The sequence below is a fragment of the Sphingomonas sp. PvP055 genome (assembly GCF_040546365.1).
GTDB lineage: Bacteria > Pseudomonadota > Alphaproteobacteria > Sphingomonadales > Sphingomonadaceae > Sphingomonas > Sphingomonas echinoides_A.
In genome coordinates this window covers 3,086,145-3,138,896 of sequence record NZ_JBEPNS010000001.1, presented here as the reverse complement: position 1 = coordinate 3,138,896, position 52,752 = coordinate 3,086,145, and the positions used below count along the sequence as shown (strand labels likewise).

At 65.4% G+C, this 52,752-nt stretch carries 62 protein-coding genes and 2 tRNA genes (2 of these 64 running past the window's edge); 31 read left to right on the top strand and 33 right to left on the bottom strand.

The window, feature by feature from the left end:
• Positions 1-802, bottom strand: partial view of a DUF3089 domain-containing protein gene (locus tag ABIC16_RS14820; RefSeq protein ID WP_354291672.1) — the 5' portion only. Its footprint begins 353 nt before the window's first position; only the first 802 of its 1,155 coding nucleotides appear in the window; its start codon is at positions 800-802; the stop codon falls past the left edge of the window.
• A gap of 142 nt (positions 803-944) precedes the next feature.
• On the opposite strand from ABIC16_RS14820, the gene ABIC16_RS14815 reads away from it, so the two are divergent.
• The 8 genes from ABIC16_RS14815 to ABIC16_RS14780 all read left to right on the top strand — a co-directional run bounded on the left by ABIC16_RS14815 (position 945) and on the right by ABIC16_RS14780 (position 9,638).
• Positions 945-2,726: a DUF4153 domain-containing protein gene (locus tag ABIC16_RS14815; RefSeq protein WP_354291671.1), complete on the top strand. Its 1,782-nt coding sequence runs from the start codon at positions 945-947 to the stop codon at positions 2,724-2,726.
• Positions 2,727-2,763: 37 nt separating this feature from the next.
• Positions 2,764-3,066 (top strand): Asp-tRNA(Asn)/Glu-tRNA(Gln) amidotransferase subunit GatC, encoded by a 303-nt coding sequence (gene gatC, locus ABIC16_RS14810; RefSeq protein ID WP_354291670.1) that lies wholly within the window; start codon positions 2,764-2,766, stop codon positions 3,064-3,066.
• Positions 3,066-4,550 carry an Asp-tRNA(Asn)/Glu-tRNA(Gln) amidotransferase subunit GatA gene (gene gatA, locus ABIC16_RS14805; protein ID WP_354291669.1) on the top strand — a complete coding sequence of 495 codons (1,485 nt, stop codon included), beginning with the start codon at positions 3,066-3,068 and terminating at the stop codon, positions 4,548-4,550. Before gatC ends, gatA begins: the two co-directional genes overlap by 1 nt.
• Positions 4,551-4,619: 69 nt before the next feature.
• Complete coding sequence (locus tag ABIC16_RS14800; protein WP_354291668.1) at positions 4,620-5,417, top strand: FkbM family methyltransferase; 798 nt, start codon at positions 4,620-4,622, stop codon at positions 5,415-5,417.
• Between the two features lie 71 nt (positions 5,418-5,488).
• Positions 5,489-6,964 carry an Asp-tRNA(Asn)/Glu-tRNA(Gln) amidotransferase subunit GatB gene (gene gatB, locus ABIC16_RS14795; protein WP_354291667.1) on the top strand — a complete coding sequence of 492 codons (1,476 nt, stop codon included), beginning with the start codon at positions 5,489-5,491 and terminating at the stop codon, positions 6,962-6,964.
• A gap of 122 nt (positions 6,965-7,086) precedes the next feature.
• A complete protein-coding gene (locus tag ABIC16_RS14790; protein ID WP_354291666.1) occupies positions 7,087-7,830 on the top strand; it encodes a hypothetical protein in 744 nt (247 codons plus the stop codon).
• Positions 7,831-9,033, top strand: a complete 1,203-nt coding sequence (locus ABIC16_RS14785) for a M48 family metalloprotease (RefSeq protein ID WP_354291665.1) — start codon at positions 7,831-7,833, stop codon at positions 9,031-9,033.
• Positions 9,030-9,638, top strand: coding sequence for a hypothetical protein (locus ABIC16_RS14780; protein WP_354291664.1), 609 nt, complete (start codon positions 9,030-9,032; stop codon positions 9,636-9,638). The genes ABIC16_RS14785 and ABIC16_RS14780 overlap by 4 nt, the downstream gene beginning before the upstream one ends.
• Positions 9,639-9,650: 12 nt before the next feature.
• Here the strand turns inward: ABIC16_RS14780 and ABIC16_RS14775 are convergent, their stop codons facing one another.
• On the bottom strand, positions 9,651-9,878 hold the full coding sequence (locus tag ABIC16_RS14775; RefSeq protein ID WP_354291663.1) for a hypothetical protein: 228 nt from the start codon (positions 9,876-9,878) through the stop codon (positions 9,651-9,653).
• The gene (locus ABIC16_RS14770) at positions 9,875-10,084 is read right to left on the bottom strand and encodes a hypothetical protein (protein WP_277971105.1); all 210 of its coding nucleotides are present in this window, start codon (positions 10,082-10,084) and stop codon (positions 9,875-9,877) included. The genes ABIC16_RS14775 and ABIC16_RS14770 overlap by 4 nt, the downstream gene beginning before the upstream one ends.
• A 159-nt stretch (positions 10,085-10,243) precedes the next feature.
• Here ABIC16_RS14770 and ABIC16_RS14765 point away from each other — a divergent pair.
• A tRNA-Leu gene (locus tag ABIC16_RS14765) sits at positions 10,244-10,328 on the top strand.
• 60 nt (positions 10,329-10,388) lie between these two features.
• Complete coding sequence (gene tig, locus ABIC16_RS14760; RefSeq protein ID WP_354291662.1) at positions 10,389-12,014, top strand: trigger factor; 1,626 nt, start codon at positions 10,389-10,391, stop codon at positions 12,012-12,014.
• Between the two features lie 328 nt (positions 12,015-12,342).
• Here tig and ABIC16_RS14755 read toward each other — a convergent pair whose 3' ends face one another.
• Complete coding sequence (locus tag ABIC16_RS14755; RefSeq protein ID WP_354291661.1) at positions 12,343-13,935, bottom strand: hypothetical protein; 1,593 nt, start codon at positions 13,933-13,935, stop codon at positions 12,343-12,345.
• Between the two features lie 347 nt (positions 13,936-14,282).
• Between ABIC16_RS14755 and ABIC16_RS14750 the strand changes: the two genes are divergently transcribed.
• The 3 genes from ABIC16_RS14750 (at position 14,283) to ABIC16_RS14740 (ending at position 17,261) form a co-directional block, all read left to right on the top strand.
• Complete coding sequence (locus ABIC16_RS14750) at positions 14,283-14,984, top strand: ATP-dependent Clp protease proteolytic subunit (RefSeq protein ID WP_131529272.1); 702 nt, start codon at positions 14,283-14,285, stop codon at positions 14,982-14,984.
• 165 nt (positions 14,985-15,149) lie between these two features.
• A complete protein-coding gene (clpX, locus tag ABIC16_RS14745; RefSeq protein ID WP_131529270.1) occupies positions 15,150-16,418 on the top strand; it encodes an ATP-dependent Clp protease ATP-binding subunit ClpX in 1,269 nt (422 codons plus the stop codon).
• A gap of 183 nt (positions 16,419-16,601) precedes the next feature.
• Positions 16,602-17,261: a DUF4893 domain-containing protein gene (locus tag ABIC16_RS14740; protein ID WP_277971107.1), complete on the top strand. Its 660-nt coding sequence runs from the start codon at positions 16,602-16,604 to the stop codon at positions 17,259-17,261.
• 11 nt (positions 17,262-17,272) lie between these two features.
• Here the strand turns inward: ABIC16_RS14740 and hemW are convergent, their stop codons facing one another.
• A complete protein-coding gene (gene hemW / locus ABIC16_RS14735) occupies positions 17,273-18,448 on the bottom strand; it encodes a radical SAM family heme chaperone HemW (RefSeq protein WP_354291660.1) in 1,176 nt (391 codons plus the stop codon).
• Between the two features lie 59 nt (positions 18,449-18,507).
• On the opposite strand from hemW, the gene ABIC16_RS14730 reads away from it, so the two are divergent.
• Complete coding sequence (locus ABIC16_RS14730) at positions 18,508-19,056, top strand: CAP domain-containing protein (RefSeq protein WP_354291659.1); 549 nt, start codon at positions 18,508-18,510, stop codon at positions 19,054-19,056.
• A 238-nt stretch (positions 19,057-19,294) separates the two neighbouring features.
• Positions 19,295-19,906, top strand: coding sequence for a PEPxxWA-CTERM sorting domain-containing protein (locus tag ABIC16_RS14725; RefSeq protein ID WP_354291658.1), 612 nt, complete (start codon positions 19,295-19,297; stop codon positions 19,904-19,906).
• A gap of 73 nt (positions 19,907-19,979) precedes the next feature.
• Here ABIC16_RS14725 and rdgB read toward each other — a convergent pair whose 3' ends face one another.
• Together rdgB and rph are read right to left on the bottom strand one after the other, a co-directional pair.
• Positions 19,980-20,624, bottom strand: a complete 645-nt coding sequence (rdgB, locus tag ABIC16_RS14720; protein ID WP_354291657.1) for an RdgB/HAM1 family non-canonical purine NTP pyrophosphatase — start codon at positions 20,622-20,624, stop codon at positions 19,980-19,982.
• Complete coding sequence (gene rph / locus ABIC16_RS14715; protein WP_277971112.1) at positions 20,621-21,337, bottom strand: ribonuclease PH; 717 nt, start codon at positions 21,335-21,337, stop codon at positions 20,621-20,623. The genes rdgB and rph overlap by 4 nt, the downstream gene beginning before the upstream one ends.
• 95 nt (positions 21,338-21,432) lie before the next feature.
• Between rph and ABIC16_RS14710 the strand changes: the two genes are divergently transcribed.
• On the top strand, positions 21,433-22,194 hold the full coding sequence (locus tag ABIC16_RS14710) for an energy transducer TonB (RefSeq protein WP_354291656.1): 762 nt from the start codon (positions 21,433-21,435) through the stop codon (positions 22,192-22,194).
• Positions 22,195-22,292: 98 nt separating this feature from the next.
• Here ABIC16_RS14710 and ABIC16_RS14705 read toward each other — a convergent pair whose 3' ends face one another.
• From ABIC16_RS14705 to ABIC16_RS14695, 3 genes are read right to left on the bottom strand one after another with little or no spacing between them, the layout of a single operon-like run.
• On the bottom strand, positions 22,293-23,078 hold the full coding sequence (locus ABIC16_RS14705; protein ID WP_277970267.1) for an SDR family NAD(P)-dependent oxidoreductase: 786 nt from the start codon (positions 23,076-23,078) through the stop codon (positions 22,293-22,295).
• A 23-nt stretch (positions 23,079-23,101) separates the two neighbouring features.
• The gene (locus ABIC16_RS14700; RefSeq protein WP_354291655.1) at positions 23,102-24,289 is read right to left on the bottom strand and encodes a zinc-dependent alcohol dehydrogenase; all 1,188 of its coding nucleotides are present in this window, start codon (positions 24,287-24,289) and stop codon (positions 23,102-23,104) included.
• Positions 24,289-24,870 carry an SRPBCC family protein gene (locus ABIC16_RS14695; protein WP_354291654.1) on the bottom strand — a complete coding sequence of 194 codons (582 nt, stop codon included), beginning with the start codon at positions 24,868-24,870 and terminating at the stop codon, positions 24,289-24,291. The genes ABIC16_RS14700 and ABIC16_RS14695 overlap by 1 nt, the downstream gene beginning before the upstream one ends.
• Positions 24,871-25,016: 146 nt before the next feature.
• Between ABIC16_RS14695 and hrcA the strand changes: the two genes are divergently transcribed.
• Together hrcA and grpE are read left to right on the top strand one after the other, a co-directional pair.
• A complete protein-coding gene (gene hrcA, locus ABIC16_RS14690) occupies positions 25,017-26,060 on the top strand; it encodes a heat-inducible transcriptional repressor HrcA (protein WP_354291653.1) in 1,044 nt (347 codons plus the stop codon).
• 20 nt (positions 26,061-26,080) lie between these two features.
• Complete coding sequence (grpE, locus tag ABIC16_RS14685; RefSeq protein ID WP_354291652.1) at positions 26,081-26,632, top strand: nucleotide exchange factor GrpE; 552 nt, start codon at positions 26,081-26,083, stop codon at positions 26,630-26,632.
• Positions 26,633-26,679: 47 nt separating this feature from the next.
• Here the strand turns inward: grpE and ABIC16_RS14680 are convergent, their stop codons facing one another.
• From ABIC16_RS14680 to ABIC16_RS14670, 3 genes are all read right to left on the bottom strand, one after another.
• Positions 26,680-27,807, bottom strand: a complete 1,128-nt coding sequence (locus ABIC16_RS14680) for a glycosyltransferase family 4 protein (protein WP_354291651.1) — start codon at positions 27,805-27,807, stop codon at positions 26,680-26,682.
• Positions 27,808-28,321: 514 nt separating this feature from the next.
• Entirely contained in the window at positions 28,322-29,419 is a 1,098-nt protein-coding gene (locus tag ABIC16_RS14675) for a glycosyltransferase (RefSeq protein WP_354291650.1), read from the bottom strand.
• A gap of 65 nt (positions 29,420-29,484) precedes the next feature.
• Complete coding sequence (locus ABIC16_RS14670; RefSeq protein WP_354291649.1) at positions 29,485-29,721, bottom strand: hypothetical protein; 237 nt, start codon at positions 29,719-29,721, stop codon at positions 29,485-29,487.
• An 87-nt stretch (positions 29,722-29,808) separates the two neighbouring features.
• Between ABIC16_RS14670 and ABIC16_RS14665 the strand changes: the two genes are divergently transcribed.
• Positions 29,809-31,035: a threonine synthase gene (locus ABIC16_RS14665; protein ID WP_354291648.1), complete on the top strand. Its 1,227-nt coding sequence runs from the start codon at positions 29,809-29,811 to the stop codon at positions 31,033-31,035.
• Positions 31,036-31,095: 60 nt separating this feature from the next.
• Here ABIC16_RS14665 and dapE read toward each other — a convergent pair whose 3' ends face one another.
• Positions 31,096-32,244 carry a succinyl-diaminopimelate desuccinylase gene (gene dapE / locus ABIC16_RS14660; RefSeq protein WP_354291647.1) on the bottom strand — a complete coding sequence of 383 codons (1,149 nt, stop codon included), beginning with the start codon at positions 32,242-32,244 and terminating at the stop codon, positions 31,096-31,098.
• Positions 32,245-32,442: 198 nt separating this feature from the next.
• Between dapE and ABIC16_RS14655 the strand changes: the two genes are divergently transcribed.
• Positions 32,443-33,075, top strand: coding sequence for a PEPxxWA-CTERM sorting domain-containing protein (locus ABIC16_RS14655; RefSeq protein ID WP_277970276.1), 633 nt, complete (start codon positions 32,443-32,445; stop codon positions 33,073-33,075).
• A 117-nt stretch (positions 33,076-33,192) separates the two neighbouring features.
• Here ABIC16_RS14655 and ABIC16_RS14650 read toward each other — a convergent pair whose 3' ends face one another.
• A complete protein-coding gene (locus ABIC16_RS14650) occupies positions 33,193-33,861 on the bottom strand; it encodes a glutathione S-transferase family protein (protein ID WP_277970277.1) in 669 nt (222 codons plus the stop codon).
• Positions 33,862-33,935: 74 nt separating this feature from the next.
• Here ABIC16_RS14650 and ABIC16_RS14645 point away from each other — a divergent pair, with 74 nt between their 5' ends.
• The 5 genes from ABIC16_RS14645 to ABIC16_RS14625 all read left to right on the top strand — a co-directional run bounded on the left by ABIC16_RS14645 (position 33,936) and on the right by ABIC16_RS14625 (position 38,306).
• Entirely contained in the window at positions 33,936-35,282 is a 1,347-nt protein-coding gene (locus tag ABIC16_RS14645) for a chloride channel protein (protein ID WP_354291646.1), read from the top strand.
• A 97-nt stretch (positions 35,283-35,379) separates the two neighbouring features.
• Positions 35,380-35,763: a hypothetical protein gene (locus ABIC16_RS14640; protein ID WP_277970279.1), complete on the top strand. Its 384-nt coding sequence runs from the start codon at positions 35,380-35,382 to the stop codon at positions 35,761-35,763.
• The gene (locus tag ABIC16_RS14635; protein ID WP_354291645.1) at positions 35,763-36,902 is read left to right on the top strand and encodes a glutathionylspermidine synthase family protein; all 1,140 of its coding nucleotides are present in this window, start codon (positions 35,763-35,765) and stop codon (positions 36,900-36,902) included. Before ABIC16_RS14640 ends, ABIC16_RS14635 begins: the two co-directional genes overlap by 1 nt.
• Position 36,903: 1 nt before the next feature.
• Positions 36,904-37,371: an OsmC family protein gene (locus ABIC16_RS14630; RefSeq protein ID WP_354291644.1), complete on the top strand. Its 468-nt coding sequence runs from the start codon at positions 36,904-36,906 to the stop codon at positions 37,369-37,371.
• A 227-nt stretch (positions 37,372-37,598) separates the two neighbouring features.
• Positions 37,599-38,306, top strand: coding sequence for a PEPxxWA-CTERM sorting domain-containing protein (locus ABIC16_RS14625; RefSeq protein ID WP_354291643.1), 708 nt, complete (start codon positions 37,599-37,601; stop codon positions 38,304-38,306).
• Between the two features lie 86 nt (positions 38,307-38,392).
• Here ABIC16_RS14625 and ABIC16_RS14620 read toward each other — a convergent pair whose 3' ends face one another.
• The 7 genes from ABIC16_RS14620 to ABIC16_RS14590 form a co-directional block, all read right to left on the bottom strand.
• Positions 38,393-38,800, bottom strand: a complete 408-nt coding sequence (locus tag ABIC16_RS14620) for a hypothetical protein (RefSeq protein ID WP_354291642.1) — start codon at positions 38,798-38,800, stop codon at positions 38,393-38,395.
• Between the two features lie 56 nt (positions 38,801-38,856).
• Complete coding sequence (gene yihA, locus ABIC16_RS14615) at positions 38,857-39,492, bottom strand: ribosome biogenesis GTP-binding protein YihA/YsxC (RefSeq protein ID WP_354291641.1); 636 nt, start codon at positions 39,490-39,492, stop codon at positions 38,857-38,859.
• Positions 39,489-41,258: a membrane protein insertase YidC gene (gene yidC / locus ABIC16_RS14610; protein ID WP_354291640.1), complete on the bottom strand. Its 1,770-nt coding sequence runs from the start codon at positions 41,256-41,258 to the stop codon at positions 39,489-39,491. The genes yihA and yidC overlap by 4 nt, the downstream gene beginning before the upstream one ends.
• A gap of 37 nt (positions 41,259-41,295) precedes the next feature.
• Positions 41,296-41,529, bottom strand: coding sequence for a membrane protein insertion efficiency factor YidD (yidD, locus tag ABIC16_RS14605; protein ID WP_354291639.1), 234 nt, complete (start codon positions 41,527-41,529; stop codon positions 41,296-41,298).
• A 28-nt stretch (positions 41,530-41,557) separates the two neighbouring features.
• A complete protein-coding gene (gene rnpA / locus ABIC16_RS14600) occupies positions 41,558-41,875 on the bottom strand; it encodes a ribonuclease P protein component (RefSeq protein ID WP_354291638.1) in 318 nt (105 codons plus the stop codon).
• 32 nt (positions 41,876-41,907) lie between these two features.
• Complete coding sequence (gene rpmH / locus ABIC16_RS14595; protein ID WP_010162954.1) at positions 41,908-42,042, bottom strand: 50S ribosomal protein L34; 135 nt, start codon at positions 42,040-42,042, stop codon at positions 41,908-41,910.
• Positions 42,043-42,125: 83 nt separating this feature from the next.
• A complete protein-coding gene (locus tag ABIC16_RS14590; RefSeq protein ID WP_354291637.1) occupies positions 42,126-42,452 on the bottom strand; it encodes a hypothetical protein in 327 nt (108 codons plus the stop codon).
• 43 nt (positions 42,453-42,495) lie between these two features.
• Between ABIC16_RS14590 and ABIC16_RS14585 the strand changes: the two genes are divergently transcribed.
• The 4 genes from ABIC16_RS14585 to ABIC16_RS14570 all read left to right on the top strand — a co-directional run bounded on the left by ABIC16_RS14585 (position 42,496) and on the right by ABIC16_RS14570 (position 45,320).
• Positions 42,496-44,001: a YifB family Mg chelatase-like AAA ATPase gene (locus ABIC16_RS14585; protein WP_354292343.1), complete on the top strand. Its 1,506-nt coding sequence runs from the start codon at positions 42,496-42,498 to the stop codon at positions 43,999-44,001.
• Between the two features lie 68 nt (positions 44,002-44,069).
• Positions 44,070-44,154 (top strand) — tRNA-Leu (locus ABIC16_RS14580).
• A gap of 77 nt (positions 44,155-44,231) precedes the next feature.
• Positions 44,232-44,846: a hypothetical protein gene (locus ABIC16_RS14575; RefSeq protein WP_354291636.1), complete on the top strand. Its 615-nt coding sequence runs from the start codon at positions 44,232-44,234 to the stop codon at positions 44,844-44,846.
• A gap of 27 nt (positions 44,847-44,873) precedes the next feature.
• The gene (locus ABIC16_RS14570; RefSeq protein WP_354291635.1) at positions 44,874-45,320 is read left to right on the top strand and encodes a DUF1810 domain-containing protein; all 447 of its coding nucleotides are present in this window, start codon (positions 44,874-44,876) and stop codon (positions 45,318-45,320) included.
• Between the two features lie 77 nt (positions 45,321-45,397).
• On the opposite strand, the gene ABIC16_RS14565 is transcribed toward ABIC16_RS14570, so the two are convergent.
• The 8 genes from ABIC16_RS14565 to ABIC16_RS14530 all read right to left on the bottom strand — a co-directional run bounded on the left by ABIC16_RS14565 (position 45,398) and on the right by ABIC16_RS14530 (position 48,254).
• On the bottom strand, positions 45,398-45,640 hold the full coding sequence (locus ABIC16_RS14565; protein WP_354291634.1) for a hypothetical protein: 243 nt from the start codon (positions 45,638-45,640) through the stop codon (positions 45,398-45,400).
• A gap of 35 nt (positions 45,641-45,675) precedes the next feature.
• The gene (locus ABIC16_RS14560) at positions 45,676-45,915 is read right to left on the bottom strand and encodes a hypothetical protein (RefSeq protein ID WP_431358408.1); all 240 of its coding nucleotides are present in this window, start codon (positions 45,913-45,915) and stop codon (positions 45,676-45,678) included.
• A gap of 193 nt (positions 45,916-46,108) precedes the next feature.
• Positions 46,109-46,381, bottom strand: a complete 273-nt coding sequence (locus ABIC16_RS14555; RefSeq protein ID WP_277970293.1) for a hypothetical protein — start codon at positions 46,379-46,381, stop codon at positions 46,109-46,111.
• A 20-nt stretch (positions 46,382-46,401) separates the two neighbouring features.
• Positions 46,402-46,692: a hypothetical protein gene (locus ABIC16_RS14550; RefSeq protein WP_277970294.1), complete on the bottom strand. Its 291-nt coding sequence runs from the start codon at positions 46,690-46,692 to the stop codon at positions 46,402-46,404.
• Positions 46,693-46,728: 36 nt separating this feature from the next.
• Positions 46,729-47,106, bottom strand: coding sequence for an envelope stress response membrane protein PspC (pspC, locus tag ABIC16_RS14545; protein ID WP_354291633.1), 378 nt, complete (start codon positions 47,104-47,106; stop codon positions 46,729-46,731).
• Between the two features lies 1 nt (position 47,107).
• On the bottom strand, positions 47,108-47,398 hold the full coding sequence (gene pspB, locus ABIC16_RS14540; RefSeq protein ID WP_277970296.1) for an envelope stress response membrane protein PspB: 291 nt from the start codon (positions 47,396-47,398) through the stop codon (positions 47,108-47,110).
• A gap of 1 nt (position 47,399) precedes the next feature.
• A complete protein-coding gene (gene pspA / locus ABIC16_RS14535) occupies positions 47,400-48,068 on the bottom strand; it encodes a phage shock protein PspA (protein WP_277970297.1) in 669 nt (222 codons plus the stop codon).
• A gap of 36 nt (positions 48,069-48,104) precedes the next feature.
• Positions 48,105-48,254 (bottom strand): hypothetical protein, encoded by a 150-nt coding sequence (locus ABIC16_RS14530; RefSeq protein ID WP_277970298.1) that lies wholly within the window; start codon positions 48,252-48,254, stop codon positions 48,105-48,107.
• A gap of 157 nt (positions 48,255-48,411) precedes the next feature.
• Between ABIC16_RS14530 and pspF the strand changes: the two genes are divergently transcribed.
• Positions 48,412-49,467: a phage shock protein operon transcriptional activator gene (gene pspF / locus ABIC16_RS14525; protein WP_354291632.1), complete on the top strand. Its 1,056-nt coding sequence runs from the start codon at positions 48,412-48,414 to the stop codon at positions 49,465-49,467.
• A gap of 72 nt (positions 49,468-49,539) precedes the next feature.
• The gene (locus ABIC16_RS14520) at positions 49,540-50,151 is read left to right on the top strand and encodes a superoxide dismutase (protein WP_242182054.1); all 612 of its coding nucleotides are present in this window, start codon (positions 49,540-49,542) and stop codon (positions 50,149-50,151) included.
• Positions 50,152-50,541: 390 nt separating this feature from the next.
• Here the strand turns inward: ABIC16_RS14520 and ABIC16_RS14515 are convergent, their stop codons facing one another.
• The 3 genes in view from ABIC16_RS14515 to mtaB are tightly spaced (each overlapping or abutting the next) and all read right to left on the bottom strand, a layout consistent with a single transcriptional unit that may run on beyond the window.
• Positions 50,542-51,168, bottom strand: coding sequence for an inner membrane-spanning protein YciB (locus ABIC16_RS14515; RefSeq protein WP_277970300.1), 627 nt, complete (start codon positions 51,166-51,168; stop codon positions 50,542-50,544).
• A complete protein-coding gene (gene ftsY / locus ABIC16_RS14510; protein ID WP_277970301.1) occupies positions 51,165-52,094 on the bottom strand; it encodes a signal recognition particle-docking protein FtsY in 930 nt (309 codons plus the stop codon). Before ftsY ends, ABIC16_RS14515 begins: the two co-directional genes overlap by 4 nt.
• A protein-coding gene (mtaB, locus tag ABIC16_RS14505; protein ID WP_354291631.1) for a tRNA (N(6)-L-threonylcarbamoyladenosine(37)-C(2))-methylthiotransferase MtaB crosses the window boundary here: on the bottom strand, positions 52,091-52,752 show its 3' portion. It continues 646 nt past the right edge of the window; only the last 662 of its 1,308 coding nucleotides appear in the window; the start codon falls outside the window, past its right edge — the gene reads right to left on this strand; its stop codon occupies positions 52,091-52,093. Before mtaB ends, ftsY begins: the two co-directional genes overlap by 4 nt.

The window sequence follows — 52,752 nt, the reverse complement described above, 5'->3', positions numbered from 1 at the left end:
GTTTGCCGTCGATCGTGCTGCTCGCGTCATAGGCATCGAGCACCAGCGACGGGTCGGCGGGTTCGGCGAAGCTCTGCCACGACAGGATGCACCCGGCCTGATCGGCAGTGCGGCATTCGGGCAGGCCGAGCGCGGGCAAATCGGTCGTCCGCGAGACCGGCCAGCCGACGACATAGGCGGCGACGATGCGTTTCGCGATCGGCTTGCCCGCGATCTTCTCGCGGAGCAGCCGGACGAGGTGGAGCGACCCTTGGCTGTGGCCGGCGAGGATGATCGGCCGGTCCCCGGCTTGCGCGACGAACGCGTCGAACGCGGCGGCAACGTCGTGATAGGCGAGATCGAGCGCCTTTCCGGCATTCTCCTGCGTCGTCAGGAACGCCCCGAAGGTCGCCTGGCGGTAACGCGGTGCCCAGATCGCGCCGACTTCGTTGAACGCGCTTGCCTGACCCCGCAGGAACAAGGCGGCCCGATCATTGGCTTCCTGATTGTCGAGCGGCGCGTTCCAGCGCGAGCGTTCGAGGAACGAGGTCGGATGGACGAAGAACACCGCGGCCTGCGGCGTCCGCGCGGGGGTGTAGCCGGGCGGGGTCCATGACGCTGGGTTGCCCGAAATATCGGGGCGCGCCAGCCACATGCGGGCTTCGCGATAGTGCGCCGTGCTTTCAGCGGGCAAGCGCTCGAAACCGGCGGTCGGCACCGTCGCCAGCGCGATCAATTCCTTGCCCCAGATCGCATAGGCAAAGGCCCCGGCGATCGCGAGCACGATCAGGCCGCTGAAAATGTAGAGAAACTTGCGCGCCAAGCGGTCCACCTCCCACGGGCATGGCGCGGCAGTGCCCATGCAGACGTGATGGCATTTCCGTGCAGCAGGATCGCGGCGCTTGCAATCGCCTTGGCGCTGCTGTCCGTAGCGCACCAGCGTGGGGAACGAAGCGATGGACGAAATGACCGAAGGTACCCGCGCCGGGATCGGGTGGCCGATCCGCCCGATCGTGCTCGCGCTGGTCGGCGCGCTGGCGGCGCTGGCGGTGCAGCAGGTGCTGGATATCGCGAAGCCGCGTTTCCCCGCGGTCGATCCGGCAGCGTGGCGAATCGCGCTGGCGACCGCGATCGGCACCGGGGCCGTCACCTTCGGCTTTGCGCTCGAGCGCCGGCGCTGGTGGGGGGCGGCGTTGTTCGGCGCGGTCGTCGGATTGGTGTCCGGGCTGATCCTCTACTGGAATGGTGGGGACGGGGGCTGGGGCGCCTGGTACAATTGGCATAGCGCGAGCCTGTTCCTGGCGATCGCGATCGCGGTGCCGCTGTTCCAGACCGCGCGCGACCATGGCGCGTGGCGCTTCCCCTATGCCGACGTGCATGGCGAGGCCTGGACCAACGTCGTGCTGTGGGGCGCGTGCTGGCTGTTCACCGGCGTCGTGTTTGCGCTCGCATGGCTGCTGTCAGCGCTGTTCGATCTGATCGGGCTGCATTTTCTGCGCGACCTGTTGCAGCACAATTGGTGCAACGCCGTGTTGTTCGGCGCGAGTTTCGGCGGGGCGCTCGGGCTGTTGCGCGAACGCGACGGGGTGCTGCGGCTGCTCCAGCGGGTGGTGACTGCGGTGCTCGCGGTGCTGGCCCCGGTGCTCGGCGCTGGGTTGCTGGTGTTTCTGCTCGCCTTGCCTTTCACCGGGCTCGATGCGCTGTGGGAGGCGACCAAGTCGACCACGCCGATCCTGCTCGGCTGCGTGATCGGCGCGCTGATCCTTTCCAATGCGGTGATCGGCAATGGCACGGACGAGGAGGCGACTAACCCGGTGCTGCGCTTCGGCGCGATGGCGCTGGCGCTCGCAGTGCTGCCGCTGGCGGTGATCGCAGGGATCGCGACGGGGCTGCGGATCGGGCAATATGGCCTGACGCCGGACCGGCTATGGGCGGTCGTCTTCGTCGGCTTCGCCAGTGTGTACGGCGTGGCCTATCTGGTCGCGCTGGTCCGCGGACGGCACGCGTGGGGCGCGTTCGTGCGGCCGAGCAATTTGCGGATCGCCTTCCTCGTGGCGGGGGTCGGGCTGCTGCTTGCCACGCCGCTCGCGAGCTTCAACACGCTGTCGAGCGCCGATCAGGTCGCGCGGCTCGAGGCGGGCCGGGTGACGTCGGCAAAGTTCGACTGGGCGGCGCTGGCATTCGATTTCGGCGATCCCGGCAAGGCCGCGCTCCGGCGTCTCGCGCGCTCAACCAATCCGGTGATCGCGGCGCGTGCCAGGGAGGTCGCGACCAAGACCAATCGGTGGGAGATCGCGGGGATCGACCGCACGCAGACCGATGCCGACTTGCTCGTCAAACGCCTGCGCGTGCTGCCGGTGACGGTGCCCGTGCCGCTCGCCTTGCGTAGCGTACTGACCGACTGGCAGGGGTGCCGCTCCAATCGCGAGAATCGCTGCACGCTGCTTTACGCCCCCGGTGCGCGCGAGGCGGTGTCGATCTCGCAAAGCTGCATCGACGATCTGACGCGCGATCCGCCGACGGCCACGCCCGCGAGCCCGGTGCTGCGATCGGGCTGCGGTGCCGCGCGCTATCGCCGAACTGGGGATGCCTGGGCGCGGGTCGACGACGATGCGCGGCTCCCGCTGACGCCCGCAGAACGCGCCGCGCTCAAGGCGGGGGACGCCGCGGGCCGGGTCGAGATCCGTGCAGTGCCCGCGCGCCGGGTGTTCGTCGGGGGCGTTCCGGTCGGGGATCCGTTCGAATAGGTTGCGCAAGGCTCGGGCGCTCTGCTAGCCGCAAGCCATGTCAGTCACCATCGCCACCGTCACCAAGATCGCCAGCCTGGCCCGCATTGCGATCACCGAAGAGCAAGCCGCGCGCATTGCGCCCGAGCTCGACAATATCATGGGCTGGATCGAGCAATTGAGCGAGGTCGACACGGCCGGCATCGCGCCGATGACCGCGGTGATTCCCAACCATCTGCGGTTGCGGGACGATGTCGTCAACGCGGACCCGCTGACTGGTGGCGGGATCCGTGATTCCGTTTTGTCCAACGCCCCCCAGGCCGAGCACGGGTTTTTCACCGTGCCCAAGGTGATCGAATAATGACCGACCTTACCAATCTTGGCGTCGCCGCGATCCGTGACGGCGTGCGCAACGGCAGCTTCACTGCGCGCGAAGTGGCCGAAGGGTTCATCGCCAACGTGTCCGCCGCCAAGGCGCTGAACGCGTTCCTCGTCGAAACCCCCGACCATGCGCTCGCTGCCGCAGACGCTGCCGATGCGGCACGCGCAAAGGGCGAGACGCTCAAGCCCCTGGCGGGCGTGCCGATCGGGATGAAGGACCTGTTCTGCACCAAGGGCGTGACCACGACCGCGGCGAGCCACATCCTCGCCGGCTTCACGCCTCCCTATGAATCGACCGTGTCAGCCAATCTGTGGGATGCGGGCGCGGGGATGCTCGGCAAGCTGAACATGGACCAGTTCGCGATGGGATCGTCGAACGAGACATCGGCGTTTGGCAACGTTATCTCGCCGTGGCGGCGGAACGATGGCGGCAACGCCGCGCTCGCGCCGGGTGGATCGTCGGGCGGGTCGTCCGCGGCGATCGCGGCGCGGCTGTGCCCGGCAGCGACTGGCACCGACACCGGCGGCTCAATCCGTCAGCCCGCCGCGTTCACCGGCATTTCCGGCATCAAGCCGACCTACGGGCGCTGCTCGCGCTGGGGGACGATCGCGTTTGCCTCGTCGCTCGACCAGGCCGGGCCGATGGCGCGCGACGTGCGCGACTGCGCGATCATGCTCGGCGCGATGAGCGGGTTCGATGCGAAGGACGCGACGTCGCTCGACTTGCCGGTGCCTGCGTGGGAAGCGGGATTGTCCAGCGATCTCAAGGGCAAGCGCGTCGGTATTCCGAAGGAATATCGCGTCGACAACATGCCCCCCGAAATCGAGGCGCTGTGGCAGCAGGGGATCGACTGGCTTAAGGACGCCGGGGCAGAGATCGTTGAGGTGTCGCTCCCGCACACCAAATATGCGCTTCCAGCCTATTACATCATTGCCCCTGCGGAGGCATCGTCCAACCTCGCGCGGTATGACGGCGTGCGGTACGGCCTGCGCGACTTGCCCGAGGGGGCGAACCTGCAGGAAATGTATGCCGCGACCCGCGCCGACGGGTTCGGCGATGAGGTCAAGCGCCGGATCATGATCGGCACGTACGTGCTGTCGGCGGGTTATTACGACGCCTATTTCACCCAGGCATCCAAGATCCGCACGCTGATCGCGCGTGATTTCGAACAGGCGTGGGCCAAGTGCGACGTGCTGCTGACCCCGACCGCACCGTCCGCCGCCTTCGCGCTGGGCGAGAAGAGCGCGGATCCGATCGCGATGTATTTGAACGACGTGTTCACGGTGCCGTCGTCGCTTGCCGGCTTGCCCGCGATGAGCGTTCCGGGTGGGCTCGACCATGCCGGGCTGCCGCTCGGGTTGCAGATCATCGGCAAGCCGCTCGACGAGCAGGGCGTGTTGAATGCGGGGCTGGCGCTGGAGGAACGCGCCGGCTTCACCGCGCGGGCAGAGCGCTGGTGGTAAGCTGATCCCGACCCCTGCTTGAGTAAAACGCCGCGCAATGGTAAATCTGCGCGCGGCGGGGGACGAAGAATGGGGATGCTGCAGCGCGTCGGCGGTTCCTGGAGAGATCTGGCGGAGGCCGGGCCACAGTTCTGGCTGGGCGGACTTCGCGCCTGGTTTGCAAGCGCCGCGCGTATACCTGTTGTCGTGCCGGGAAACATCAGCGTCAGTGTCAGGCCACGAACCAGCGACTTCAGCGTTCTTCGACAGATCTTTCGCAATCGCGAATATGCGCTTACCGATGGCTATGTTCGCGACTCTGTGCAGCGCGAGTATGCGCGCATCCTGGCGAATGGCCAGTTCCCGGTAATCGTCGATGCTGGTGCCAATATCGGCGCCGCATCGCTTTGGTTTCGCCAGCAATTTCCCGACGCCTGGATCGTCGCGATCGAGCCTGATGCCGCCAATGCCGAAATGGCGCGTGCCAATACCGCGCATCTCGACGGGATGCTCGTCCTGCAGGCGGCGGTTGGGGGCGAACGCGGATTTGTTACCGTCGTACCGGCCGATGCCGCCTGGGCGGTGCAGACCGAACGCAGTGCCAGCGGATGCGAGGTGCTGACCATCGCGGACGCCATTGCTCGCGTGCCCGGGGGGGTGCCGCTGATCGTCAAGATCGATATCGAGGGCTTCGAGGCGGACGTCTTTGACGGGAATACCGACTGGATCGATGACACCGCACTGATCTTCGTCGAGCCGCACGATTGGATGCTGCCGGGGAAGGGGACGAGCCGCAGTTTTCAGCGCGCCTTCGGTACGCGGGAGTTCGAGATTTTCATTCAGGGCGAAAATCTGGCGTACCTGCGCGCGGCGCCTGTCCAGCACTGACGCGCTTTCGGCGACGCGTCGTGCGTGATTTTCCAAATGCAGAGCGGCAATCTGCGTGCTAGCCAGCGCGCATGAGCGAACATCAGACTTATACGATTCATGGCGAAACCGGTGACTGGGAGGTCGTTGTCGGCCTCGAGGTCCATGCGCAGGTGACCTCCAACGCCAAGCTGTTCTCGGGCGCGGCGACCGCGTTCGGGGCCGAGCCCAACAGCCAGGTGTCGCTGGTCGATGCCGCGATGCCGGGGATGCTCCCCGTGCCCAACCGCGAGTGCATCCGGCAGGCGGTCCGCACCGGCATGGCGATCGACGCGCAGATCAACAAATGGTCGCGGTTCGATCGCAAGAACTATTTCTACGCCGATCTGCCGCAGGGTTATCAGATCAGCCAGCTTTATCATCCGCTTGTGGGCGAGGGCGCGATCGATATCAGTCTCGACGACAAGAACCCCGATCAGAGCGGCAAGCGCATCGGCGTCGAGCGGATCCACGTCGAGCAGGACGCGGGCAAGCTGATGCACGATCAGCATCCGACGCGCTCCTACGTCGATCTCAACCGATCGGGCGTTGCGCTGATGGAGATCGTGTCCAAGCCGGACATGACATCTCCTGCAGAAGCAGGGGCTTACCTGCGCAAGCTACGGTCGATCCTGCGTTATGTCGGGTCATGCGACGGGAATATGGAGGAAGGTTCGATGCGCGCCGACGTCAACGTAAGCGTGCGCAAGGCGGGTGACCCGCTCGGCACGCGGACCGAGACCAAGAACGTCAACTCGGTCCGCTTCGTGATGGCGGTGGTCGAGCAGGAAGCGCGGCGGCAGGTCGAGGTGCTCGAGGACGGCGGCCGGATCGTCCAGGAAACGCGGCTGTACGACCCCGATCGCAACGAGACGCGCTCGATGCGGTCGAAGGAAGATGCACACGATTACAGGTACTTCCCGGATCCGGATCTGTTGCCGCTCGAACTCGACGATGCGTTCCTCGAGGAATGCCGCGCGTCCTTGCCCGAACTGCCCGACGCCAAGCGGCGGCGCTATGAGGCGCTCGGCATCACGCCGTATGCCGCGGCGGTGCTGACCGCCGAGGTAGAGGCGGCGCGGTGGTTCGATACGTTGCTGGAAACAGGGACGAAACCGGTCGCGGCGGCGAACTGGACGACGTCGGAATTGTTCGGCGCGCTCAACCGCACCGGGACCGATTTCACGACCTCGCCGGTCAGCCCGACGCAGGCCGCCGAGCTGCTCGGACTGGTCGCGGATGGGACGCTGTCGGGGAGTCTCGCCAAGCAGGTGTTTGAGATCATGCTCGAAACCGGGCAGGGCGCAGGCGCCGTGGTCGAGGAGCGCGGGCTCAAGCAGACCAGCGATACGGGCGAGATCGAGCGCGTCATCGCCGAAGTGATGGCGGCGAACGAAGACAAGGTTGCCGACTATCGCGGCGGCAAGGACAAGTTGTTCGGCTTCTTCGTCGGGCAGACCATGAAGGCGATGGGCGGAAAGGCAAATCCCGGCGTCGTCAATGAAGTACTGAAGAAAGTATTGGGCTAACGTTCAATCCTCGGGCTCTGCACGATTATTGATCGTCGTGGGCCCGGACCTTGATCTTTTCCGCTGTTGGCGCATACTCTTTGTCATCGACCTTGGGGGCAAGGGCGATGACAGGGGGCTTTATGCCGTTGCAACTTTGCGCGCTGCGTTGTGCCTGCATCCTGCTGGTGATCTTGCCGCAGGTTGCGTGGGCGCAGGAGCGGACGGGGACGAAGCCGGGCTTCGTTCTGCCGCCGCGTTCAGCGACGATCCTGCTGATCCGCCCGACGATCTCGGTCGGCGCGCAATCGACCGGCGGGATGTTCGAGCCCGATGCCGACTGGACCGCGCAGGCGCGCGAAAATATCGCGGCGGCACTGACCCTTGCGCAGACTCGCCTGGGCAATCAGGTGATCGTTGCCGACGAGCCTGTTGGCCCCGCCGCGCAGGTGATGGCGGAGTATCGCGCGCTTTTCTCGGTGCTTGCGGATAGCGTGGTGCGCTATCAGTTCTTCGCCGGAAACCGCTTGCCGAGCAAGAAACGCAAGGGGCAGTTCGATTGGACGATGGGGCCCGGCGTCGCCGAAATCGCGCGGGGAACGCGCGCGGATTACGCCCTTTTCGTGTCGAATCAGGACCAGTTTGGGTCGACCGGACGCAAGTTCCTGCAGGTTTTCGCAGCAATGGCGTACGTTTCGGTCAAGTCTGGCGAGCACACCGGGATGGGGGGGCTGGTCGACCTGCGCACCGGCGATCTGGTGTGGCTCAATGCCGATATGGCGATGGGGGGCGACGTCCGCACCCCCGAGGGCGCGAAAAAACGCGTGGCGCAATTGCTCGAGGGCTTTCCGGGCAGCGCGATGCCCGCCAGCCAGACGGTCAAGTAGATGTGGCCTGGCCAATGGCGCCGGGCGGCGGCGGCGGTCGCGTTGTTGACGGGCGTGGCGGCGCACGCGGAGCCGATCCCCAGCCTGCCGCCCTATAGCGGAGCGTATCAGCCACAGGGTGTCGACGAGCGCGGGATCTGGATGGAATTTGACGAGCGCGAGCGCAGCTTTCGCGATTCGACCGTGGTCATCAACGATGCGCCGCTCAAAGCCTATGTCATGCAAGTGGTCTGCCGGACCGTCGGCGCGGCGCGGTGCCAGGCCGTCCGGCCCTATATCGTTCGCGACACCAGCTTGAACGCGTCGATGGCGGCGAACGGGATGATGATCGTCCATACCGGCCTGTTGCTTCGGGCACGCGACGAGGCTGAGCTCGCGTCCATCCTAGGCCACGAATTCGCGCATTTCGAATTGCGGCACAGCTTGCATGGCTTCAGGCATGACCGGACGGCGGGGGGCATTGCCGCATGGGCGAGGGTCGCGGGGGCGGCGGCGTGGGCGTACGGCGGCCGCAGCGCCTATGACACGGTGCGAATCGCGCGGTCGGTGCAGACGTCGGCGATCGGATCGACTTATGCCCATACCCGCGATCAGGAGCGGCAGGCGGACCTGCTGTCGATGGCGTATCTCAAGGCGTCCCCTTACGATCCGCAGCGTTTCCCCGACATCTGGGATCAGCTGCTGGATGAGAAGGATGCGACCGCGCATGGCCGCCGTCAACGCAGTACCCGCTACGATCGTGCCGGCTTTACCGACGACCATCCTTCTACGATCGAGCGAACGACGACCTTGCGACAGCTCGCGCTGGCGATGAACAAGCCGGGGGAAGACGGCAAGGAGCGGTACGACGCGGCGCTGGCACCGTGGCGCGCGGCGTGGCTGTCGGACGAGATCAAGCGCAACGATTTCGCCGGGACCGATTTCATCCTGCGTCGGATGGCGGGCGCGCAGTGGTCGGCGGACCTGCTGTTCGCGCGCGGCGAACTCTACCGGGCGCGCGGCCATCCACGAGACCTGGTCGCAGCGGCCGGTTTCTACCGGGAGGTCATCGCGCGCGATCCGACCCGTGCCGAGGCGTATCGCGGGTTGGGGCTGGCGCAATTGCGCAGTCGCGATACGGGCGGGGTAGCGGCGCTCAGGACCTATCTGACAATGAAACCCGCTGCACAGGACGCGGCGATGATCGCGACGTTGATTCAGTGAGGGCAACCCCCGCCAAGCACACGCGCTGGTTCTGCGCGATCCTGCTGGCGGCGGCGCAGCCCGCGCTGGCGGCGAACACACTGGTTGCGGCGCACGTGCCCGTGGCGGTCGCCAGATCGCCGATGACGGTGACGCCCGATTGCGAGTGGAACAGGATGGGCGCGCGGCCCGGACGCCGCTCGGAAAGCTGGACGATCGACGGGGACGGACTGAACGAAGTGACCTTCTACGGTGGGATCGAGCCGAACCGGACGCTATTTCGCGAGGTCGACAAACATTCCAAGCCGCTGCCGCGCTTCTCGCGCACGATGTTGCTGACCGATATTCCTGCGCTGTTCGAATCCAGCTACCGGATTGCGCTCAACACCCCCGTCATGACCATCGAAACGATCGCCCCGGCGCGGTTTCTGGGCGAAAAGGGGGTGGCGTTTACCTACACCTACGCCCGAGTCGATGAGGAGGTGCGGCGTCGTGGGGACGGTGTTGCCGCGATCGTCGACGGGCGATTGTTCATGATCATTTTCGATGCGCCGGCCATATTCTTCTATGACCGCGACGCCCCCGCTTATCGTGCGATCATCGCCAAGGCAGCGATCGCACGATAGCGGGAGGACGATTTACTGCGCGTCGTCGCCTTGATTCTTGGTGACGCCGCCGGTGCCGCCTACGCCGTCGGACATGCCCGTGGAGGTGAAGGTTTCCGGCTCATCGCCGCCTTCACCATCCTCGACCGCATCCTTGCGCGCTTCCACCATCTTCTGGAGGTCGCTGCGATCATCCGTAACGGCCTTGGGGTCGTCGAGCGGCCCCTTGATCGGACCTTCGTTCTTATCGATGTCGCTCATGCGAAGTCGCCCGACAGGCCGGAGTCGTCGACCGGTTGTGCCGGGTCGATCGCCGGGTCGCCCATCGGTGCCGGATTGGGGATGTCGGTGTCCGGGGTCGGTGGCGGCAATTCGGTCGGCATCGGGGTCGGCTGACCGGGTTCGGTCGGGACGGTGCCGGGATCGCCGGGCATCGGGGGAAGTTCGGTGGGGGGTGTGGTCGCCATCAGTTTTCTCCTCTGCCCATCCTAACGCGTGGTCCCGGCGGGAGTTGCCCCGTAATATCCCGGAGGACACTTCCGGACTGTTTTTCGGGCATGTAACGCCGCGACTTGCCCAACCCTGTGCGCCTGCTATAGACGCCCCCCACACCGGCGGTGTCCTGTGCGGGCGTGGCGGAACTGGTAGACGCAGCAGGTTTAGGTCCTGCCATCGCAAGATGTGGGGGTTCGAGTCCCTTCGCCCGCACCAGCCGCCCGTGGCAAACGGGCGGCCGCCAAACGAATTTCCTGTAAAAGGCCAGACCTGAACATGCAGACTGTCGAGACGTTGAACGAGGGGCTGAAGCGCGCCTACACGCTGAAGATCACCGCGAAGGACATCGATTCGCGCGTTGACGCCGAACTGAAGCGTGTCGCGCCGACGGTGAAGATGCCCGGCTTCCGCCCTGGCAAGGTGCCCGCGAACTTGGTGCGCAAGATGCACGGCGACGCGCTGATGCAGGACGCGCTCAACAGCTCGATCCAGCAGGGCATCCAGGAGCTGATCGCCGAGCACAAGCTGCGCCCCGCGCTGCAGCCTTCGGTGAGCCTCGACGAGGGCTATGAGCTTGGCAAGGATGCCAGCATCAAGGTCGAGCTCGAAGTGCTCCCCGACGTGCCGACTCCGGCGATCGAGGGTCTGAAGCTCGAGCGTCTGACCGTTCCGGTCGACGAGGCCGCCGTCCAGGCGCAGCTCCAGAAGTTCGCCGACCAGCAGAAGCGTTGGGAGGAGGCTGAAGGCCGTGCAGCCGAGACGGGTGACCTCGTCGTGATGGACTTCGTCGGCAAGGTCGACGGCGTCGCGTTCGATGGCGGCACCGGCGAGGACATGTCGGTCGAAATCGGTTCGGGTCGTCTGATCCCGGGCTTCGAAGATCAGGTCGTCGGCGTGAAGGCCGGCGACGAGCGCCAGATCAACGTCAATTTCCCGGCCGATTATCAGGCCAAGGAACTCGCCGGCAAGGCCGCGACGTTCGACCTGACGATCAAGTCGGTGAAGACCGCGGGCGAGACCAAGATCGACGACGAGCTCGCGACCTCGCTCGGCCTGCAGAGCCTCGACCAGCTGACCGAGCTGCTCAAGGGCCAGATCGAGCAGGAGCTCAATGGTCTCACGCGCACCTACATGAAGCGCAAGCTGCTCGACCAGCTTGCCGAGGGTCATGATTTCGAAGTGCCGCCGTCGATGGTCGAAGCCGAATTCGGCCAGATCTGGCAGCAGCTCGAGCATGAAGCGACGCATGAGGAAGATCCGGCGGCAGCGCTTGCCGAGATGGAATCTGAGCGTGAGGATTACCAGAAGATCGCGGAGCGTCGCGTTCGTCTGGGCCTGTTGCTTAGCGAAATCGGCCAGGCCAATGGCGTCGAAGTCAGCCAGCAGGAAATGAACCGCCTGATCGCGCAGGCCGCGCAGCAGTACGGCCCCGAGGATCGCCAGCGCTTCCTGCAGTACGTCCAGCAGGAGCCGATGGCAGCAGCGCAGCTCCGTGCGCCGCTTTATGAGGACAAGGTCGTCGATTACCTGTTCGAGAAGTCCGAGATCAGCGATCGCGAAGTGACGCGCGAGGAGCTCGAGGCAGCGATCGAGAGCGACGAAGGTTTCTCGACCGGCACGCACAGCCACGATCACGACAACCACAAGCCCAAGGCTGCCAAGAAGGCTTCGGCGAAGAAGGCCAAGTCGGCTGATGGCGACGCCGAGGGCGAAGCCGCTCCGGCAACCGACGATGCGGCGGCACCGACGCCTGCTGAGCCGGTGAAGAAGGCTGCGACCAAGAAGGCCCCTGCCAAGAAGGCTGAAGAGCCGGCTGGCGACGAGGCTGCTGCGGAAGCGCCTGCCAAGAAGGCACCGGCGAAGAAGAAGGCCGCTGCGGTCAAGGAAGAGCCCGAGGCGTAAGCGCCGGGTCTCTTTCTCTAGGTTCAAAACAGGGGCGGTCTTCGGATCGCCCCTTTTTTTCGCGCGACGCGTTCGGCATCCCTCCGAAAGACCGTCGGTCCAAAGCGCTTCGAGTGTGGCGAGGGCGAAGACATCGGTCGGGTGCCTTCCCGATCCTGGAGCAGTGACGGAGCGACACGGTTCGGATGCGCGTGCGTCGACGGACGCCAAGCTGGGCCCTCTGCGAGGCGCGAAGTCGACGGGGCGGTCGACATACTCAGAAACGAGCCGCACGCAGTTCGATCAAGAGCGCAGGGCGGTAGATCCGGGCTCGGGCTGGCGTTCGCTTCTACCGTCCGACGAAGGCAGCAGGAGCGCCGGCCCGACGAGCCATAGCCGCGTCGCTAGCCCGTTGTGGTGTCTTTCCCCAGCGCTGGGCGACCAGAATGAGGAGCGCCGTCACCGGCAGCACCCAGATCACCCGCATCTGGTATCGGTCGTGCGGGGTGGAAAGGCAGCCGCAAATCAGATCGTTGATGCCGACGCCCAACACCACGACGGCGGCATAGCCAAATCCGGGCATCGCCGAAGACCGCTGACGCCAGCACCACAGGAAAACGCCGAGTGACCCGACCGTCAATAGCAGCGAGAGGACTTCGAACGGGAATGTCGTGACGCCGCGGCTGTAGGCGAGCGACCGTTGCACGGATGACAATGGTTCTCGCGGAATCTTGAGGTTGAACGTTTGTCGTTGAGCGTCTGTGTAGTTGAATTCGCCCAGACCGGTCTTGCCGATCTGCAGTGCGAAATCGTGCGCCAACATCTTCGCGGCCGCTACCGGCGCATGCTGCACGCTGGCGAGGACGAAACGCGATTGTTCCGACGCCAGTATCCGTTGCTTCTCGGGCGTCAGGGTCATGAATACACCCGTGTGTGGGTTCTTGTCCCACAGGAACCCGTCACTCGGGGTCGGTAGCCGCTCGACGTATTGGCACAGCAGGAAAGGAGCGTGGTCGCACTGCGCCCGCAGATACTGGGTCCCGGGGCCGTCATCGACGAAGCGCGCCGTTAGAAACGGGGGGCGGATGGGGGGCTGGCCTGTCATCGATGTGATCGCGACCGAGAACAGCGCTTCGCCACCGAGGCCGAGCAGGGCACAACTCATCAGGATTCCGGCGGGCAGGATCCGTGCGACGACGGTGGAGCGCCGAGCTTCCTGCTGGGGGTGTGTGCGTGTCCGAACAACGGCCCACAGCGCAAAGACGACACCCATGCCTGCTATCAGCAGGATACTGGAAGAATGAACCAGCGCCGCTAGCGTGAGGACAGCGACGAGACCGAGGCGGACCAAGCGACGCTCGTGATTCCACCCACAGAGAACGATCGCAGCGGCCACGATCGCCAGCCCGCTGAACAAGTCGGGCATCAGCAAACATACAAAGAACGGCAGCGGCGTGACCGCAGCCAGCACGAAGGTGCCGGTGGTCGCAAATGCGAACCGCCGTTCGTTCGCCGGATCGACAAAGTGACGGACGAGAGTCAGCAGGACGGCGGCGGTGACCAATGCCTGCAAGAGCAGCACTGACCAGAAGCTGTCGAAAAGGATGCCGAGATACAGAATCGCCCCGTAATAGGCGGATCGCCCCAGCAACACGGGTTTGGTGGGGATGGCGGGTGCGCGGGGGGCCGCGGAGGATGGAGCGGCGCCAGTGACGTGGTTGGGCGCGGCGGCCGGGGTTTTCGATTGGTCCGGCTGCACGGTCCAATCGCTCGGTACACCGGTGATGCGATAGGCCGCAGCGTCTACCCCCCGGATATAGGCGGTCGTGTCGTCGAAAAAGAATGGCCCGCCGTTGACCACAGCCGGCCACAGGAAAAACAGCGCACACAGAAGTAAGGCATATTGACGAGGCAGGAGGGCCGCGATTTTAGACCGGTTCATAGCGCCTCGTCAAATTCCGTAATTTCCAAGACGCTCAATACGCAATATCTGAAGACGTCGTGGCGATATCGCCTATTTGGAACTGGACTGCACGGCTTTTTTGCAGTGCGGCAGGATCATTGTCGGGGTGCCGTCATGGCCCTTGCCACGACGGTGTCGATCTCGCTGGGGCTGCTCAAGAGATCGCTTTAGGTTTGGCGTCGTCAGTTGTCGGCAAGGCCATCAGGCCACTACGGCTGGGCATTCGCGAGGACTCGGTGCGCTGGTCCGGACGGGGGCTTGAACTCGTTTCCGGCAACGCCGATGTATGACGTCTCTTCGGGGCATAAAGGATTTCAAGACTCATCATGCGCAATCCGTTCGACACCGGTGACTTCATGGCCCCCCTTCATGGCGCCGGGATGGCGGCCTCCCCGCAGGGTGGGCTCGTTCCGATCGTCATCGAGCAATCCAATCGCGGCGAGCGCAGCTTCGACATTTACTCGCGGCTGCTGCGCGAACGCATCATCTTCATCACGGGCGGCGTCGAGGACCATATGGCCTCGGTGATCAGCGCTCAGCTGCTGTTCCTGGAATCGGAGAATCCGAAGAAGGACATCTTCATGTACATCAACTCGCCGGGCGGTGTCGTCACGGCGGGCATGGCGATCCATGACACGATGCAGTACATCCGTCCGCGCGTCGGCACGGTCTGCATGGGTCAGGCCGCGTCGATGGGCAGCTTCCTGCTCGCAGCGGGCGAGCCGGGGATGCGCGTCGCGCTGACCAACGCGCGGATCATGATCCACCAGCCTTCGGGCGGGGCACAGGGCATGGCGAGCGACATCCAGATCCAGGCGAAGGAAATCCAGCGGATCAAGAACCGGATGAATGCGCTGTATGCGCAGTACACCGGCAAGCCGCTCGAGGAGATTGAGCGTGCGATGGACCGTGACACGTTCCTCGAGGCGCATGAGGCCAAGGACTTTGGCCTGGTCGACCAGGTGTTCGACAAGCGTCCGGCGCTCCCCGACGACTCGACCACGCCGCCGGCGCTGACGTCTGCATAATTCGAAGTGATCTCGTAAATTCACCGTATATTCAGTGCCGGGCGTCTATGTTTTAGCCCGGCACACCTATCTCAAGACGATTTTGGTGATTGTCGGACCGCGCGAGGGCGGTCTAGGATGGACCCTCGCAGTAGTGCGCCCCAAGGGCTGCCAAGGATGGACTAAATGCCAAAGATGACCGGCGGCGACTCCAAGAGCACGCTTTATTGCTCGTTCTGCGGCAAATCGCAGCACGAAGTCCGCAAGCTGATTGCGGGCCCTACCGTTTTCATCTGCGATGAATGCGTCGAACTGTGCAACGACATCATCCGCGAGGAGACGAAGTCCGCGCTGGTGAGCAAGAAGGACGGCGGCGTCCCCACGCCGCAGGAAATCTGCGACGTGCTCGATGATTACGTCATCGGCCAGAAGCGCGCCAAGCGCGTGCTCTCGGTGGCGGTGCACAATCATTACAAGCGCCTCAACCACGGCCAGAAGGGTGCGGACGTCGAGCTTGCCAAGTCGAACATCCTGCTGATGGGCCCGACCGGTTGCGGCAAGACGCTGCTCGCCCAAACCCTTGCTAGAATCCTCGACGTGCCGTTCACGATGGCCGATGCGACGACGCTGACCGAAGCCGGTTACGTCGGCGAGGACGTCGAGAACATCATCCTCAAGCTGCTCCAGGCGTCCGACTATAACGTCGAGCGGGCGCAGCGCGGGATCGTCTATATCGACGAGATCGACAAGATCAGCCGCAAGGCCGAGAACCCGTCGATCACGCGCGACGTTTCGGGCGAGGGCGTCCAGCAGGCGCTGCTCAAGCTGATGGAAGGCACCACCGCAAGCGTTCCGCCGCAGGGGGGCCGCAAGCATCCGCAGCAGGAGTTCCTGCAGGTCGACACGACCAACATCCTGTTCATCTGCGGTGGCGCGTTCAGCGGCATCGAGAAGATCATCGGGGATCGTCTGCAGGGCAAGTCGATCGGCTTCGGTGCCTATGTCGCCTCGCCTGAGGAACGCCGTACCGGTGAGACGCTCAAGGCGGTCGAGCCCGAGGATCTGCTCAAGTTCGGGCTCATCCCTGAGTTCGTCGGCCGTCTGCCGGTGATCGCGACGCTCGAGGATCTCGACGTTCCGGCGCTGGTGACGATCCTGACCGAGCCGAAGAACGCGCTGGTGAAACAGTATCAGAAGCTGTTCGACATGGAGACGGTCAAGCTCGGCTTTACCGACGATGCGCTGGTGCAGGTTGCCAAGAAGGCGATCGATCGCAAGACCGGCGCGCGCGGGCTTCGGTCGATCCTCGAGGGCATCTTGCTCGACACGATGTTCGATTTGCCGGGCATGGACGGCGTCGACGAGGTGATGATCGACAAGGACGTGATCGACGGCCGCAAGGAGCCGATCCGCGTCTATGCCAAGAAGGAAAAGGCGGGGGCGGGCGCGGCGTAACGCCGCACCGTTTCCAACTCCGCAGCGGGGGCGTCGGGTGACCGGCGCCCTTTCTGTTTGTCGTCCGGGCGGTGCCGCGCGGGACGGCCGATCGTAGCAATTGACGAATCGTTAACCCGCGATCTTTACGTTTGGATAGGGTACCATGGGTCCGGGTCGGATCCTGGGTCCGGAGGGAGTTTTATGCGCCACGCTGCGCTGCTGTTATCCGCGACGATCGCTCTTGCTACCGGGTGCACGCCGCAACGTCCGCCACAGATCGCGGTTTCGGAGCAGCCTGATGTGCCGACCAGCTGGCATATGCGGCTCACCTCGGTCGACCGATCCGCGATCGACCGCTTGCCGACGGTCTGGGCACGAGCGCGCGCCGACCTGCCGCGTCGCGCGCGAGTTGCGGTCGCGGCGGAGGGGCCGCTGCTCGACCCCGCGGTCGCTCTGCCCAAGGCCGAACTGTCGCCGGGCCTGTATTATTGCCGCCTGATGCGCTTCGGGGGCCGCGCCGGGTTCGCGAGTTTCAAGCCCGATTTCTGCACCGTGGTGGTCACGCCCGAGGGCACCGCCTTCAACAAGCAGAGCGGCACCATCCAGCCGCGGGGCTGGCTGTTCACCCAGAACGACACGCGACAGGTGTTCCTGGGCGCGCTGGCGCCCGTCCGGGGTGGCTCGGTGCCCGCTTATGGCAACAGCCCGGCGACGAACGTCACGGGCGTGGTGGAGCGGGTCTCGCCGTTTCGGTGGCGGCTGACCCTCGCGCGGGCGGCGGGCGGAGCGTTGCTCGACGTGTACGAGCTGGTGCCGGTGACGCCCAAGGTTCCGGGGTCGGTGCCGGCGGTGTCGGGGTAGGACTAAACGCCTTACGGAGTCCTGACGACGATCGGCAGGATCGCGTCGAGCAGCAGCATCCCCGCCTCGGTAACGCCCAGCCAGTCGCCGTCCCGCGCGATCAACCCCTGTGCGATCAGCCGTTCCGTTGCGACAGTATCGATCAATCCGTCCACGGTCGTTTCGCCAAGCCGTGCGATCCGGCCGAGGTCGACGCCCTCGCGCAACCGGAGACCCATCAGCAACGCCTCGGTCGAGCGGTCCGAAGGCGGCAGCAGATCCTCGATCTGCGCGCCATGACCGTTGCGGGCGACCGCCGACATCCAATTCTCGGGCTTCTTGTGCCGCGCCGTCGCCAGCCCGCCGCGCCGACCATGTGCGCCAGGGCCGATGCCTGCATAGTCGCGGTAGCGCCAATAGACGAGGTTGTGGCGGCTCTCCGCACCGATTCGCGCGTGATTGGAGATTTCATACGCGGGCAAGCCGGCCGCCGCCGTCATCGCACGAGTCGTTTCGAACAGGTCGGCTGCCGAATCGCCATTGGGAATCACGATCCGGCCAGCGGCGGCTTCGGTCGCGAAGCGCGTGCCGGGTTCGATCGTAAGCTGGTACAGCGACAGATGTTCGGTTCCGAAGCTCAACGCGCGGCTGAGTTCGGCTTTCCAATCGGCGATCCGCTGCCCCGGGCGCGCGTAGATCAGGTCGAAACTGACTCGCTTGAACGCCGCCTGCGCGGTCGCCAAGGCACCCAGGCCTTCGGTCACGTCGTGCGCGCGCCCGAGGAAACGCAGTGCGCTGTCGTCGAGCGCCTGCAACCCCAGCGAGACGCGGTTCACCCCCGCGCGGGCGAGGTCGGTGAAGCGGGACGCTTCAACCGACGATGGGTTGGCTTCCAGCGTGATCTCGATGTCGGGGTCGGGTTTCCAATAGGTTGTCGCCGCATCGATCACGGCTGCCACGGTTTCGGGCGGCATCAGCGACGGCGTTCCCCCGCCGAAGAAGATCGAGCCCAGCCGCCGACCCGGCAACGCCTGCGCCTCGTACCGGAGATCCTCCAGCAGCGCCTTGCGCCATTCCGCCTGATCGACCACGTCGCGGACGTGGCTGTTGAAATCGCAATAGGGGCATTTCGACACGCAGAACGGCCAATGCACATAAAGCGCAAGCGGCGACGACGGATCAGCAGAGGAAGCGGACGGGACGATCATCCGGCGCGCTATGAAGGTAGACGATGACGGTGGGAAGGTCTTTGCGGTATAGAGGCCGAATGTTGGGGGGACTGCTTGCAGTATTGATGCTGGGCGGGTGCGATGGCGCGTCCCCTGTAACTGTGGTCGAGCCACGGACGATTGCCGGAACCTATCCGCGCGGCGAGGCAATGCTGAAAGAGGCCATGCTGGCACGCCATGCGGCCGCCCGGGCCGAAGTCGGCGAGGCGCCGTTGCTCTGGGACGACATGCTTGCCGCGCACGCGGCGACTTACGCCGATACGCTGGTGCGAACCGGGGATTTTCGCCATGCCGATCAGCCCGAGGGGGCGGGGCGGGAAGGGGAAGCGCTGTTCCGCGGAACGCGGGGTGCCTACGCCTATAGCGAGATGGTCGACCTGTGGGTCGCCGAGAAGGTGAACTTCATCAACGGCGAGACCCCGTTCTTCAGCAAGACGGGGCGCGGCGAGGACGTCGGCCATTACACCCAGATCATCTGGCACTCGACCACGCACGTCGGCTGTACGCTCCGCAGCACTGCGGAAGACGATTATCTGGTCTGCCGCTATTCGCCCCCCGGCAACGTCGTCGGCGAACGCGTTTACTGAGTCGCGGCGCAATCGTTGCTTGCGGCGGTAAGGATGGCGCCTGTTGCCACGCCGAATGCCGAAATATCCTTCTCGAAGTGTCGCAAATCGGGAATGGGCGAGATGTTAACGATGATCTTCCAATTTCGAAACAATGCTTGGTTAACAGGCATTTATACGCGGTTGCGCAACATCTTTTCGGAAGTAGATGCGGTTTCACCAGGGGCCGACGAGCGGCTTTGTAAAAGGGGTGTAACCGATGAAGTCGATCAAGAGCTTGTATGCCGCCGCCGCACTCGCCAGCGCTCTCGTTGCGATGCCAGCCTTTGCCGCGACGCCGATCGTCACCGGCGGCAAGTTGATGGGCGCGACGGGCGTCTCCATCGGCGGTGCAAGCTATGACGTCGCCTTCCTCGACGGGACCTGCTCGAGCGTGTTCGGCGGCTGCACGACCAACAACTTCACCTTCAAGACGCTGTCGAGCGCGTTCGCCGCGGGCAATGCACTGCTGTCGCAGGTGTTCATCAACAGCAGCGCAGGCGCATTCGATACGCGCCCGAACCTGACCAACGGCTGCAGCAACCTGGTTGCGTGCAACGTCCTGATCCCGTTCGCGCAGACCGGCGGGATTGTGCTGTTCAAGGATGCGGTGAACACGCCGCTGACCTCGGTGGACTTCACCGTCCCCGGGATGATCGGCGCGAACACGTCGACCAAGTCGCTGTCGAGCTTCGTCTACGCCAAGTTCACCCCGTCGATGACCGCAGCGGTGCCTGAGCCCGGCACGTGGGCGATGATGCTCGCCGGTTTCGGCCTGATGGGCGCAGCGCTGCGCTATCGCAAGCGCTCGACCAAGCTCCGCTTCGCCTGAGCGGTTCGGGGGCATATTGAAAAAGCCGGCGGTCCCGCGACCGCCGGCTTTTTCGCGTCTTGCGGATCTCCGCTTACAGAACGGCGGCGATCATCGCGGCAAAGGCGGCGGCACGGTGGCTGATCGCGTGCTTTTCTGCGGGGTCCATCTCGGCATAGGTCTGGGTGTTGCCCAAGGGCACGAACACCGGATCATAGCCGAAACCGACGTCGCCACGCGGGGGCCAAGTCAGCGTTCCCTCTGCCCGACCTTCGAACCACTGCACGTGCCCATCCGGCCAGGCGAGCGCGAGCACGCTGACGAAATGCGCCGCGCGGCTGGCATCGGGGCCTTTTTCCGCGAGCGCCTGCTCGACCTTGGTCATGGCGAGCGTCCAGTCGCGACCGTTCGGCGTTTCCGCCCAATTGGCGGTGTAGACACCGGGGTCGCCGCCCAAAGCATCGACGCACAGACCGCTGTCGTCCGCCAGCGCGGGCAGACCCGACAGGTCCGCCGCCTGTAACGCCTTCAGTTCGGCATTCGCGACGAAGGTCGTTCCGGTCTCCTCGGGCTCGGGCAAGTCGAGGTCCGCCGCCGAGATTGCCTCGATCCCATATTCGGCGAGCAGCGCGTTGATCTCACGCACCTTGCCGGCATTGTGGCTGGCGATGACGAGCTTGCCGGGGGTGAGCTTGCGGATCGCCTGGGGCGGCACGCCGTCGGGCTCGACCGGGCTCATTTGCCGACGGCCCGGGCCTGCGCCGCGAAGATCTCGGTACAGCCGATGCGCGACAGGCGGAGCAGGCGGAGCAGCGCTTCCTCGTCATAGGTCGCGCCTTCGGCGGTTGCCTGGACTTCGGCGATGTTACCGGTTTCTAGCAGGACGAAATTGGCGTCCGCGTCGGCCTTCGAATCCTCGTCGTAATCGAGATCGAGCACGGGCGTGCCCTTGTAGATCCCGCAGCTGACCGCGGCGACCTTCTGCGTCAGCGGATCGCTGGTCAGCTTGCCGCTTTCGAGCAGCCCGTCGATCGCGAGGCGAAGCGCGACCCACGCGCCCGAGATCGCCGCGGTGCGCGTGCCGCCGTCCGCCTGGATCACGTCGCAGTCGAGCACGATCTGGCGTTCGCCGAGCAGCTTGAGGTCGGTCACCGCGCGCAGCGAGCGCCCGATCAGGCGCTGAATTTCCTGCGTGCGGCCGGATTGCTTGCCCTTGGCGGCTTCGCGGCTGCCACGGGTATGCGTGGCGCGCGGGAGCATGCCATATTCGGCGGTGACCCAGCCTTCGCCCTTGCCGCGGAGGAAGGGGGGCACCTTTTCCTCGATGCTGGCGGTGACGAGGACCTTGGTGTCGCCGAACCCGATCAGCACCGATCCTTCGGCATGGCGGGTGAAGCGCGGCTCGATCGTGATCGTGCGCATCTGGTCGGGGGTACGGCCGCTTGGGCGCATCGGGTATCTCCTGAGAATGGTCGCGACGACCTACCCGTGCGTTCGGATGGTGTCACCCCTATCTGAAGGGGGAGATTGGGAGCCATTTGCCTGCAATGACGACGTATCGTGCATCATCGATCAAGGACCGGGTGGCCTCCGCCGGCGGGGCGGCGCTGCTGGTCGTGGCGATCGGCTATGGCTTGATGACGGGGTTGTCGGTCGATTTCCGCACGCGTGTGTCCGAGGAACTGAAGGCGTTTTCGGTGCTGCCGCCTGCGCCGCCGCCGCCCCGGAAGGAGATCGTCCCCGCACCGCGCAAGGCGGAGAAGCGCAAGGAGGCGGAAGCCGCGCCGCCCAACCTGACCGCCAAGCCGACCGAAGTCGTCGCGCCACCACCCGTGATCCGCTTGCCGCAGCCGCCGCCGATCCCGGTGGCCCCGGTCGCGGGTGCGGGGATCGATCCGCGCGCCGGGGCGGCGCCCGTGGTCGGGCCGGGGACGGGGAGCGGCGGGCAGGGCAACGGCCGGGGAAGCGGGCGCGGCGGCGACGGCGATGGCGGCGGGGGTGGCGAGATCCCGCTCGAACTGATCCGCGGCGAGCTGCGTTATCGTGATTTGCCGCGCGACCTGTATGAAGCGCACGTCTCTGGGACCGTCGGGATGGCGTTCGATGTCAGTGCGAAGGGGCGGGTTACCGCGTGCCGGATTACGCGGTCGAGCCGCAATCCCCGGTTGGATGCGGCGACGTGCGCGCTGATCATCGAGAAGCTCCGCTACCGCCCCACACGCAATGCCGCTGGACAGGCGGTTCCGGACACGGTCACCGGGGAGCAAGTCTGGACGATCGAACGTGGGCGGTATGAGGATGACGAATAGCGGGCCGCATGTCCGGCCCTTATACAGCGACACCCCGGAACAGCGTCCCGGGGTGTTCGCGTTTCTTACCGGGTTGCCTTTAACGGCGCGACGATCGCTTACTGCTCCCCGCTACCCGGCTCCGCCATCTTGCGATGCTGTTCGGCAAGGATCGACGGCGGGATGACGCCCGTCGCCGCGACCTGCAGTTTGTTCTTGAGGCCCGAGACGATGTGCCCCTTGCCGGCGAACAGCGCGTCCCAGCCGTCCTTCGCGACATCGAGCGGATCGCTCTTGTTGTCGTCCTGCCCGACGCTGGTATCGCCCATGCCCGCGCGGTCGAAGAATTCGGTATCGACGGGTCCGGGCATCAGCGTCGTCAGCGTCACGCCCTTCGAGTCCTTGATCTCGTTGCGCAGCGCTTCGGTGAAATTGTCGACGAACGCCTTGGTGCCGTTGTAGACCGCGTTGAACGCGCCGGGGATGTACCCCGCGATCGACCCGGTGACGAGGATCTTGCCGTCATCGCGCGCGACCATGTCCTTGAGCACGCGCTGGACGAGGTAGATCGTGCCGGTGATGTTGGTGTCGACCGAGCGGCGCCACATGGCGACGTCCTGGTCGAGGAACGCGCCGCCCGTGCCGATCCCGGCATTGGCGAACAGCAAGTCGATCTGGCGTCCGCCGGTCGCATCGAGCAACTGGTCGACGCCGTCGATCGAGGACAGGTCGGCGTTGACCGACTGGACGTCGGTGCCGAATTGCTTGAAGTCCGCGGCGGCGGCGTCGATCAGCGCTTCGTTCGCGACGACGATCAGGTCGTAGCCCTGCTTGGCGGCGAGGGTCGCGAGTTCGAACCCGATCCCGGTCGACGCGCCGGTAACGAGGGCAAGTTTGTTGGCCATGATGATGTCTCCTGGAGTACGGATCAGAGCGTGGGCGCGAGGCCGGGCTTGAGGACGACCTTGGTCACTTCATTCTGATTGTCGTGGAACATCTTGTAGCCCTGCGGGGCCTCTTCCAGCGACAGGCGGTGCGAGATGAGGAAGGTCGTGTCGATCTTCTCTTCGAGGATCGCGGCCAGCAGGCCGGGCAGATAATGCTGGACATGCGTCTGGCCGGTTTTGAGCGTCAGGCCCTTTTCCATGAACGCGCCGAGCGGGAACTTGTCGACGAACCCGCCGTACACCGCGGGCATCGAAACACGGCCACCCTTGCGGCAGGCATAGATCGCCTGACGGATCGCGTGGGTCCGGTCGGTACCGAGGAAGGTCGACTTCTTGATCTGGTCGATCACGTTGTCGACAAAGAAACCGTGGGCTTCCAGGCCGACGCTGTCGATCACCGCATCCGGGCCGATCCCGCCGGTCATCTCCATCAGCGCGTCGTAAACGCCTGAATCCTCGAAGTTGATCGTCTCCGCGCCGAACTTCTTGGCGAGTTCGAGGCGGCGCGGGAAATGGTCGATCGCGATGACGCGTTCGGCGCCCATCAGGAACGCCGACTGCACCGCGAACAGCCCGACCGGACCGCAGCCCCAGACGGCGACGGTGTCACCGGGTTCGATGTCGGCATTCTCCGCCGCCATCCAGCCGGTCGGCAGGATGTCGGACAGGAACAGCACTTTTTCGTCGTCGATCCCCTCGGGGATCACGATCGGGCCGACGTCGCTGAACGGCACGCGGACATATTCGGCCTGGCCGCCGGCATAGCCGCCGGTCATGTGGCTATAGCCGAACAGTCCGGACATCGGCTGGCCGTACAGCGTCTGCGCGATATCCTGATTGTCGGCGGGGAGGCCGTTGTCGCACGCCGAATATTGGTGCTTGCCGCAATGATAGCAGCTGCCGCACGCGATGGTGAACGGGACGACGACCTTCTGGCCCTTCTTCAACGTCGATTTGGGACCGATTTCGACGACTTCGCCCATGAATTCATGGCCGAGAATGTCGCCCGATTGCATCGTCGGGATGTACCCGTCGTACAGATGCAGATCCGACCCGCAGATCGCGGTCGCGGTGATCTTGATGATCGCATCGCGGGGGTTGATGATCTCGGGGTCGTCGACGGTGTCGACGCGGACGTCGTGGCGTCCATGCCAGGTCAGTGCGCGCATCAGGCGAGTTCCTCTTCGAATTGCTGGCGCGTTTGCGCGGCGGTGGCGATTTCGCCGGTTTCCATCAATTGCTTGAACCGGCGCAGGTCGCGGCGTGCCTGAATGGCGGGCTCGCGCTGGAATAGCTTGGCGATCAGCTTGCCGACCACGCCCGCGGGCGGATCGTACAACAAGGTGGCGGTGACGACGGTGCCGCGCGCGCCTGCGTCGCGGAATTCGATGCGGCCACTGTTGTCGATATCCGCGCCGGGTTCGGACGCCCAGGCGATGTACGACCCGTCCGCCTCGTCGGTGACGACCGAGTCCCATTCGACCGTCTTTCCGGCGGGCGCCTTGACGACCCAATGCGACCGTTTGGAATCGAGCACGTCTATCCGCACGACATTCTCCATGAAGGTCGGCAGGTTGGCGAAATCGCGGAAATAGGCGAACAGTTCGGCGCGGGGACGGTTGATCGTCACCGATCGCCCGACGATGGAGTCGCCGCGCTTCTCGAGCAGAGTGTCGGTCGCCACATCGATCGCGGCGGACGGGTGTTTGGACGCGGAAAGGGGTGCGTCGTCGGTGGTGACGTCGGGCATCATGCTCTCCTGGAGGTGCAGTCCGTTCAACGCGTGGACGCCCCCCGGCGGTTCCTGACAACCTTGTTAACCTCGATTAGGGGCGGGGTGATCGTCGAAAGGTCGTAACGGTTGAGCGTTGCGACGATGCGCCCCATATATGACGGATGAACCCAGCCCCCGTCGCCGAACTCAATGACCGTGCGCGCGACATCTTTCGAGTCGTGGTGGAGAGCTATCTCAACACCGGGGCGCCGATCGGGTCGCGCGCGATCGCGCATTTGTCGGGGCTCAACCTGTCGCCCGCCTCGATCCGCAACGTCATGCAGGATCTGGAAGAACTGGGGCTGCTCGCGGCGCCGCATACCAGCGCGGGGCGGATGCCGACGGAGATCGGGCTGCGGCTGTTCGTCGATGGCATGATGCAGGCGCTCGAACCGTCCGCCGAGGAACAGGCCGCGATCGCGGCGCGGCTGACGCAGACCGGCCCGGTCGAAGAAGCCATCGCCGCGACCACGGCGGCGCTTTCGGGGCTGTCGGCCTGTGCCGGGATGGTGATGGTCGCCAAGCGCGAGCTGGTCCTGCGGCAGATGAGCTTCGTCCCGCTGTCGGCGGAGCGCGCGCTCGCGGTGCTGGTCGGCGCGGACGGGTCGGTCGAGAACCGCGTGATCGCCTTGCCGCCCGGGCTCCCGGTGTCGGCGCTGGTCGAGGCGGGCAATTACATGAGCGCGATGCTCGGCGGGCTGACGATCGCCGAGGCGCGCGCGCGGATCGAGCGCGAGATGATGGACGAACGCGCCGAACTGGACGGGGCAGCGCGCACGCTGATCGAACGCGGGCTGGCGGTGTGGAGCGAGGACGGCGACCGGCGCCCGGTCCTGATCGTGCGCGGGCAGGCGCGATTGATCGACGACGCCGCCGCGGCCGATCTGGAACGGGTGCGCGATCTGCTCGACGATCTGGAGGGCAAGCAGGACATTGCGCGGCTGCTCGACAACGCCGCCGCGGGCGATGCGACGCGGATCTTCATCGGCGCTGAAACCAAGCTGTTCGCGCTCAGCGGGTCCTCGGTCATCGCCAAACCGTTTCGCGGATTGGACGGTCGCGTCGTTGGAGTCGTGGGGGTGATTGGGCCGACGCGGTTGAACTATGCGCGCGTCGTGCCCATGGTGGATTATACCGCCGCGACACTCGCGCGATTGATGGGTTGAACACGGGATTTTTGGACGACATGAGCGATAACGACACGAACCAGGCACAGGACCTGCGCGAGGAAACCGCCGCAGCCGCACCCGAGGTCGCCGAGCATGATGCCGCCGACGCGCGCTTCGACAAGCTCGAGGCGGAGCTCGCGGAATCGAAGCAGGCGGTGCTGTATGCGCATGCCGAGGCGCAGAACATCCGACGCCGCGCGGAGAAGGAAACCGCCGACGCGCGGGCCTATGCGTCGACCGCGTTTGCGCGCGATCTGCTGTCGGTGGCGGATAATCTTGCACGCGGTCTCGATGCGATCCCGGCGGATCTGCGCGAGGACGAAAAGATGAAGGGGCTCGTCGCCGGGCTCGAGGCCACTGGTCGCGAACTGGAAGCGGTGTTCCAGCGGCACGGCATCAAGAAGATGACGACGATCGGCGAGAAGCTCGATCCGAATTTCCACCAGGCGATGTTCGAGCTGCCGAGCGACGAGCCGGCGGGGACGGTCGTGCAGGAAATGCAGTCGGGCTACATGATCAAGGACCGGTTGCTGCGTCCGGCGCTGGTCGGGGTGGCCAAGGCCCAGTAAGATCGGACCGCCGCGACGCCCCTGGGGCGTCGCGGCGGCACCGCGGATCAGACCTGCGCGATCGTCCGCAAGTGATCGATCCGCTGTTGAAAGACGCCCTCAAAGCTGTGGTCGCGGCTGACCCCGGCCGCGGCGCGGATCATGCGGGCAAGCTGTGCCCGGTCGTTCGAGAGTTTCGTGATCGCGGTCGCCAGCGCGACGATGTGATCGGTCGGGACGGACAGGCCGACGTTCCCCAGCGCCGTAATTCCCTTGAACGCGGCATTGTCATATCCCACGATCGGCACGCCGCAGCTCATCGTCTCGATATAGGTACACGACGGGTCGCCTTGCCGGTGGCAACAGACGAACAGGTCGATCGATTCCTTCATCCTGGGAACGAGCATCGTGTCGAACGGCACGGGGCCATGGACCCGGACGCTGTCCTGAAGTCCGGCCCGGTCGACCGATGCCGCGATTTCCCCGCGCAACGGTCCGTCCCCGTAGATGTCGAGGGTGAAGGGTGTGCCACTGCGCGAGAGCGCCGCAGCGATCGGCACGAGGTGATCCGCGCCCTTCATCTTGGCGAGCCGGCCCGAATAGGCGAGCCGCAACGGTCGTCCGGCGAGGACCTGCACGACTTTCGCCTCGACTTCGGCGGCGGTGACGTGCTGCGCGCGCGGCATCCGCGTGTCGAAGTAGCGCATCGGCGCATTCGTCAGCGCATGATAGCTGTCGAACGCCGGGGTTCCATTGGCTTGCAGGCCAGCCGCTTTCGAGAAGGCGCGGCGGCGATCACGTTCGCGCAGGAGGAGCCATGCGCTCGACTTGGCGGTCTGGATCGACAGGCCGTGGTCGAGCCGAAGGATCCGCAGGCGGGTGTCCAGCGTATATTCGATCACGAACACCGTGGGGGCGGTGGTCACATACGGCATCGCAAGATCGAGATGACTGTCACCCGCCGCCAGCACCACGGCGGCATCGTCGAAAGCGCCGGGACTGTCCTGCAGATGGTCGCCGATCGACATGAGGTCGAACGGAAGATCCGCCGGATCATAGAAATCCCCGAACGCGATCTGGGTGCGATCGCCTTGCCGCATCAGGCAGCGTACGCGGCCTGGCCACAGCGCCGCATACTGTTTCAGGCCTTCTACCGCCTTGATATCGAGAAAAGTCCTGTTGCCAACCTGCGCCATGGGCACACTTGGGGTCACAACGAGGGTTTGGGATTGCACCAAGGTTCTCCAGGATGCGGCCGTGCGTGCGGCCGATCCAGCGCAGGATAGAATGTTTACGCATGAACAAGATTCCCGGCGCCACAATCGAAGTCGATTGAAAGAAAACAGGGCGTACGGGTCGCAAAGCGAATGAAGTCCGTAAGGTAATCGAATACTTTGACCCTCGTCAGGAAAGATGGCCCGCTAGGGACAACATTTCCAAGACGATTCACATCGAGTGCAACCGCCCTCAATTTACATTAAAAATTTGTTAAGGAGGTATTAGTTTTTGGAGCGTGCGCGAGCCCGCCCCGATGAGGGCAGGTCGCACACCGCGCGGCATCGTGCGGTATTGCGCGGCATCGGATCACCGCCTTTCGGCGAAGTGACCGGGAAACTGTTGGAAATCAGGCGTTAACGGCCATGTCGATCGCCATCCGCGCGCCCGTGGCGGCGCGCTCCGGCTGCCGGCACACAGACGTGCGCGGAACCGCTATTGAACCGCCTGTTTGGCGCGGAGCGACGTCAGATACGCCCGTGTGGCGTCGAACCCGAGAGTGTCCTGGATGCTGCGATAGGCGTTGTCCGCAATCGCTTCGAGCCTTGCGGTGTCGCTGAGCGCTTCCTTGATGACCGCGTCGAGATCGCTCAGATCCCATTTCACGGGGATATAGGTTTCCCACGGCCGGAAGACGTCTCCCATGACGTCGAGGTGCGACATGTCGGGTTTGAGCAACACCGCGCCGACGGCATAGGCCTCGAAATCGCGCCAGCACAGCTCGCCATAACCAAACGGGCTGAAGCACAGCCGCGACCGCGACAATTCCGCCATGAACTGGCTTTTCTTGACCATGCCGTTCGTGGCGCTGGTAATTCCCGGCACTGCGGAAATGGCGTTGGAGGCGTGTTTGCGCATGCTGCCATACCAACCGGTGCCCTTCGTCTGGATCCGGGCATGGACATCGATGTCGCGGACGGACACCCGCCGCTGCTCTCCCGAGAACAGGCGATACAGCTGGCTGCTCGTGGAGAAGGCTGGGGTCAGCAGCAGCTTCGGCAGGATCGTCGGCGGATTGATCCAGGTCGACCGGACGTCCTCTGGCGATGCCGGGTCTGTTTCAACCTGCAGCAGCTGCGAGTAATAGGCCATCAGGTTCGTATGGCCGTCCAGGGCTTTCAGATAGTCGCGCCTCTCATGCATCAGCGATTTCTTGGCATAGCCGTCGACGAACGGATCGACCTTTTGCGAGAAACGAATGTCACAGGGCGCGAACCAGTCGCAGAAGATAATGGTGGCCGCGGGATTGCGCTCGCGCAGACGCTTCACCCGATCGACGTTGAGCGCGAAATATTCGTCGAAACTCGGTTGATACAGGATCGTCCCGGCTGCTTCGACCAACGGGTTCCCGTCGGCCTGCTCCGTCGGCAAGGCGCGAATGCTGACGCCTTCCTTGCGGAAGGAACGGACTTCGCGGACGAAGGGTGAAAATTGCGGTTCGGCCAGGCGATCATTTTGATACAGCAGCAAGCACTTTTCGGCGCAGTCCTCGTCAAACGGGCGCGACAGGCGATAGGAAACCAGCGGCTGCATCAGACGCGCAGACGTCGGATGGTACAAAGCCGTTTTGCAAACTGCTTCGTCCAGGAGCGTCGCGATCATTGCTGTTTCCTCTCAAAGTGCAGCGGCTGCACGTCCGCAAATTGCGACGAGAGCAAACGGGTCGGAACAAAGGCATGTTTCGCTTGAAAAAATACCATGGTATTCCAGAAAGAAGCTGAAGTTCGCGGCCGACGCAGCACGAAGAGGTGAAAGACGTGCGACGGACCGACTCCCGCCAATACGGAAGAATTTTCGTCTGCGATCACCGACAGATACCCAAGCTCATCCGTCATCACACGACGGTGACCGTCATACTTTACGCATACTGGGAAAGCTAAATCATGCCATTACCGTCTTTGCAACCGAATTATGGTGGCCAAATGGTTAACAACACAACGCAAGATTGCCCGACATTCGTAACGCATCTGGAATGTTCGCTGACCGGGGAAGTCTATCAGGCCGACATGCTGCATGGCCTGTCCAGCGCGGGTCGCCCGTTACTGGTCCGCTATGATCTGGAGGCGGTGAAGGCGGCCATTTCGCGTGACGACATCGCCGCGCGACCGACCGACTTGTGGCGCTGGCGGGAATTGCTGCCGGTGCGGCGGACCGAAAACATCGTCAGTCTGGGTGAGATCGAAACCCCGCTCATCCCGATCCCGAAGAGCGCGGGCAGCCCGAACGTCCTGGTCAAGGACGAGGGGCGCCTCCCGACCGGATCGTTCAAGGCGCGCGGTCTGGTAATGGCGGTGGCGATGGCGAAGGAACTCGGCGTGACGCGCATCGCGATGCCGACCAACGGCAATGCCGGGGCGGCGCTTGCGGCGTATGCGACGCGCTGCGGGATCGAGACGATCGTCTTTTGTCCCGAGGATACGCCCGAGATCAACGTCCGCGAGATCGCGGTGCAGGGCGCGCGGGTGTATCGCGTCAATGGGCTCATCGACGATTGCGGCGCGATCGTCGGCAAGGGCGCGGCGGAAGGGCGCTGGTTCGACTTTTCGACGCTCAAGGAGCCGTATCGGATCGAGGGCAAGAAGACGATGGGGCTGGAACTCGCCGCACAATTCGGCTGGAAACTGCCCGATGCGATCTTCTACCCGACCGGCGGCGGGACCGGGCTGATTGGCATGTGGAAGGCGTTCGACGAGCTCGAGAAACTCGGCTGGATCGGGTCCGAGCGCCCGCGCATGTATGCGGTGCAAGCGAGCGGCTGCGCGCCGATCGTCCGCGCGTTCGAGGCTGGCCTTGAGCACGCCGAGCGCTGGGAGGATGCGGCTACGGTCGCGGCCGGGATTCGCGTTCCGAAAGCGGTCGGCGATTTCCTGATCCTGCGCGCGGTGCGCGAGAGCGGCGGCAAGGCGCTCGGCGTCGGCGATCCTGCGATCCTCAAGGCAGTCGAGGATTGCGCGAAGAAGGACGGGTTGCTGCTGTGTCCCGAGGGCGGCGCGACGCTGGCGGCGTATCGCGAGGCGCTGCGGACGGGGGAGGTCGACGAGGATGAACGCGTCGTCCTGTTCAACTGCGCGACCGGGCTCAAATATCCGATGCCGCCCGCCAACGCGGCGATCGACCGGTTCGCGCCGATCGATTTCGACGCGCTGTAACGCGCGTTCGTCACCTCGGCTCGTTTCGCTGGATAGCGGGACGAGCCCGGGGTGGCTGGGTCAGGCTTCCGCTACCTTCGCGATGATGTCTGCGTAGATTGCGGTCAGCGCGGTTAGATCGTCCAGCGCTACTGCCTCGTCGAGCTTGTGCATCGTTGCGTTGAGCAAGCCGAATTCGACCGTCGGGCACAGCTGCGACAGGAAGCGTGCGTCGGACGTGCCGCCGGTGGTCGACAGCTCGGCCACGATCCCGGTGTGGCGTTCGATCGCGGCGGCGACCAGCGCGGACAGCGGTCCGGGTTCGGTGAGGAACGCTTCGCCCGAGATCCGCGCTGTGACGGTCGCCGCGGCGTCATGGCGAGCGACCAGTGCGGAGATCCGCTCGGCTAGCGCGGCGCCGGTCTGTTCGTCGTTGAAGCGGATGCTTAGCCGCGCTTCGGCGCGTGCGGGGATGACGTTGGTCGCGGGATTGCCGACGGTGATATCGGTCACCTCGATGTTGGAGGGCTGGAACCAGCGATTGCCTTCGTCCAGCACGATCGCCTCGATTTCGGCGAGCATCGCGATCAGCCGCGGGATCGGGTTGTCGGCGAGGTGGGGGTAGGCGACATGGCCTTGCTTGCCCGCGACGGTGATGCACAGATTGACCGATCCGCGCCGCCCGATCTTGATCGTGTCGCCGAGCCTATGCGCCGAGGTCGGCTCTCCGACGAGGCAAAGATCGGGCGCGACCCCGGTCGCGCGCATCCGGTCGATCAGCGCGCGTGTGCCGTAAGTGGCGGGGCCTTCCTCGTCGCCGGTGATGATCAGCGTGAGCGGCGCCCCCGGCTTGGTCGGGATCGCCGCGACGAAGGCGGCGATCGCGCCCTTCATGTCGACCGCGCCCCGCCCGTACAGCAATCCGCCGCGCGTCGTGGGGGTGAAGGCACCGTCGGTCCAGCCGTCACCGGGCGGGACGACGTCGAGGTGGCCCGCAAAGGCGAGATGCCGTCCGCTTCCGGCGCGGGTTGCGAGCAGGTTCTCGACCGGGCCGTCGGGCGCGTCTCCAGTGACGAACCGGTCGATCAGGAAGCCGAGCGGGCGAAGTGCGGCTTCCAGCACGTCGAACACTGCACCGCGCGCGGGCGTGACGCTGGGGCAAGCGAGCAACGCGGTCGCCAGCGCGATGACGTCGGAGGAAGGGAGGGGCGAGGGGGCGGGCTGATCCATCCGTAGGCCATCGCCCAAGTGCGGATCGCTTTCAATCCCGCTGACCGTCGGTGACGCCGACGCCTTTTCCGCACGCCCTGTCACTCGCGTTTACAGCCGCTGGCGCCGTTAACGATCGTGTGCCGCCGAAATGCTCAACTGGCACGCGGCTTGCGATGTTTCAGGGCAACGAAGCCTTGTAAACAGAGAGTTAAGCCCATGACCAAGACCATCCTGTTCGCCGCTGCAGCCACCGCCCTTGCCCTCGTTTCGACCGGCGCGAACGCCGCTGCCAACCTCGTCAGCGCGGCCGTCACCGGATCGAACGGGTCGACCGTCTGGAACACCACCAGCGCGACCGGCTATTACACGGTCTTCCTGCAGCAGCCGCTTGGCAACGTGATGAACCCGCAGGGCCAGGCGATCAACGACCCGACCGAAGCCGGCCTCAACAGCTTCACCATCAACGGCGACGGCTGGCCGATCGGTGTCAAGGGTGCGTCGGACCCGCGCTACACGATGACGCTGAACTTCGCGGACGGCGCGACGATCTCGGGCGTGTACGATCCGTTGGTCGATGACGTCCTCAACGCAACGTCGACCACGGTTGGCGGCACCACCTACACCTTCACCGGCTTCGGCTGGGATCGCTCGCGCGCCGACAACGTCAGCGGCAACGTCGCAGTGAAGGGCGGCGACGGGCGTGACTATGCCGGCCAGTTCTCGTTCACCGCGGTCCAGAGCGCCGTGCCTGAGCCCACCACCTGGGCGATGATGCTCGCTGGCTTCGGGATGATCGGCCTCGGCCTGCGCTCGCGCCGGAGCACGTCGGCAACGGTCGCGCACGCCTGATTTCTCGCGCGACGCGCAATCTGAAAAGGCCGTCGGTCCCTTTGGACCGGCGGCCTTTTCGTCGTCTTGTCGAAACGACCGGATCGAGTGGAGGTGATCCCGCTCTGGGAGCAACCTTCAGGCGGTGGTGGCGGGCTGCTCGAACTGTTCGAGGACCCATTCCTCTTCCTGCGCCTGCGCGATCCAGTCCTGGACGAACGGGTGGTGGAGCACCGCGTCCATATAGCCCGCGGCGAAGCGCGCGATCGGCAGGCTGTAGGTGACGATCCGCGTGACGACCGGCGCATACATGATGTCCGCCGCGCCGAACGCACCGAACAGGAAATCGCCGTCGCCGCCGAAGCGCGCGCGTGCCTGCGCCCACAATTCCATGATCCGCCCTAGATCCGCGAGCACGTCGGCGTCGGGCTCGGTCGGCGCGAAGATCTGGCGGACGTTCATGCTGTGCTTGCGGCGCAGCGCGGTGAAGCTCGAATGCATTTCCGCCGCCATCGACCGCGCCATTGCGCGCGCGGCATCGTCCGCCGGCCAGAACAGATCGCGGCTGGTTTTCTCGGCGAGATATTCGACGATCGCAAGGCTGTCCCACACCACAGCGTCGCCGTCCCACAGGATCGGCACCTTGCCCGACGACGGCGCGAACTCGTCGCCTTCGCGGCGCTTGTCCCATTCGGCGTCGTAGAGCGGGACGACCGCCTCTTCGAACAGCAGCCCGGACTGCTTGCACGCGAGCCAGCCGCGCATGGACCAGGACGAATAGGCCTTGTTGCCGATGATCAGTTTCATGGCCCCTGCCTAAGCGAGCGCCCGATCCCGTGCAACGGCGCAATCCCGGGTGGTATCCCCACGGCCGATCCCGCATGACGCGCGGCATGAGTCGCAACACCCCCCGCATCGTCCGGCTGGTCTCCATTCTCTGGCGGCGGCGGGGGGCGCGGCAGGCGGGGGAGCATCTCGGACGGCTGCGGCGGCGGCTGGCGACGGGGATCGGCGCGGTGTTACTCGGGCTTGCCGCACTGGCGTTTGCGGGGGTGAGCGACCGCGCGCAGGCGACGTTCGCGGCGTTCGTCGTGCGCTGGCCTTATGCGCCGCTCGCGCTGACGCCGGCGGTGTTCGTGCTGGTGGTGTGGATCACGCGGCGGTTCGCGCCGCATGCGCGTGGCTCCGGCATTCCCCAGGTAATCGCGGCAAGCCGCGCGCCCGAGTCCCGTGCGGCGGCGGCGCTCGTCTCGCTTTGGACGGCGGGCGCGAAGCTGGTCCTGACCGTGGTGATGCTGCTCGGTGGCGCGTCGGTCGGGCGCGAGGGGCCGACCGTGCAGGTCAGCGCGGCGATCATGGTCAAGATCCACCGCTATTTCCGCGTCCCCATTACTGCGGGCGTGCTGATCGCCGGCGGCGCAGCGGGCGTGGCGGCGGCGTTCAATACGCCGCTCGCTGGCGTCGCCTTCGCGATCGAGGAACTCGCCGCCGCGTATGAACAGCGTGTCGCAGTGCTGGTGATGGGGGCGGTGATGATCGCGGGTCTCACCAGCCTCGGGATCTCGGGCGACTACGTCTATTTCGGCGCGATGCATGCGACGCTCGGGGTGAGCGCGGTGCTGACGCTGGCGCCGGTCGCGGGGGTGCTTGGAGGTGCCGCCGGGGGTGCCTTCGCGCGCCTGGTGCTGGGGTTCGCGGCGTCGCAGTGGCGACCCGTGGTGGTTGCACGGTCGCGGCCGTTGCTGCTCGCGCTCGGGTGCGGTCTGGTCGTGGCGGTGCTGGGCATCGCGACCGGCGGGAGCACCTGGGGGACGGGCTATGGCGCGACCCGCGCGCTGGTCGAGGGCACCGGGCAGTCGCAATGGTTCGGTCCCGCCAAATTCCTCGCCGCACTGGCGACGACGCTGAGCGGCGCGCCTGGCGGGATCTTCGCGCCGTCGCTGGCGGTGGGGGCGGGGCTGGGGAACCTGCTGACGGGCATCTTCAGTGCTGAACCCGCCGGGGCGGTGGTGCTGCTCGGGATGACGGCGTATTTCGTCGGCGTGGTGCGTGCCCCGCTGACTGCGGTGATCATCGTGATGGAGGCGACGGCCGCGCGCGGAATGATCCTCCCGCTGTTCGCGACCGCGCTGATCGCCGACGCCGCAAGCACGGTGGTGTGTCGCGAGCGATTGTATCATGGCCTCGCCAAGCCGTTCCTCGCGCTGGTCGAGGGCAAGAAGGACTGACGCGCCGCGCATTCGGGGGTCGATCGGCGCGGGCTTCGGTTTCCCTGTCCCCGCCGGCTCGCGTGCCTTATGCTTCCCCCACCCGGGGAGTTTTTCGATGACCAAACGTACGTTCGATCCCAAATTTCTGCCGATCACCAGCGCGGTGGCGACCGCCTTGCTGGCGAGCGCGTGCGGTCCCTCGACCGATGTCGCGAAGTCGGATGTCGCTGTGTGTCGCGACGACAAGGGCGCACGGGTCGCGGACGCCAATTGCGCGCGCGGCCATGGCGGAGGGGGCATGAACGGGGCGATCCTCGGGGCGGCGACCTGGTATTATCTTTCCCGCGGCAGCGTCGTGCCGGGGATGGGGCAGCGCGTGTCGGGCGGTTTCCTGTCGCCGCGCGCAGGCGTGAACTATTCGCGGGCCTCGGCGGCGACCGTCACGCGCGGCGGCTTCGGCGCGAGCGCGCGCAGCGGCTTTGGCCGGGTCGGCGCCTGATGCGCCGGATCGACACCACCCCGCGCGCCGACTGGCAGGCACAGGTCGAAGCGCTTGGGCTCGTCTGGCACACCGCCGACGGCAAACCCTATTGGGACGAAAGTGCGTGCTACAGCTTCACGCCGGCGCAGATCGCGACGATCGAACAGGCGAGCGCCGACCTGTACGAGATGTTCGTCGCCGCCGGGCAGCATGTGCTCGACCAGGAATTGCTCGGCGACTTCGGCATCCCCGCCTTCTGTCACGATGCGATCCACGATTCGTGGAACGCCGAACCGCCCGCGCTCAATTTCGGGCGGTTCGATCTTGGCTATGACGGTGCGGGGCCGCCCAAATTGTTCGAATTCAACTGTGACACGCCGACGTCATTGGTTGAAGCGGCGGTGATCCAGTGGGACTGGAAGGAAGCGGTCTTCCCCAAAGCCGACCAGTATAACGGCCTCCACGAAGCGCTCGTCGCCAAGTGGCGCGACATCGCGCCGCCGCCGGGGAGCAGCGCGCTCTATCTGGCGCATGTCGCCGATAGCGCGGGCGAGGACAGCGTCACCACCGCGTATCTCGCCGATACCGCGCGGGCGGCGGGGATCGATACCCGGCTGATCGAGATGCAGGATCTCGGCTGGGACAGCGCGGGGCGGCGGTTCGTCGATCTCGACAATGCCCCGATCGACGCGGTCTTCCATCTCTATCCATGGGAATGGCTGGTGAACGAACCGTTCGGCAAGGATCTGGTCGAGAGCCTTGGCAGCACGCTGTGGATCGAGCCGATCTGGAAGATGCTGTGGAGCAACAAGGCGATCCTGGCGGTGTTGTGGGAGCTGTTTCCGGGGCACCCCAATCTGCTTGAGGCGCGGCGAACACCGCTGTCGGGCGATCATGTTCGCAAGCCGCTGCTGGCGCGCGAGGGCGCGAACGTCACGCTGGTCAAGGGCGGCGTGACGCAGGCCGAGAGCGGGGGCGATTATGGTGGCGAGGGGTTCGTGTATCAGGCGCTCTACGATTTGCCCGGCAGCGGCGACCGTCGCCCGGTGATCGGCGCGTGGATGGTCGATGGCGCACCCGCCGGCATGGGAATTCGCGAAGACGGGCCGATCACCGGCAACACCGCGCGCTTCGTGCCGCACATCATCGAGGGATAGCATGGCGAGCCACGACTTCACCGCGCGGATCGCCTGGACCGGGAACCGCGGGGAGGGGACGAAGCGCTATCGCGGTTATCACCGGACGTGGGACCTGATGACGCCGGGCGGGACGACGGTGGCGTGTTCGAACGACCCTCGGCTGGGAGGCGACCCGGCGCTTCCCAATCCCGAGGACTTGCTGCTGGCGAGCCTGGCGGCGTGCCACATGCTGTGGTTCCTGCATCTGGCGAGTGCGGCGGGGATCGTGGTGACGGATTATACCGACGATCCGCTAGGCATAGGGGAGAGCGAGCTCGACGGGACCGGCCGCTTCGTCCGCGCGGTGCTGCGTCCGCGGATCACGCTGGCACCGGGAAGCGACGTTGCGGCGGCAGATGCGATCCACGCGCATGTCGGGGCGCATTGCTTCATCGCGCGATCCGTGGCGTTTCCCGTCGAGCATGTGGCGACGTACCAGGAGGCGTGATCCCGCTGCGACCGCGTTCGATCGCTCCGATCGAACCGGCATCCGCCGTACCACGACGCGGTGAGCGCCGTGCGCATGTTTCGTTCCGGGACAACGAAACTCACAAAACTTTATGTCACCCCGCGTATATTTACCGGACATTAACGTTCCTTCCCGGCCAGGGCGATGAAGGTTCCCTGGTGAACGCCGCGTCTGCGGCAGCACCAACCTTCGTTTCGGGAGTTGTTATGAAGCGTATCGGATTTTTAGCAGTCGCCGCAGCCATAGGGGTCGCTGCGGCGGCACCTGCAAGCGCGACCATTCTCATGCCGGGGCAGTCCAGCATCCGCTTCTCCGCGTTCGATGCCTCGACGCGGGGGACCTTGTTGGAGTCGATCAACTCCGGCACCACTGGCGCGACCACCTACACGGGTTCGCTGCGGAGTGCGGTGTACCGGAACACGCTGGGGACGCTGGACTTCTATTATCAGGTTGCGATCGATTCGATCGCACGGGGAGACGAAGTCTTCAACCTGACCACCGCCGGTTTCCTTGGCTTCTCGGTCGACGCGCTGGTCGACGGTACCAATTTCGATGGTGCGGGGATCTTCACGGCGGCGAACAACCCCAATTTGCAGGGGCCGCCCGGTTCGACGACCACCGCCTCGCGCAGCGGTAGCGGTGCGATCGTCCGCGCGGACTTTGGCGACAATGGCCTGGAAGCCGCCGGTCAGACCAGCGCGACCTATATCTTCCGGACCGACGCGACCAACTACAACCTCGGCGGCACGTTCACGACCCAGGACGGATCGGTCGCGCAGCGCGCCAACTTCCAGCCGGTCGCCGCGGTGCCTGAACCCGCCACGTGGGGCATGATGCTGCTCGGCTTCGGCGGTATCGGTTTCGCGGTGCGTCGTGGCCGCAAGACCATGGCGCGGATGGCCTTCGCGGTCTGAACCCGTTGCCGTGATGAAGCGAGGAGGCTGTCGGTGGGACCACCGGCAGCCTTTTCCTCTGCTACTGCCGCAGGCGGTTCGCGCCGTCAGCGACGCTGGCGATATCCACCGAACTGCGTGCTCTCGAACGAAACGACCGCACCGGCATTGTCGCCGAGCGGGATCGCAGCGACGCCGTAAGCGCTGCGGTAGCCGTTCGTTCCGATCGCCGCGCCGACTTCGCCGTGGATACCCAGACCCGGTTTGCCGCTCTCTTCGCGCTCGCCGCGCGCGATGGCCGCGCTCTCCACGGTATTGCTGTTGAGGATCGCATCGCGCTCGGCATCGCTGAGGCGGATGGTGTCGGTTGACGGCGTGGGGGTGGGCGCGGCTTGGGCGACGGGCGCCGGATCGACGCTCTGCGCAATGGCACCGCTCGACCCGCCGGTGACACTCGCGACGCACGCGGTTGCCAGCAGGAAGGGGCGAAGCGGCGTGAGCATCTTACGGGTCATATCGTTGATATAGGGCAGGATGTGGCGGACGTCTAATCCGCGGTAGGCGCGCGTCCTCAGCTGATCGCTTCGATTACCGCCGCGCGCAGTTCGGGGATGCCCATGCCGGTGTCGCTCGACGTCACCAGAATGTCCGGATGCGCTGCCGGCCGCTTGCGCGCCTCGATCGCGGTGGCTTCGGTGACTTCGGCAAGATCGCTCGCCTTGATCTTGTCCGCCTTGGTCAGCACCATGCGGTAGCTGACCGCCGCCTTGTCGAGCATCTCCAAGATCTCGCGGTCGACGTCCTTGATGCCGTGGCGCGAGTCGATCAGCACCAGCGCGCGCTTGAGCACGTCGCGCCCGCGCAGGAAGTCGTTCACCAGGAAGCGCCACTTGCGGACCATGTCCTTGGGCGCCTTGGCGAAACCATAGCCGGGCATGTCGACGAGCCGGAACGTCAGCGGGGTGCCGACGTCGAAGAAGTTGAGCTCCTGCGTCCGTCCCGGCGTGTTCGAGGTGCGCGCCAGCGAGTTGCGGTTGGTCAGCGCGTTGAGCAGCGAGGACTTGCCGACGTTCGACCGGCCCGCGAACGCCACTTCGGGCACGTCCGCATTGGGCAGGAATTCGAGCGCGGGCGCGGACTTCAGGAAGGCCACCGGCCCCGAGAAAATCTTGCGCGCCGCCTCGATCGCGTCGGGTTCGAAACTCATGTCTTGGCAACCTTGGTGGGAGCGGGCTCGCGCATCCCGGGATGACGCGCATACAGCATGCGCTGCTGCGCGACGGTCCACAGGTTCGACGTGATCCAGTAGACCTGCAGGCCGACCGCGAACGGCGCCATCACGAACATCAGCACCCACGGCATCAGCGCGAACACCTGCTTCTGGGCATCGTCCATCGGCGCGGGGTTGAGCTTGAACTGGAAGTACATCGACACGCCGAGGAGCACCGGCACGATGCCGATCGCGAGGAACGGCGGCAGATGGTACGGCAGGTACCCGAACAGGTTTAGGATCGTCGCAGGGTCGGGCGCGGACAGATCGCGGATCCAGCCGACGAACGGCTGGTGCCGCATTTCGATCGTCAGCAGCAGGACCTTGTACAGCGAGTACATGATGGGGATCTGGATCAGCGTGGGGACGCAGCCCGCGAGCGGGTTGACCTTCTCGGTCTTGTACAGCGCCATCATCTCCTGCTGCTGGCGCGGCTTGTCGTCCTTATACTTTTCCTGAAGCAGCTTCACCTTCGGCTGGATCGCCTTCATCGCCGCCATCGACGCGAACTGGCGCTGCGCGATCGGGAAGATCAGCGTGCGGATCGTGACGGTGAGCAGGATGATCGCGACACCGAAGTTGCCGATCATGCGGAACAACCAGTCGAGATATTTGAAGATCGGCTTCTCGACGACCTCGAACCAGCCCCAGTCGATCGCCTTGCCGAAATGACGGACGCCGAGGCGATCCTCATAGCGGTCGAGCGTGTTGGTTTCCTTGGCACCCGCGAACAGCTTGGCGGTGGTGACCAGCGCCTTGCCCGGCGCGACGACGCGCGGGGCGAGCGTGAAGCCGCCCTGGAAGGTATCGCCCTTGGCGGCGGTGAAGCCGGCGTGGACCGGGCTGTTCGCATCCGGGATGACGGCAGCGAGCCAGTATTTGTCGCCGAAGCCGACCCAGCCGCCATTGCCGTCGAACATGTTCGCGCCGGGCTTGGCGCCGCTGCCCCAGATCTTGCCGAAGAACGAGGCGTCCTTGCCCTTCAGATTGTCATAGGTGATGTCGTAGGTCGCACCCTTGTCGAACACGCCGATCGGGCCGACGTGGTTGGTCCAGGTATCGGCCTCGGTGCCGACGCCGGTGCGCGAGACGAGCGAGAAGGCCCGCAAGGCGACGGGGGCGGCGCCGCCGTTGGCGGCAACCTGGCGGACGGTGAACATGTAGCGATCGTCGATCGCAATCGTCAGCGCGAACCGCTGGCCCTGCGCGTTGGCCCAGCGCAGCGTCACCGGCTGGCCGGGACGCAGCACGTTGGACGAGCTGGTGTACATCGTATCGCCGTTGGGGACGGTGACGCCGTCGCCCGACCAGCCGAACCCGGCGTAATAGGCGTCCTTGGTCCCGCGCGGCGAGAACAGGCGGATCGGCGGCGAATTCTTTGCGACCGTTTCCTTGTACTGCGACAGCGTCAGGTCATCGATGTACGCGCCCTTGAGGTTGATCGACCCGTTGAGCTTGGGCGTCTCGATCCGGATTCGCTGCCCGGCTGTCTCGCGCAGGACCGCATTGCGGTCGCGCACGGCGAGCGGGCCGTCGGCGACCGGATCGACCGAAGTCGGCAACGCCTTCGACTGCCCCTTGACGATCTTGGTCGCAGGCGGGTTCGCCGCCGGGAAGAACTTCTGGGTGATGAAGTTGCTGCCGAGCAGGATGATCGCGGCAAAGAGCGCGAAGAGGATGAAATTCTTGCTGTCGTGCTTCACGCGAGTCGTATCCGTTCGTCGATCAGGGTTTCGGCGATCATGGGACCGGGTCGGGTCCGTACCCGCCCCAGGGATGACACCGCGCGATTCGTTTCACGGCCAGCCATCCGCCCTTTAGAGCGCCATAGCGGCGAAGCGCGGTAATTGCATAGCTGGAACAGCTTGGCTGATAGCGGCAGCTGGGCGGTAGCACCACCGACGGGCCGATCTGCCAGCCGCGCGCGACCAGGATCAGCGCGCGGGCCATGAGGGTGGGGCGCGGCGCGCACATCAGCAAACGCCGTCGGGAAGGGAAGCCCTCACCGCACCACCTTCGCCAGCGCTTTGGTGAGTTCGTTGCGCATCGCCGCGTAATCGCGTTCGATTCCGCCGCTGCGCCCGATCAGCACGTGGTCCGCGCCCTCGACACCAGCAACAGGCAACAGCTCACGCGCAAGCGCGCGCAGCCGACGCTTGAGCCGGTTACGGATGACGGAATTGCCGACTTTCTTGGTGACGGTAAACCCCATGCGCATCGCCGGGGAACCATCGTCGCGCCGTCGCATCAACAGGACGAATCCCGGCATCGGCGCGCGTTTCCCCGCATTGGCGGCGAGGAAATCGGCGCGGCGCGCCATCGTCTGGATGGTCGCGCCGCGTGTATCCCGGTTTACGCTGACAGCTTCTTGCGGCCGCGGTTGCGGCGAGCGCGAATCACATTGCGGCCACCCGGGGTCGCCATGCGCGAGCGGAACCCGTGGCGACGTGCACGCACCAGATTGCTCGGCTGAAAGGTCCGCTTCATCGTTCATTCCCTAGGACTGCAAACAGAAAAGGGCCGCCACGCGGACGGCCTCGTAAGCGGTCCCCCTAGGCAAAAAGGGCGGCCTAGTCAATTGCGCGATCACGCGCACGACGCCGCGCCGCACTGCGACGGCGGAGACCCATGTCGGCATAATGCCCGACCTTCGGCCAGCGCCGTTTTACGTGGACGAAGCGCTTCTTCGCCCACAGCGAATTCTGCAGCACGAGCGCGAGCCCTGCCGCGAACACGAAGATCCCGCCCGGCCCGGGGATCGCACCGACGACCGGCGACGCAATGACGAGCACGACTCCGGTCGAGAAGAAGGTCAGCCGAAGCATCGGGTGGCGGGTGGAGCGCATCAGGGTAGCATGTGGGAAGCCGAGCGGGCTTGGCAAGACTGTGGACATCATCGTCCGGACCGTTAAGCCGCTGGCAGGCCCGGGGGGGAACGAGATGGTCGCGAGCGTGTCGACGGTGGCATATCTGGGGCTGGAGGCGCGCGCGGTCGAGGTGCAGGTGCAGCTCATCCCCGGGCTGCCCGCGTTCAACCTGGTCGGCCTCGGCGACAAGGCGGTCGGTGAAAGCCGCGAGCGTGTGCGCGGCGCGATCGCGTCGATGGGACTGGCGCTGCCGCCCAAGCGGATCGTGGTCAACCTCTCCCCCGCCGATCTCCCCAAGGAAGGGTCGCATTTCGATCTGCCGATCGCGTTGGCGCTGCTGGCGGCGATGGGGATCGTGGATGCGGAAGATCTGGCCGACTATGTCGTGGTCGGCGAACTCGGGCTCGATGCGCGGATCGCGCCGTCGCCGGGGGTGCTGCTCGCGGCACTCCATGCCTCCGAACTGGGCAAGGGGCTGATCTGCCCGGTCGCGCAGGGGGCGGAAGCGGCGTGGGCGGGGCAGGGCGTGCTGGCCGCACCCGACATCCTGTCGCTGATCAATCACTTCAAGGGGCATGGGCTGCTCGCGGCACCCGCGGCGGGGGAAGCGGAGCCGATCGTCCACGGCGCGGACCTGGCGCAGGTGAAGGGGCAGGAAACCGCCAAGCGTGCGCTCGAGATTGCGGCGGCGGGGGGGCATAATCTGCTGATGGTCGGGCCGCCGGGGTCGGGCAAGTCGCTGATGGCGTCCTGCCTGCCGGGCATCCTTCCCCCGCTCGACGCGGCAGAAGCGCTGGAGGTGTCGATGGTCGCGAGCGTCGCGGGGACGCTTGCGGGCGGTCGATTGACCCGGGCTCGGCCGTTCCGCGCGCCGCATCACTCCGCCTCGATGGCGGCGCTCGTCGGTGGCGGGCTGAGGGTCAAGCCGGGGGAGGTGAGCCTCGCGCATCTCGGCGTGCTGTTTCTCGACGAATTGCCCGAGTTCCAGCGGGCGGTGCTCGATTCGCTGCGGCAACCGCTCGAGACCGGCGTGGTCAGCGTCGCGCGGGCGAATGCGCATGTCACCTTTCCCGCGCGCGTCCAGCTGATCGCCGCGATGAACCCGTGCCGGTGCGGGCATCTGGGCGACGCCGCGCGCGCCTGTTCGCGCGCGCCGCGCTGTGCGGTGGATTATCAGGCGAAGGTGTCAGGCCCTTTGCTCGACCGGATCGATCTGCACGTCGAAGTACAGGCGGTGAGCGCCGCCGATCTGGTATTGCCGCCGCCCGCCGAAGGGTCCGCGCAGGTCGCGGCACGCGTCGCGGCGGCGCGAACGCTCCAGCGCGAGCGCTATGCAGGGGAGGGTGTGCGGACCAACGCCGAGGCGGACGGCGCGCTGCTCGACCGCGTGGCAACTCCGGATGCGGCGGGGCGCGCGTTGCTGGCGCAGGCGTCGGAGGCAATGCGGCTGTCCGCGCGGGGCTATACGCGCGTGCTCAGGGCTGCGCGGACAATCGCAGATTTGGCGGGGGCGGACGGGGTTGCGCGGCTCCACGTGGCGGAGGCGCTGAGCTACCGACGGCGGGAGCCGGTGAATTGAACGAAGCTGTCATCCTGTTGCAACAGGGTGTTGCAGCGCCGCCAAGCTTGCGCTAGCGGGACTTGCGTGCGGGCGTGGTGGAACTGGTAGACGCGCCGGACTCAAAATCCGGTTCCGCAAGGAGTGTCGGTTCGATTCCGACCGCCCGCACCACCTTTCCGGCCGAGTACCCGGCCGAGCGCCCCGCTGAGCGCATTGTCGCTCGCGGCCGGGGGCGCTAGCCTTCCAATATGCCCCGTGCGCTGAAAGTCTTCCGTACCCCGATCGGGTTTCACGACGCCTATGTTGCGGCGCCGACCAAGAAGGCCGCGCTGGAGGCATGGGGCAGCACGCACGACCTGTTCGCGCGCGGGATCGCGGAGATCGTTACCGATCCGGCGTTGACCGAGGAACCGCTGGCGTCGCCGGGGAAGGTCATCAAACGCTCGCGCGGGACGACCGCGGAGCAGATCGCGGCGCTGCCCGCAGTGGAGCGGCCTGATCGCGCGCGGAGCGCTGACGAGGACGAGCCGGACCGTTCCGTTTCCGCAAAGGGCAAGCCGAAGTCCAGCAAGGGCAAAACCTCGCCCAAACCGAAAGCCAACCCGAAGCCGCCACCCCCGCGTCCCTCGCCCGATGCGCTGGAAGCTGCCGAGGCGGAACTCGAGACGGCGAAGCGTCGGCATGAGGAGGACGATCGCGCGCTTGCCCGCGAACAGGCCGCGCTCGATCGGCAGCGCCGTGACCTGGAGCGGACGCAGGCGGCGGAGCGCGCGAAACTGCAAGCGGCGGTCGATCGCGCAGATACCGCCTACGCCGCAGCGTTGAAGCGCTGGCGTGCGGCGCGAAGCGGGGATGGGGACTGACGAACCCTTCGCGGGGCTGTCGCGTTCATGGATGAACGGAAGGACGCGATGATGACGGCATATGATCTGGAGCGGTTCACCACGGCGCAGACAGGCGTGTTCGATACCGCGCTCGCCGAGATCCGGGCAGGCGAAAAGCGCAGCCACTGGATGTGGTTCGTCTTCCCGCAGATCGCCGGGCTTGGCAGCAGCCCAACCGCGCGACATTTCGCGCTTGCGTCGCTGGACGAGGCGCGGGCGTATCTGGCCGATCCATTGTTGGGGCCACGCTATGTGGCGGCAGTCGAGGCGGTCCAGGCGTTGCCGGGGGGAACCGCGCAAGGTGTGTTCGGCGGGATCGATGCGGTCAAGCTGCGGTCGTCGCTGACGCTGTTCGAGGTCGCGGGAGCGCCCGCGGTGGTGGGGGCTGCGCTGGACCGCTGGTTTGGCGGGGCGCGCGATGCTCGGACCTTGGAGATTGTCGGTCGGCGGTAGGGGATCCGCTCCCGAGTGAAGCGCCAGGCTACCCCGTCACGCGTGGGCGTAACGGGGTAGCGCAACGTTCTGCGGGCTTACAGATCCACCCCGGCGGCGATCGCTTCCAGCTTGCGGATGCGTTCCTTGAGGTCCGCAATCTCGATCCGGGCGCTGGCGTTGGGAAGCGCCGGGCCGGCGTTGGCGTTTCCGCCGGCGTGAAGCTGTTCCAGCTTGTACGACAGCCAGCCGCGCCAGCCGGTCAGCGTTGCGAAGGTCAGCATCGCCAGAGCGGCGAGCGCGGCCAATGCGAGCGTCATGGTGACAATCGGGTCGTTCATGATCCCTGCTCCTGGGAAGATGGTCACGGGAATGGTCACGGGCGGTCGCGCAGCTTCTCGATCTCGCGATCGAGACGAGCGCCGCTGTCGTTGTTCTCGGTCGCGAGCCGTTCGAGCACCGCGATCCGTTCCTTGAGCGCGCGGATTTCGTCGCGCTGCTGCCGCGCGTCTGCGCTGTCCTGCGGCATCTGTGGGTCGATCCGGTCGGCCGCCTTGTAGCGTGCCTTGATGATCCCGCCGACGACCGCGACCAGCACGATCAGCACGACCATCATTTGTCCACCGTTCATGACATTCTCCCTTTATGCGTTCGGGCTGGTCAGCCCTGGGTGGCCTGGCGTGCCGCGCGGGCGGCGCGGCGGCGGGGACGGTCGATGCTTTCGGTCGCCCAGCAACATCCCGCCGTCACGACGGCGAGCACTCCAAAAAAGATGATCATGATATCCTCGGGGAAGAAAGGGTAGGGGGTCAGTTGAGCGGGGTGTCGCGCAGTCGATCGATCTCCAGCGAGAGATCCACGCCGCGGTCGGTAATGATGCGTTCCAGCACTCGGACGCGCTGTTCGAGCCGTTCGGTCTGGGCCGCATATTGGGCGGCCTTTTCGGCAACCATCGTGGCTTCGATCGCGAGCTTGCGCTCCTTGTAAGCGAGCCACGGGCGGACGATGACGCCTCCGGTCACCGCGATGATCCCAACGCTGATCCCCAGGATCGGGATGAGAAAAACGATATCGGGCGGCATGCTCGGGTCCTTTCCGGGGTTCAGCGCAGCGCGTCGATGTCGCGCGCGATGCGTTCGGCGGGGTCGGTCGCGATCCGTTCGAGGACTGCGATGCGCTCCTCAAGCCGGCTAACTTGACCGTGGAGCTTGTCGTTTTCCGCGATCAGCAGAACCAGCTTGCGGTCTGCGTCGGGATCGGTGCGGCTGGCGGTGCCGCTCCACTCGTTCTCCAGCGGGTAGCCGTGCCGTGCGCGGATCCAGGTGGTGAACACCCATCCGAGGGTCGACATGGCAATGATGGCAATGACGAAGCCTGGTCCACCCCAAGACATCGGTATTCTCCCTTTTTTTTGAAAACCCCGCCGTGTTCAGCGCAGGCTGTCGATCTCGTCCGCCAGGCGGCTGTTGCGGCTGGTGTACATCACCTCGATGTCGGCGAGCCGACGGTCGATGTCGCGGAACTTGCTGCGGACTTCGGCGGTCGAGCGCGTCGGGTTGGAGCGGACGCCTTGCCAGAAGCGCGCATCATCGGCGCTGTCGTACAAACCGACGGGTTTCTTCTCGGCAACCCAGCCCATGATGACATAGGCGATCAACACCCACCCGCTGGTGGCGAGGGTCAGCAGTGCGACCCCGACCCGGACCAGGGTCACGTCGATGCCGGTATATTCGGCGATTCCCGAGCAGACGCCCATCCATTTGGCGTTCTGTTTGTCGAGGTAGAATTTGGTGCGGCTGACGGACATTTCAGTTCCTCCGGGTGATGTCGTAAGACGGGTTGGGGTGCGATTGGACGGTCGGCTCGGCGAGCGGCATGCTGACGCGCCATTCCGGGTGATCGGCGGCGATGATGCGCTCTACGGTGCCGAGCCGGTCTTCGAGGCGACGGGCGAGCGAGTAGAGTTCGTCGAGCAGCTTCTCGTCTTCGTTGGTGATCTTGGGCGCCTGCTTCCACTTGGTGACATAGTGCAGGATCACCCAGGGCATGCCGACGAACAGCGTACCGCAGACGAAGATCGGGACGAGGATGTCTTCCATCTCAGCCGTCCTTTCCGAAGCGAGCCTTCATCGCGGCGAGCTCGGCCTCGACCTTCTCGCTCGACTTAAGCTCGGCGATTTCTTCCTCGAGCGTCTTCGGCGGGGCGCCCATTCCGGCGACGTCGGCGCGACCTTCGGCCATGTCGACACGGCGCTCCATGATCTCGAAGCGGCTGAACGCGTCCTGCATCCGCGGGCCGTTGTACATCTCGCGCAGCTTGAAGCGGTTCTGTGCGCTTTCGAAGCGGGTTGCGATCGAGTTCTGGCGGCTGCGCGCTTCGCGGAGCTTGCCGGTCAGCTTGGCAATGTCTTCCTCCGACGCGTGGAGCGATTCATCGAGCACCGCGATCTCGCCGTCGAGCTGGGCGGCCATGTCGGCGGCCTTCTGCTTCTCGACGAGGGCGGCCTTGGCGAGATCCTCGCGACCCTTCGACAGGGCGAGCTCGGCCTTTTCGGTCCAGCTTTCCTGCAGCGCGCCGAGCTTGCTGATGTGACGGCGCATTTCCTTCTGGTCCGCGATCGTGCGGGCGGCGGAGGCGCGCACCTCGACCAGCGTTTCCTCCATTTCGAGGATGATCATGCGGATCATCTTCGAAGGGTCTTCGGCCTTGTCGAGCAGGTCGGTGAAGTTGGCGGCGATGATGTCGCGGGTTCGGCTGAAGATGCCCATAGTGATACTCCTTGGGAAATTTCGGGGATGGCGGCGTCAGGCCTGATACGGGGCCGTTGCCGAGGACGGGGTAGCCATCGCGGGGCCGACCGTGCCGGCGAGCGCGACCGATCCGACGAGGATGGTGGCGACGATCGCGACGAGCAGCTGCGGGAGCGACGTGCGGTTCTTATACTGGTTGTCCATAGTGGGTCTCCCTGTTCGTGTCTGGTGCCCCGTGGGGCGATGCCAGAAGCTTTGCAGGGACCGTGCCAAATCGAATATCGGCGGAAATCCGTACCTTGCTGCAAGGTGAACGAAATGCGCCTTGCCAACCTCTGGGATTTTACGCCAAGCCTTGGCAATGGAGCGAACCACGCAGGTCATCGGGCAGTCAGGCGCGTTTCTCGACGCGCTCGAACTCGCGAGCCGCGCCGCGGCGCTCGACCGCCCGGTGCTCGTGATCGGCGAGCGTGGAACGGGCAAGGAACTGGTCGCCGAACGTCTCCACCGCCTGTCGCCCCGCTGGGACCAGCCGCTGGTCATCATGAACTGCGCGGCACTGCCCGAGACGCTGATCGAAGCGGAACTGTTCGGTCATGAGGCGGGCGCGTTCACCGGCGCGACCAAGGCGCGGGCAGGGCGGTTCGAGGAAGCGCATCGTGGCACGCTGTTCCTCGACGAGCTCGGCACGCTGTCGATGGCGGCGCAGGATCGGTTGCTGCGCGCGGTCGAATATGGTGAGGTCACGCGGATCGGATCGTCGCGGCCGATGCGGGTCGACGTCCGGATCGTCGCGGCGACCAACGAGCATTTGCCCGACAAGGTCGCGCGGCATCAGTTTCGCGCGGATCTGCTCGACCGGCTGAGTTTCGAGGTGGTGACGTTGCCGCCGCTGCGCGCGCGCCGGGAAGACGTGATGGTGCTGGCCGACCATTTCGGGCGGCGGATGGCGTCGGAATTGCACCGTGAGGACTGGCCTGGGTTCACCAAGGCGGCGGAAGCGCAGCTGGAGGGCTATGGTTGGCCGGGCAACGTCCGCGAATTGCGCAACGTGGTGGAACGCGCGGTCTATCGCTGGGATCACGATACGCCGATCGACGACATCGTGTTCGATCCGTTTCACTCGCCGCACCGCCCGACGACATCGCTGGCATCCGTCCCGTCGAGCGCCCCGTCCGTCGCAGCACCCGAGGCGGTCGACGCCCCGCCGCCGCCCTGCGCGGATCCGGTCCAGCCGATGGATTACAAGGCGCGGCTTGCGCGGTTCGAGTGCGAAATGCTGCAGACTGCGCTGGCGGACAACCGCTTCAATCAGCGCGCGACCGCCGAGGCGCTGGGGCTGAGTTACGACCAGTTGCGCCACGCATTGAAGCGGCACGGCCTGATTTCGAACGCTTCTTCCGAATCGGTTGCGTAACGAGCAGCTGGGACCCATTTCGCCCAAGCGACGTTGGGTGAGCGACCCCGTCATTATCAAAGGAGACGAGCCTTGGCTTTCGAACTTCCCCCGCTGCCTTATGCCTATGACGCGCTGGAGCCGACGATCTCGAAGGAGACGATGACGTTCCACCACGACAAGCATCACGCGGCGTACACCAACAAGCTCAACGAGGGCGTCGCTGCCGATCCCAAGCTCGAGGGCAAGTCGATCGAGGATATCCTCGGAATGATCTCGACGTTGCCGCCGCTCGTGCGCAACAATGGTGGCGGTTTCTGGAACCACGACTTCTTCTGGAAGATCATGGCACCGGCCGGCACGACCAAGCCGTCGGGCGCGCTCGCCGAGGCGATCGAGACCTATGGCGGCCTCGACAAGCTCAAGGAAGATTTCAACACGAAGGGTGCGGGCCAGTTCGGTTCGGGCTGGGCGTGGGTGATCAAGGATTCGTCCGGCGCGCTCAAGGTCGTGTCGACGCCGAATCAGGACAACCCCCTGATGGACGATGCCAAGGACAAGGGCACTCCGATCCTCGGCAACGACGTGTGGGAGCACGCTTATTACCTGACGTACATGAACGACCGTCCGGGCTATCTGAAGGCCTGGTGGGACGTCGTGAACTGGGACGAGGCCGGCAAGCGCTTCGACGGCGCGAGCGCCTGAGGTTCCGCGCCACCCCGGCCCGTCCGGGGTGGCGAAACGAGCAGTTGCACGAAATGCACTCGTTAACGCTCACATTGCAGTTGATCTAATCCCTGCTGCACTGCACAAAGAGTGTGCCTTTCAGGCATCCTCTCCTAAAACTTTTACGGCCGGTCGAAAGACCGGCCTTTTTTTTGTCGAAACCGCTGCTATGGTTCTGGTGCTGTCGTAGCGCCGGACAAAAAATAGAAACGCAGGACGAGGGACGCCGCCGGAAAGACCGGCAACGGCGACACGATTGCCGGGGGATCGAGCAGAGTTTGCTCTCCCCCGCGATTTCTCTTCAAACTAGTCGCTGGATCACCGGATCATGCCCCCGCGCGCCGAAGCCGCGGCTTCGCGAGTCGCGATCTACTCCTGCGGCGGGATCGGCGGCTCTTCGCCCATCTGAAATCCATGCTTCATCAGCATCGGCACGTTCGCAAATGCGAAAATCAAGGTGAGGGGAATCACGCCCCACAGCTTGAACCCGAGCCAGAACCCGTAGCTGAATTCGTGCCGGACCACCTCGTTCAGCACCGCGAGGCAGGCGAAGAACACCGCCCAGTTGATCGTCAGCTTGCGCCACCCGGTTTCGTTAAGGCCCGGATAGGCCGAATCGAGGAAAAGGCTGAGCAGCGGCCGCCCCGTGACGAGCCCGAACACCAGGATTGCCGACAACATCGCGTAGATGACGGTCGGCTTGATCTGGATAAATTCCTTGCTGTGGAAATACAGCGTCAACCCGCCGAACACGAGCACCAGCGTGCCGGTCATCCACAGCATCGGGGAAATCCGGCCGGATTTGACGAGCGAATAGATCATCGCTGCGACGCTCGCGACCATGAACGCCGCGGTCCCGGCGATCAGTTTCACCATGTCCAGACCAGGGGTCAGGAAATTGACGAGGAAGAAGATCGCGATCGGGCCGATGTCGACCGCGAGGCGCTGGCCCGCGGAAAGCGGGGGTTTGGACGGAAGAGAAGGGGTGGTGGTCATTTGCGGACCCCTTCCACGCCCGCGATGATCCGCGCAACCTCGTTCGAATCGAACGGGCGCAGATCGCCCATGCCTTCGCCGATCCCGATCGCATGGATCGGCAGGCCATACTTCTCCGCCGCCGCGACGAGCACGCCGCCGCGCGCGGTGCCGTCCAGCTTGGTCATGACGAGGCCGGTGACGCCCGCCGATTCCTTGAACACCTCGATCTGGTTGAGCGCGTTCTGCCCCGTCGTCGCATCGAGCACGAGCAACACGTCATGCGGCGACTCGACGTTGAGCCGCCCCAGCACGCGGCGGATCTTGGACAGTTCGTCCATCAGCTCGCGCTTGTTCTGGAGGCGACCGGCAGTGTCGACGATCAGTACGTCGATGCCGGTCGCGGTCGCCTGCTTGACCGCTTCATAGACGATCCCCGCCGCGTCGCCGCCTTCCTTGCCGCTGATGATCGGCACGCCCGCGCGCTCCGCCCAGGTCGCGAGCTGGCCGATCGCGGCGGCACGGAACGTGTCGCCCGCCGCGAGCATCACGCCGTAATCCTGTTCCTTGAGCAGATGCGCCAGCTTGGCGATCGTGGTCGTCTTGCCCGAACCGTTGACGCCGATGACGAGGATGACGTGCGGGCGCGGGAAGCCGGTGATTTCGAGCGGGACCGCGACGGTGTCGAGCACCTTCTCGATTTCCTCGGCGACGACGAGGCGGATGCCGAGTTCCTCCATGTCGCGCTCGAACACGCCGGTCGACAGGCGGCGGCGGATCCGCGCGGCGGTCTCCGGGCCGAGATCGGACGCGATCAACGCTTCTTCGATCTCGTCGAGCGTCTTCGTGTCAAGCGGCCCGGTGCCAAGACCGGCCAGATTGCCGATCAGGCGGTCCGACGTGCGCTTGAACCCGCCGAGGAGTTTGTCGTGCCAGCTTGGGGTCATGCGAGGGTCTCTTGTAAGATACTATGCGGACTCGCCGCGGGCCGGGGCTCAGTCGAGCTGTTTGACGTTGCGTAAGGAAGCGCCGTTGCGGTGAGCATGCTACCGTCGCTCCCGGTGATCCGCACCTGCCCGACGGACCCAACGGGCAGCGAATCAAACCGCGCCTCGGCGAAACTGCCGATATGCCCGCGGTCGCCGGGACGCTCGACGAGGACGTCCTGCGTCGTGCCGACCAACCCGTCCAGCCAGACCGCCTTGCGAACCGCCGCCGCCGCGCGCAGCAACGCAGCCCGACGCTTGCGGACCGGAACCGGGACTGCGGGCATCCGCGCGGCGGGGGTGCCGTCGCGCTCCGAATACGGGAAAATATGCGCGTGGACGATGTCGCAATCGTCGATCAGCGCCAGCGTGTCGGCGAACATCGCGTCATCCTCGGTCGGGAAGCCTGCGATCAGATCCGCGCCGATCGCGATCTCCGGCCGGGCGGTCTTGAGCCGATCGACCAGCGCCACGCTCTCGGCACGCGCGTGGCGGCGCTTCATCCGCTTGAGGATCATGTCGTTCCCCGCCTGGAGCGAGAGGTGGACATGCGGCATCACCCGCGCTTCCTGCGTCAACAAGGCGAACAGCCGGTCATCGATCTCGACTCCGTCGAGCG

What these genes read in the sequence shown, in the direction of transcription:
- ABIC16_RS14815 (WP_354291671.1), top strand. Translation starts at nt 945, where the DNA reads ATGACCGAAGGTACCCGCGCCGGGATCGGGTGGCCGATCCGCCCGATC.
- gatC (WP_354291670.1), top strand. Translation starts at nt 2,764, where the DNA reads ATGTCAGTCACCATCGCCACCGTCACCAAGATCGCCAGCCTGGCCCGC.
- gatA (WP_354291669.1), top strand. Translation starts at nt 3,066, where the DNA reads ATGACCGACCTTACCAATCTTGGCGTCGCCGCGATCCGTGACGGCGTG.
- ABIC16_RS14800 (WP_354291668.1), top strand. Translation starts at nt 4,620, where the DNA reads ATGGGGATGCTGCAGCGCGTCGGCGGTTCCTGGAGAGATCTGGCGGAG.
- gatB (WP_354291667.1), top strand. Translation starts at nt 5,489, where the DNA reads ATGAGCGAACATCAGACTTATACGATTCATGGCGAAACCGGTGACTGG.
- ABIC16_RS14790 (WP_354291666.1), top strand. Translation starts at nt 7,087, where the DNA reads ATGCCGTTGCAACTTTGCGCGCTGCGTTGTGCCTGCATCCTGCTGGTG.
- ABIC16_RS14785 (WP_354291665.1), top strand. Translation starts at nt 7,831, where the DNA reads ATGTGGCCTGGCCAATGGCGCCGGGCGGCGGCGGCGGTCGCGTTGTTG.
- ABIC16_RS14775 (WP_354291663.1), bottom strand. Translation starts at nt 9,878, where the DNA reads ATGAGCGACATCGATAAGAACGAAGGTCCGATCAAGGGGCCGCTCGAC.
- ABIC16_RS14770 (WP_277971105.1), bottom strand. Translation starts at nt 10,084, where the DNA reads ATGGCGACCACACCCCCCACCGAACTTCCCCCGATGCCCGGCGATCCC.
- tig (WP_354291662.1), top strand. Translation starts at nt 10,389, where the DNA reads ATGCAGACTGTCGAGACGTTGAACGAGGGGCTGAAGCGCGCCTACACG.
- ABIC16_RS14755 (WP_354291661.1), bottom strand. Translation starts at nt 13,935, where the DNA reads ATGAACCGGTCTAAAATCGCGGCCCTCCTGCCTCGTCAATATGCCTTA.
- ABIC16_RS14750 (WP_131529272.1), top strand. Translation starts at nt 14,283, where the DNA reads ATGCGCAATCCGTTCGACACCGGTGACTTCATGGCCCCCCTTCATGGC.
- clpX (WP_131529270.1), top strand. Translation starts at nt 15,150, where the DNA reads ATGCCAAAGATGACCGGCGGCGACTCCAAGAGCACGCTTTATTGCTCG.
- ABIC16_RS14740 (WP_277971107.1), top strand. Translation starts at nt 16,602, where the DNA reads ATGCGCCACGCTGCGCTGCTGTTATCCGCGACGATCGCTCTTGCTACC.
- hemW (WP_354291660.1), bottom strand. Translation starts at nt 18,448, where the DNA reads ATGATCGTCCCGTCCGCTTCCTCTGCTGATCCGTCGTCGCCGCTTGCG.
- ABIC16_RS14730 (WP_354291659.1), top strand. Translation starts at nt 18,508, where the DNA reads ATGTTGGGGGGACTGCTTGCAGTATTGATGCTGGGCGGGTGCGATGGC.
- ABIC16_RS14725 (WP_354291658.1), top strand. Translation starts at nt 19,295, where the DNA reads ATGAAGTCGATCAAGAGCTTGTATGCCGCCGCCGCACTCGCCAGCGCT.
- rdgB (WP_354291657.1), bottom strand. Translation starts at nt 20,624, where the DNA reads ATGAGCCCGGTCGAGCCCGACGGCGTGCCGCCCCAGGCGATCCGCAAG.
- rph (WP_277971112.1), bottom strand. Translation starts at nt 21,337, where the DNA reads ATGCGCCCAAGCGGCCGTACCCCCGACCAGATGCGCACGATCACGATC.
- ABIC16_RS14710 (WP_354291656.1), top strand. Translation starts at nt 21,433, where the DNA reads ATGACGACGTATCGTGCATCATCGATCAAGGACCGGGTGGCCTCCGCC.
- ABIC16_RS14705 (WP_277970267.1), bottom strand. Translation starts at nt 23,078, where the DNA reads ATGGCCAACAAACTTGCCCTCGTTACCGGCGCGTCGACCGGGATCGGG.
- ABIC16_RS14700 (WP_354291655.1), bottom strand. Translation starts at nt 24,289, where the DNA reads ATGCGCGCACTGACCTGGCATGGACGCCACGACGTCCGCGTCGACACC.
- ABIC16_RS14695 (WP_354291654.1), bottom strand. Translation starts at nt 24,870, where the DNA reads ATGCCCGACGTCACCACCGACGACGCACCCCTTTCCGCGTCCAAACAC.
- hrcA (WP_354291653.1), top strand. Translation starts at nt 25,017, where the DNA reads ATGAACCCAGCCCCCGTCGCCGAACTCAATGACCGTGCGCGCGACATC.
- grpE (WP_354291652.1), top strand. Translation starts at nt 26,081, where the DNA reads ATGAGCGATAACGACACGAACCAGGCACAGGACCTGCGCGAGGAAACC.
- ABIC16_RS14680 (WP_354291651.1), bottom strand. Translation starts at nt 27,807, where the DNA reads ATGGCGCAGGTTGGCAACAGGACTTTTCTCGATATCAAGGCGGTAGAA.
- ABIC16_RS14675 (WP_354291650.1), bottom strand. Translation starts at nt 29,419, where the DNA reads ATGCAGCCGCTGGTTTCCTATCGCCTGTCGCGCCCGTTTGACGAGGAC.
- ABIC16_RS14670 (WP_354291649.1), bottom strand. Translation starts at nt 29,721, where the DNA reads ATGACGGATGAGCTTGGGTATCTGTCGGTGATCGCAGACGAAAATTCT.
- ABIC16_RS14665 (WP_354291648.1), top strand. Translation starts at nt 29,809, where the DNA reads ATGGTTAACAACACAACGCAAGATTGCCCGACATTCGTAACGCATCTG.
- dapE (WP_354291647.1), bottom strand. Translation starts at nt 32,244, where the DNA reads ATGGATCAGCCCGCCCCCTCGCCCCTCCCTTCCTCCGACGTCATCGCG.
- ABIC16_RS14655 (WP_277970276.1), top strand. Translation starts at nt 32,443, where the DNA reads ATGACCAAGACCATCCTGTTCGCCGCTGCAGCCACCGCCCTTGCCCTC.
- ABIC16_RS14650 (WP_277970277.1), bottom strand. Translation starts at nt 33,861, where the DNA reads ATGAAACTGATCATCGGCAACAAGGCCTATTCGTCCTGGTCCATGCGC.
- ABIC16_RS14645 (WP_354291646.1), top strand. Translation starts at nt 33,936, where the DNA reads ATGACGCGCGGCATGAGTCGCAACACCCCCCGCATCGTCCGGCTGGTC.
- ABIC16_RS14640 (WP_277970279.1), top strand. Translation starts at nt 35,380, where the DNA reads ATGACCAAACGTACGTTCGATCCCAAATTTCTGCCGATCACCAGCGCG.
- ABIC16_RS14635 (WP_354291645.1), top strand. Translation starts at nt 35,763, where the DNA reads ATGCGCCGGATCGACACCACCCCGCGCGCCGACTGGCAGGCACAGGTC.
- ABIC16_RS14630 (WP_354291644.1), top strand. Translation starts at nt 36,904, where the DNA reads ATGGCGAGCCACGACTTCACCGCGCGGATCGCCTGGACCGGGAACCGC.
- ABIC16_RS14625 (WP_354291643.1), top strand. Translation starts at nt 37,599, where the DNA reads ATGAAGCGTATCGGATTTTTAGCAGTCGCCGCAGCCATAGGGGTCGCT.
- ABIC16_RS14620 (WP_354291642.1), bottom strand. Translation starts at nt 38,800, where the DNA reads ATGACCCGTAAGATGCTCACGCCGCTTCGCCCCTTCCTGCTGGCAACC.
- yihA (WP_354291641.1), bottom strand. Translation starts at nt 39,492, where the DNA reads ATGAGTTTCGAACCCGACGCGATCGAGGCGGCGCGCAAGATTTTCTCG.
- yidD (WP_354291639.1), bottom strand. Translation starts at nt 41,529, where the DNA reads ATGTGCGCGCCGCGCCCCACCCTCATGGCCCGCGCGCTGATCCTGGTC.
- rnpA (WP_354291638.1), bottom strand. Translation starts at nt 41,875, where the DNA reads ATGGCGCGCCGCGCCGATTTCCTCGCCGCCAATGCGGGGAAACGCGCG.
- rpmH (WP_010162954.1), bottom strand. Translation starts at nt 42,042, where the DNA reads ATGAAGCGGACCTTTCAGCCGAGCAATCTGGTGCGTGCACGTCGCCAC.
- ABIC16_RS14590 (WP_354291637.1), bottom strand. Translation starts at nt 42,452, where the DNA reads ATGATGTCCACAGTCTTGCCAAGCCCGCTCGGCTTCCCACATGCTACC.
- ABIC16_RS14585 (WP_354292343.1), top strand. Translation starts at nt 42,496, where the DNA reads ATGGTCGCGAGCGTGTCGACGGTGGCATATCTGGGGCTGGAGGCGCGC.
- ABIC16_RS14575 (WP_354291636.1), top strand. Translation starts at nt 44,232, where the DNA reads ATGCCCCGTGCGCTGAAAGTCTTCCGTACCCCGATCGGGTTTCACGAC.
- ABIC16_RS14570 (WP_354291635.1), top strand. Translation starts at nt 44,874, where the DNA reads ATGGATGAACGGAAGGACGCGATGATGACGGCATATGATCTGGAGCGG.
- ABIC16_RS14565 (WP_354291634.1), bottom strand. Translation starts at nt 45,640, where the DNA reads ATGAACGACCCGATTGTCACCATGACGCTCGCATTGGCCGCGCTCGCC.
- ABIC16_RS14560 (WP_431358408.1), bottom strand. Translation starts at nt 45,915, where the DNA reads ATGATGGTCGTGCTGATCGTGCTGGTCGCGGTCGTCGGCGGGATCATC.
- ABIC16_RS14555 (WP_277970293.1), bottom strand. Translation starts at nt 46,381, where the DNA reads ATGCCGCCCGATATCGTTTTTCTCATCCCGATCCTGGGGATCAGCGTT.
- ABIC16_RS14550 (WP_277970294.1), bottom strand. Translation starts at nt 46,692, where the DNA reads ATGTCTTGGGGTGGACCAGGCTTCGTCATTGCCATCATTGCCATGTCG.
- pspC (WP_354291633.1), bottom strand. Translation starts at nt 47,106, where the DNA reads ATGTCCGTCAGCCGCACCAAATTCTACCTCGACAAACAGAACGCCAAA.
- pspB (WP_277970296.1), bottom strand. Translation starts at nt 47,398, where the DNA reads ATGGAAGACATCCTCGTCCCGATCTTCGTCTGCGGTACGCTGTTCGTC.
- pspA (WP_277970297.1), bottom strand. Translation starts at nt 48,068, where the DNA reads ATGGGCATCTTCAGCCGAACCCGCGACATCATCGCCGCCAACTTCACC.
- ABIC16_RS14530 (WP_277970298.1), bottom strand. Translation starts at nt 48,254, where the DNA reads ATGGACAACCAGTATAAGAACCGCACGTCGCTCCCGCAGCTGCTCGTC.
- pspF (WP_354291632.1), top strand. Translation starts at nt 48,412, where the DNA reads ATGGAGCGAACCACGCAGGTCATCGGGCAGTCAGGCGCGTTTCTCGAC.
- ABIC16_RS14515 (WP_277970300.1), bottom strand. Translation starts at nt 51,168, where the DNA reads ATGACCACCACCCCTTCTCTTCCGTCCAAACCCCCGCTTTCCGCGGGC.
- ftsY (WP_277970301.1), bottom strand. Translation starts at nt 52,094, where the DNA reads ATGACCCCAAGCTGGCACGACAAACTCCTCGGCGGGTTCAAGCGCACG.